Origin of the sequence: Leisingera coralii, from assembly GCF_049056525.1 — a bacterium.
GTDB lineage: Bacteria > Pseudomonadota > Alphaproteobacteria > Rhodobacterales > Rhodobacteraceae > Leisingera > Leisingera coralii.
The window spans coordinates 54,882-104,306 of the sequence record NZ_JBHUPT010000059.1; the positions used below are offsets into that span (position 1 = coordinate 54,882).

Below are 49,425 nucleotides of genomic sequence, written 5' to 3' on the forward strand. Positions count from 1 at the left end.
TGCCCGCGCTGGTCACGGCCGCCGCGGTGTTCTCGGCGGCCTATTCCTTCCGCTTCATCGCCCATGTCTTCCTCGGCCCCAAGCGCGAGGATTACCCCGGCCACCCGCATGACCCCAACACCGGCATGTGGATCGGCCCCGCCTTCCTGGTGGTGCTGGTGGTGGTGATCGGCTTTGCCTCGGCCAGGATCGCAGGCCCGATGGTGGCCACCGCCGCCAGCGCGGTGATCGGCGGCGAGAAGCTGCCCTATTACTCGCTCAAACTATGGCACGGGCTGACCCCGGCGCTGTACATGTCAGTGTTTGCCACCATCGGCGGCCTGATCCTGCTGGCGCTGCACAAACCGCTGGCACGCGCCTGGGACGCCGCCCCGCGGCCCGAGGCCAAGGTGATTTTCGAAGGGCTGGTCGATGCCTTCACCCGTTTCAGCCAGATGGTCACCGGCGGGCTGCACAACGGCGCCCTAACCCGCTACTCCGCGGTGATGGTCACTTTTACCGTGGTGATTGCCTTCCTGGCCTATCAGGACGGCACCCTGGGCGCACCGACGCGGGCGCTGCAGGAGCCCGGCCTGCTGCCGGTGACCGGCTGGTTCGCCTTGGTGGTGGCAACGCTGTTCATCGTCTTGAAGCACCGCAACCGCCTGCTGTCGCTGGTGCTGATCGGTGTGGTGGGCCTGGTGGTCTCGATGGCGTTCAACTACCTCTCGGCGCCGGACCTGGCGCTGACCCAGATCTCGGTCGAGGTGGTGACCATCATCCTGATGCTGCTGGCGCTGAACTTCATGCCCAAGGAAACCCCGGTCGAAACCCCGGTCCTCACCCGTGTGCGCGACGGCGCCATTTCGGTGGTCGCGGGCCTGGGGGCGGGCGGCCTGATCTATGCGCTGCTGATGCGTGACTTTGCCTTCCCGACAATCTCGGATTTCCACCTCGCCAATTCCTACAAGGGCGGCGGCGGCACCAATGTGGTGAACGTGATCCTGGTCGACTTCCGCGGCTATGACACCTTTGGCGAGATCATCGTGCTGGGGATCGCCGCGATGGTGATCTTTGCCCTGACCGAGGCGGTGCTGGGCTCCAAGGTCCGCGCCTATCTGCTGAACCGCGAGCCGGACCTGCCGCAGGCGGGCGACAGCCACCCGCTGATGATGGTGGTGGCCACCCGGGTGATGATGCCGCTGGCGCTGATGGTGGCGGCCTACATCTTCTTCCGCGGCCACAACCTGCCCGGCGGCGGCTTCATCGCGGGCCTGATCGCAGCGATCGCGATCATCATGCAGTACATGGCCTCGGGCTTCGCCTGGGCAACCGAGCGGCAGCGCTACCCCTATCACGCAATCATCGGCTCCGGCGTGCTGATCGCCGCCTCCACCGGCATGGGCGCCTGGTTCAACGGCATGCCGTTCCTGACCAGCGCCTTCGGCTATATCAATTGGGCCCCGCTGGAGGAGTTCGAATGGGCCACCGCGGCGCTGTTCGACCTCGGCGTCTTCCTGGCGGTGGTCGGCGCGGTGCTGCTGGCGCTGGAAAGCCTGTCGCGCTTTGCCTGGCAGCCGGGGATCAGCTCCGAGCACGCGATGGACATCAACCCGGCCCGCGAGGAAGCGGCCAAGACCGGGACGGAGGGATAAGCATGGAACTTCTCGTCGCCTCGGCCGTGGGCATCCTGACTGCGGCCGGCATCTATCTGATCCTGCGCCGCCGCAGCTTCCCGGTGATCCTGGGGCTGTCGCTGATCACCTATGCGGTGAACGTTTTCCTGTTTGCCTCCGGGCGGCTGATGACCGCCGCGCCGCCGATCCTCAACAAGTACGAGGAGGTGATCTATACCGATCCGCTGCCGCAGGCGCTGGTGCTGACCGCCATCGTGATCTCCTTCGGCATGACCGCGGTGGTGGTGATGATCGCGCTGGGGGCCTTCCTGTCGTCGCGCGATGACCGCACCGCCCTGCCCGCAGAGCCCGAAGGCGCAGGAGACGACGCATGACCGGCCACCTTCTGATCGCGCCGGTGGTGCTGCCGGCCCTTGTCGCGCCGTTCATCATCATGGTCCTGCGCCACCACCTGGACCTGCAGCGGATCTTCTCCGTCGCCAGCGCGGTGCTGCTGGCCGGCGTTGCCCTGGCCCTGGCCGCCCAGGCCGCCGACGGCACCGTCATGGTCTATGAGCTGGGCGACTGGCCCGCGCCCTTTGGCATCGTGCTAGTGCTGGACCGCCTGTCGGCGATGATGATCGTGCTGACCTCGCTCTTGGCGCTGCCGGTGCTGCTCTATGCCATCGGCTCCGGATGGGACACCCGCGGCAGCAACTTCCACGCGCTGTACCAGTTCCAGCTGATGGGCATCATGGGCGCCTTCCTGACCGGCGACGCCTTCAACCTGTTCGTCTTCTTCGAGGTGCTGCTGATCGCCTCCTATGGCCTCATGATCCACTCCGGCGGCACCCGCCGGTTCCAGGCCGGGGTGCAGTATGTGGTGTTCAACCTCCTGGGCTCCACCCTGTTCCTGTTCGCGCTTGGCACGCTCTATTCGGTGACCGGCACGCTGAACATGGCGGACCTCGCGGTGAAGGTCGCGCAGATCCCGGCCGAGGATACCGCCCTGTTGCGGGCCGGCGCGGTGATGCTGCTCCTGGTCTTTGCCATCAAGGCCGCACTGCTGCCGCTGCATTTCTGGCTGCCCTCGGCCTATGCCAATGCACCGATGCCGGTGGCGGCGCTGTTTGCCATCATGACCAAGGTCGGCGCCTATTCGATCCTGCGCATGTACACGCTGGTCTTCGGGCCTGAGGTCGAGGCAACCGCCGGGCTGACCGAAAGCTGGCTGCTGCCCGCGGCCCTGCTGACGCTGGTTGCCGGTGCGGTTGGTGTGCTCGGCTCCAACAAGATCGGCCGCCTGGCCGCCTTTGGCGCCATCGCCTCGATGGGCACGCTCTTGATCGCGATTTCGCTGTTCACCCAGACCGCCGCTGCCGCCGCGCTCTATTACCTGGTGCATTCCACCCTGGCCGCGGCGCTGCTGTTCCTGGTCGCCGACCTGGTGATGGAGCGCCAGGGCGGCTGGATCCTGCCGCAGCTGCCGATGCCGCAGACCGGGCTGATCTCGGCGCTGTTCTTTGCCGCTGCCATTGCGCTGGCCGGGATGCCGCCGCTGTCGGGCTTCCTGGGCAAGCTTCTGGTGCTGGACGCCACCCGCGGCTCCGAGCTCGCCACCTGGATCTGGGCGGTGATCCTCACCGGCTCGCTGATCACCATCATCGGCATGGCCCGCGCAGGCTCGCTGCTGTTCTGGAAGGGCCACGGCCTGCCGCCGGAGAACACAGATACCAGCGAGGAGCCGCCGCAAGAGGATCTGGCCGCCAGACCGGCGCAGCTGCCGTTTGTGGCCTGCTTCGGGCTGCTGGCGGGGCTGGTGGCGCTCACCGTCTTTGCGGGCCCCGCGACCCGCTATGCCGAGGCGACCGCGGCGCAGCTCTTTGCGCCGCAGGCCTATATCGGTACCGTGCTTGGGGAGGAGGCGAAATGAAACTGCTCAGACGGCTGCTGCCGCACCCTTTGCTGACGCTCCTGCTGACCCTCACCTGGCTGCTGCTGGTCAATGGATGGTCGCTGAACTCGCTGCTCTTCGGCTTCATGCTGGGGGTGCTGATCCCGTTTTTCACCCAGCCCTACTGGCCCAACCGCCCGCAGCTCAGCAAACCGCTGAAGATCGCCGAGTACATCCTGATCGTGCTGATGGACATCATCCAGGCCAATATCATCGTGGCCCGCATCGTGCTGTTCAAACCCAACGCCGACCGCCGCCCCAACTGGATCACCATCCCGCTGGACCTGAAAACGCCCGAGGCGATCACCGCCCTGGCCGGCACCATCACCATGACCCCGGGCACCCTGTCGGCGGATGTCTCGGACGAGGGCCACGCGCTGCTGGTGCACTGCCTGGACGCGCCCAACCCGGACGCGGTGCGCGACGAGATCAAACAGCGCTATGAGCGCCGGCTGATGGAGATCTTCGAATGATCGAAAACGCTGCCTATTTCGCCTTTGCCTGTTTCGCCCTGGCGATGCTGATGAACCTGTGGAAGGTCGTCACTGCCCCGGACATCGCCGACCGCATCCTGGCGCTCGATACCATGTTCATCAACGCCATCGCGCTGATGGTGCTTTATGGCATGGCGCTGGGGACCGAGATGTTCTTTGAGGCGGCGATGATCATCGCCATGCTCGGTTTTGTCTCCACCGTGGCCTATGCGCGCTTTATTCTGCGCGGCAACATCATCGAGTGAGGGGGAAAGATGGCAAGCCTGTTTGAATTCCTTGTTGCCGCCTTCCTGGTTATCGCCGGGATCTTCGGCATCGTCGGCTCCTACGGGCTGATCAAGCTCGACGACCCAATGTCGCGCCTGCACGCGCCAACCAAGGCCACCACCCTGGGCGTCGGCGGGGTGCTGCTGGCCTCGCTGCTGCACGCGGCGGTGTTCGAGGAGTATGTCTCGGTGCATGAGCTGATGATCACCCTGTTCCTGTTCCTGACCGCACCGATCACCGCGAATTTCATTGCCAAGGTGCACATCCACCGGCAAGAAACCCGCGAAACCATGCCCCCGGCGGGCGAGGATGACCACTGGGCCACCCATGACACGCCGGAGGACGAGGAACAGAGAACCGCAGGCCGCCCGGACGCCGCGCAATAAGCGCAGCCGCACCGCCGGGGCCGGCCCGCCGCAGAGGCAGGACAGCATATGGAACCTTCGCGATTGCCGCTCACCCGCGATCTGGTACTGATCGGCGGCGGCCATACCCACGCGCTGGTGCTGCGCAAATGGGGCATGCGGCCGCTGCCCGGCGCCCGGCTGACGGTGATCAACCCGGGACCTTCTGCGCCCTATTCCGGCATGCTGCCCGGCTTCGTGGCCGGCCACTACGCGCGCGAGGAGCTGGACATCGACCTGGTGCGCCTGGCCCGGTTCGCCGGTGCCCGCGTGGTGCTGGGCAGCGCGGAACATATCGACACCGCGGCGCAGCTGGTGCATGTGCCGGGCCGCCCGCCGATTGCCTATGACGTGGCCTCGGTCGATATCGGCATCACCTCCGCCATGCCGGACCTGCCGGGCTTTGCAGACCACGGCATCCCGGCCAAGCCGCTGGGCCGTTTCGCCGCCCGGTGGGCCGCCTTCCGCGAGGGCAGCGGCCCCGCCCATGCCGCCGTGATCGGCGGCGGGGTTGCCGGTGTGGAGCTCATCCTCGCTATGGCCTATGCCCTGAAATCCCGCGGCCGCCTGGCCCAGGCCACTCTGATCGACAGCGACCAGGCCTTGCGCGCGATCGGAGAGACCGCCCGCCGCAAGCTCCTGCGCGCCCTGGTGGAACAAGGCGTCCGGCTGGAGGAGAACGCACCAGTCGAGCGGATCGAGGACGGCTACATTGTCCTGCAGGACGGGCGCGAGGTGCTGTCGGATTTCACCACCGGCGCTGCCGGTGCCCGCCCCTACGGCTGGCTCGGGGACAGCGGTCTCGCACTGCAGCACGGCTTCATCCGGGTCGGTGAAACCCTGCAAAGCTCTGCCGCCAATGTCTTTGCCGCCGGCGACTGCGCCCATATGGACTTCGCCCCGCGCCCCAAGGCCGGCGTTTATGCGGTGCGCCAGGCCCCGGTGCTCTACCACAACCTGCGCGGTCTGCTGACCGGCGACCCGCTGCGCAAGTACCGCCCGCAGAAGGATTACCTGAAACTGATCTCCATGGGCGCCAGGGAAGCCCTAGGAGAGCGGTTCGGAACCACTCTGGCAGGTCCCTTGATGTGGAGCTGGAAGGACCGCATCGACCAGGCCTTCATGGAGAAATTCCGCGACCTGCCCGCGATGGAAGCGCCGCCTTTGCCCGCCGAACACACGCTGGGCATGGAGGAGGCGCTGGGGGACAAGCCCCTTTGCGGCGGCTGCGGCGCTAAGGTCGGCCGCGGCGCGCTGCTTGAGACGCTCACCGGGCTGAACAGCCATAGCCGCGAGGACATCACCCCGCTGCCCGGCGACGATGCCGCGCTGCTGACCACCGGCGGCATCAAGCAGGTGATCAGCACCGACCACCTGCGCAGCTTCACCAAAGATCCGGTGGTGATGGCCCGCATCGCTGCCGTGCATGCCTTGGGGGACATCTGGGCGATGGGGGCCGAACCGCAAGCCGCAACCGCCAACTTGATCCTCCCGCGCATGTCGCCGGAACTGCAGAGCCGAACCCTGCAGGAAATCATGGCTGCCGCCACGGAGGTCATGCAGGCCGCCGGCGCCGCCATCATCGGCGGCCACACGTCGCTGGGGGATGAGCTGACCGTGGGCTTCACCGTCACAGGTCTCTGCCCCCGCCCGCCAATCACGCTCGCTGGCGCCAAACCAGGCGACACCCTCATCCTGACCAAGCCCATCGGTTCCGGCGTGCTGATGGCAGCCGAGATGGCAGGCGAGGCCAACGGAGAGTGGATCGCCGCCGCGCTCGAGCAGATGAGCCAGCCGCAGGGCGACGCCGCCCGCATCCTGCAGGAGGCCCATGCAATGACCGATGTCACCGGCTTTGGCCTGCTTGGCCACCTGCTCGGCATCTGCGAGGCGTCCCGCGCAGGCGCGGAAGTCTTCACCGGCCAGGTCCCCCTGATGCAGGGCGCCGCCGAACTGGCCGAGCGGGGCATCCGCTCCTCGCTGCTGCCCGCCAACCAGGCCGCGCTGCCGGAACTGAAAACCTCCGGCTGGCAGGAGCTGCTGTTCGATCCGCAAACAGCGGGCGGGCTGCTGGCGGCTGTTGCCGCAGACCGGGCGAACAGCCTGCTGGAGCAGCTCCATGCGGCCGGGTACCCGGCCGCCATCATTGGCAAGGTGACATCGAACCCGGGGGCCATCACCCTGGGCAACTGACTGGATTGGCGGAAGAGGGGCCAGCCCCTCTTGGCCTAACGGCCAATTCACCCCGGGGTATTTTTGTCCAGAAAGAAGCTGAAGCCCCTTCCCCTTTTCCAGGGTCCCGTAAAAAACGCCGGAGGCACGCTGCGCGCCAGCGCAGCGCCACGCCCAACGGGAGCGGCGCATCTGTGATGCTCCAGCGACGGGCGGGAGCCCCACGCTTCTGGCTTAGAAACCAGCCATGATTTGTGCAATCCGGGCCGCCGCCGCATCCAGGCCCGGCTCGTCCAAGGCTGCGGCGTCTACCGTGGCAATCACCTCCGCCCCGATCGCCGCCCGCGATTTGCGGTAAGCCGGGTCGTAATGCTCCGTCATCAGCGCCTCGGTCAGCCCGGGCTTGTCGCCCTCGGCGATGCGGGCAAACCAGCCGTCCACCACCGCGCCGGAACGGTGGGCGCGCAAGGGGCCCAGCTTCTCGCGCAGCCGCTCCGCGTCCGACAGGATGTCGTCGTAGGCCTGCACCAGGTAGCGGCAGCGCGCCGCCACCGGCACCTGCAGCTCGATCCTGGGGGCTTGTTTCATCGCATCCCAGACCGCAGGCGGGATGATCCGCTGGCCGATCTTGATCGATTCCGCCTCCACCAGCACCGGGCGGGAGGGCTCCAGCCGCATCAAGGCCCCGGCCACCGCGGATTCAAACGCCTTTTGCGAGGGCTGCGGTGTGGGCATATCGCCCAGAAGCGAGCCGCGGTGATTGGCCAGCCCCTCCAGGTCCAGCACCTGCACGCCCAGCTCTCCGGCACGTTTCAGCACCTCGGTCTTGGCCGATCCGGTATAGCCGTCCAGCGCCACCAGCCGGTGCGGCAGCGCGGTTTCATACATCGCCTTGTGCACCAGGCGGCGGTAGGTCTGATAGCCGCCCTGCACCACCTCGGCGCGCCAGCCGATCTGCTGCAGCATCCAGGTGAAGGAGCCCGAGCGCTGGCCGCCGCGCCAGCAATAGACCAGCGGCCTCCAGCCGCCCTCATGGTGGCTCAGGTGCTGCTCGATGTGGCTGGCGGCATTGCGGAATACCAGCGCCGCGCCCAGCTTGCGCGCCTTGAAGGGGCTGTCCTGCACATAGATGGTGCCGACCTCGGCGCGCTCCTCGTTGTTCAGCACCGGCAGGCTGATCGCCCCGGGCACGTGGTCCTCGGCATATTCCGCCGGGCTGCGCACGTCGATCACCGTGTCGAACCCGTGGCCATAGAACTCTTGCAGGGATTTGAATGTCAGCGCCATGCTTCTGCTCTACCCCGCCCCATGCGCAAGGAAAAGCTGCAAATGCCCTCCCCGCGGCAATAAGGCTTGCGCGGAATGCGCACGGGGCAGTAAGGCAATCGGAACCAGCAGACCAGCCCGGGCAGAAGGCCCCGCGGCGCCACAGCGGCAAGGACCAGGACCCATGGACACCGACCCTTTGGACATACACGCGCTGCCCGGCCATCTGATCCGGCGGCTGCACCAGATCTCCGTCGCCCAGTTCATGGAGCGGATGGCCGCGGAAGGCGTCGACCTGACTCCGGTGCAGTTTTCCGCCATGGCCGCCATCCGCCGCCATCCGGGCATCGACCAGGCCTCGGTTGCGGGGCTGATCGCCTATGACCGCGCCACCCTGGGCAAGGTGGTGGACCGGCTGGTGGACAAGGGGCTGGTGGCGCGCCGGATCTCCGCCGCGGACCGCCGTGCCCGCGAGGTCAGCCTGACCCGCGACGGCGAAGCGCTGCTGGAGCGGATCCTGCCGGTCGTCCAGGCCGCGCAGCCAGCGATCTTCACCGGCCTCACCGAGGCGGAGCAGGAAACCTTCGTGGCGCTGCTGCGCAAGGCGACCCTGGCCGCCAATGAGCTGAGCCGGGCGCCGCAGCGCGACCTGCCCGGCAGCCAGGCGGCCGAATAAGCGCTCAGATCAGGCGGCCGCGCGGGGTATCGCCCTCTTCAAACGGCTCGATCAGCTCCGGCCCCTCGGCCCGGTTGGAGTTCACCGCCGGACCTACCCGGTGAAAGTCCAGAATGCCCTCCGCCCCCGGCTGCATCAGCGCCGCGGCACCATGGCCCTCCTCGCCCAGCCACTTGCCCCAGTCCTGCGGCTCAAGGATCAGCGGCATCCGGTGGTGGATCGCCGACAGCCCCTGGTTTGCCGCAGTGGTGACGATGGCGCAGGTCTTGACGGGATCCTCCGCCCCCCAGCTGCGCCAGACGGCGGCAAAGGCAATCGGCGCGCCGTCGCTGCGGTGGATGTACCAGGGCAGCCGGGCGCCGTCCTCCGCCTTGGTCCATTCATAAAAGCCGCTGGCCGGGACCAGGCAACGCCGCTCGCGGCAGGATTTGGCAAAGGCGGGCTTCTCCGCAATCGTCTCTGCCCGCGCGTTGATCAGCAGCGGCCCGGCGGTTTCGCTCTTGTACCAATGCGGCAGGAAGCCCCAGCGCATCGCCACCAGCTGCCGCCCCGCCTCCCCCGCCTGCACCACATGCACCGGGTTGGTCGGGCACACGTTGTAATTGGGCACCTTGGGCAGATCGTTCGCGGGCTGCGCCGCAAACAGCTGTGCCATTGCATCCGCAGGCAGGGTTGTGGCAAATCGTCCGCACATGCTGATTTCTAACCCGGCCCGGGGCGCAGATGCAAAGCCTGCCTTGGCCAGGGATTTTCAGCCGCCCTGACAGGATGATAGATAGGCCTCATGACTCTCCAGAATGATCTCCAGGCAGCCTTCGGTTTTCTCAATCAGGGCAAGTTCAAGCAGGCGCTGAAACAGTCCAAGGGCGGCATGAAGCGGCACAAGAGCCACCCGGACTTCCCCAACATCGCAGGGATTTCCCTGTCGGGCCTGGGCAAGCACCGCGATGCCGTGCCCTATTTCAAGAAGGCGCTGGCGCTGGCCCCCGGCTTTCACGATGCCCGCAAGAACCTGGCGCAGACGCTGCTGTTCCTGCAGCAGGGCGAACCGGCGATGAAGCTGCTGGAGCGGGTGCTGAAAGACCAGCCCGGCGATCAGGCAGCGCTCTATCTTCAGGCGCAGGCGCATCTGGTGATGAACGAACCCGAGGCCGCGATCGAGACCGCCACCGCGGCACTGGCCCGCGACCCGCGCCAGCCGCGGATGCTGCGGCTGCGCGCCACCGCCTGGAACACGCTGGGTGATGAGAAGGCTGCGCTGGCGGATTACCAGGCGGCGCTCAAGGTGAACCCCAACGACGCTGACGCGCTGCAGAACGCCAGCCTGCTGCTGGCCCGGCTGATGCGGCAGGACGAGGCGACCGAAGCCGCACAGAAGGCCGTCGCCGTGGCGCCCCAGAACGTGGAGGCCCGCAGGCGGCTGGCCAGCCAGCTGATCTCCAACGGCGACTCCACCGCCGCCCGGGAGCAGTGCCTCGCTGTCCTGGAGCTGGACCCCAAGGACACCCAGGTGCTGGAAATGCTGGCCCGCATCAGCAGCCGCGAGCAGAACGCGGAGCTGCTGCCCATTGCGCAGAAAGCGCTCAAGGCGGCGCCTGCCCGCTCGCTCGACCGCGCCAACGTCAGCTTTGCCCTGGCCCGGATCGCCGATCAGGATGGCGACAAGGACGCCTTTGCCGCCCACAATGATGAGGCCAACGCCTGTATGGCGGCGCAGAACCCCTATGACTACGAGGAGAGCGAGCGCCAGTTCAGCCGCATCATGGCTGCCTTCCCGGAGGAGATCACCCCGGCGGAGACCACTCCAGAAGGCCCGCGCCCGATCTATGTGGTGGGGATGCCGCGCTCCGGCACCACGCTGACCGAGACCGTGATCGGCCTGCACCCCGATGTATTCCCGCTGGGCGAGCGCGGCGTGCCGGCCTTCCTGCTGCATCCCTATCTGGACAAGGATCAGGAGTTTACGCCAGAGGCCGCCCGCAATTTCGTGGCTGAGGACATCAGCCGTCTGCCCGAAATGCCCGAAGGCACCCGCGCCTATGTCGACAAGATGCCCGACAATTACCGCCTCTTGGGCCATCTGCTGACCGCTTACCCGGATGCACGGTTTGTTCATCTTTGCCGCGATCCGCGCGACGTGGCGCTGTCGATCTGGCGCGGCTATTTCTCCGGCAGCTCGCTCACCTATGCCTATGACCTCAAGGCGATGGCGCACCGCTTCAATCTCTACGGCCGGCTGATGCAGCACTGGCGGCAGGTGATGCCGGGGCGGATCTACGACCTGCGCTATGAAAGCTTCGTTGCCGATATCGAGGGCGAAAGCCGCAAGCTGGCGGATTTCTGCGGACTGGACTGGGTCGAGGATATGGCCCACCCGGAACGGCACGAGGGCCAGGTGCTGACGCTGTCGAACACCCAGGTCCGGCAGACGGCGCACACCCGCTCGATCGGCAAGTGGGAGAAATTCGCCGATGTTCTGGAGCCGTTCATCGCCGGGCTGGACCCGGAAATCTGGCCGGAAATCAAGGGGTAACAGGGCCTACTTGGCGTAGGCCTTGCGCGCCAGTTCGATGCGCGCGTCCATCATCGACATCTCTTTCAGGATCTCCTGCCGGCGGCTGCGGTCGCCGGTTTCGCGCAGTTCGGCCCTGAGGCGCTGCAGTTCGCGCGACAGGCTCACGAATTCCGGCACCCCGCCGCTCTCGCGCACCAGCCGGTTGAGCAGCTCGTTTTCCGGATCGTCACACTTCGGCAACGGCTTGCCGGCACCTTGCAAGTTGTCAAAGGCACCGTCCTTCTCAGCGGCTTCGATCCGGGCATTGATGAGGTCGATCAGCGGGTGGTCCATAAGGGCATTCTGCCATGCGCGCCCCGCCTGCGAAAGCCCCCGCCAGCCCGTTTACGAAAGGCCGGCGAAGGTAAATATTGACTGAAAATAATGCGGCAGCCCTCCTGCCCGAATGTTTCGCGCGCGAAACATTGGGTCCGGTCCGGACCTATGTGACGCTGCCTATTTCACCTCAGAAATCCGCCCGTCGGTATAGGGCGTGTACGGGCCTTGGGCCGCCAGATACTCCGCCAGTACATCCGCCAGGTCCGGGCCGAAGTCATAGGCGTTCTTGTCGTCGCCTTCGAACATCGCATAGCCGTCGCCGCCGTTGCGGACATAATCGTTGGTGACCACCACATAGGTCTTGGCCGGATCAATGGGCACAAAGCTGTCGCCCTCTGCCACCATCACGTCCTTGACGCGGCCCTTGTTCGGCGCGGCAGAGCTGTCCCAGCTGAATTTCAGCCCCGCCACCTGCGGGAAGCGGCCCTTGACGTCCTCCACCTGGCTGACGCCGTTTTCCAGAGCCGCCACCAGGGTTTCGCCATCAATCTCAAAGGTCGAGAGCGTGTTCTGGAACGGCAGGATGGTCAGCACCTCGCCCATGGTGACCTCGCCTGCATCCAGACTGGCGCGGATGCCGCCGGAGTTGGCGATGGCGATGGTCACGCCCTGATCCTTCACCCGGTCCAGCATCGCATCGGCCACCAGGTTGCCCATCTGGCACTCCTGCACCCGGCACACATCGCGGCTGCCCTCAACGGGTTCCGCGGCCTCCGCCACCACCTTGTTGCGGATCTCATCCAGCGGCAGCGCCAGTTCCGCAATCCGGTCCAGGGTGGCTGCGTCTTCGCTGACCGCCGCATCCATAATCAGCGGCTCGCCTTCTGCGCGGATCACATTGCCCGCATCGTCAAAGGTCACGTTCAGCTCCCCCAGGAACTTGCCATAGGCATAGGCCTGAACGATCTGCACCCCGTTCACCACCGTCGGATACGGCCCGGCCGCCTTGTCCGAAGTGTTGGACAGGTAAGTGTTGCTGTGGCCGCCGACGATCACGTCCACCCCGGTGGTCTCCGCCGCCACCCGCTGGTCGACGCCGTAGCCGGAGTGGCTGAGCACCACGATCTTGTTCACGCCCTCGGCGGTCAGCCGGTCAACTTCCGCCTGCACCGCCGCCACGGGATCGGAGAAATGCACATTCTTGCCGGGGCTTGCCAGCTCATGGGTGTCCTCCGGCGTCAGGCCGATGAGGCCGATCTTCTCGCCGCCCCGCTCGATCACCGTGGATTTCTTCAGCACATCCGCCAGCGCCGGTTCCGCCGAGACATCCGCGTTGGACATCAGCACCGGAAAGCCCACCGCATCCATAAAGCCGCGCAGCACCTCCGGACCGTCGTCGAATTCATGGTTGCCGACGGTCATCCCGTCATAGCCCAGCTGGTTCACGAACTCCGCCGCGGCCTTGCCCTTGTAATAGGTATAGAACAGCGACCCCTGAAACTGGTCGCCGCCATCCACCAGGATCGCGTTTTCCGCCCGCGCCCGAGCGTCCGCGATGGCCGTCACCAGCCGCGCGGTGCCGCCGAAACACTTGCCCTCGGCCTGATCCCCGGCGTCGCAGGTGCTGTCGTATTTGTTGATCGGCTCGAACCGGGAATGAAAGTCGTTGGTGTGCAGGATGGTCAGCCTGTACTCCGCCGCTGCGGCACCGGCAGTCAGGGCCAGGGCCGCAACCGAAGTGAGAAACCGTGCAATCATGAGGGGCGCTCCCGTGTTCTGTTTCGGGCAAGCCTGCGCCCAAAGCCCGCGCCCGTCAAAGGGGAAAAGCCGGACTTCGCACTCCCCTTGCGTCAGCTTGACTGGCCGCACCGCCGCCAATCCCCCTTGATTCATCGGCAAACGCAAGGCATCAGGCCGTCATGCTGATTTACAAGATTTTCCGGGCGGACGAATGGGCCGCACTGCAGGCCGCGGGCGAAACCCGGGGCGCACCGATTGATGTGGCGGACGGCTATGTCCATTTCTCCACCGCGACCCAGGCGGCAGAGACCGCGGCCAAGCATTTCGCCGGCGCCGAGGGGCTGACCCTGCTGGCCTGCGATGCGGAGGCAATGGGCGATGACCTGAAATGGGAAATCTCCCGCGGCGGTGCCGAGTTCCCGCATCTCTACCGCAACATCCGCATGTCGGATGTGGTCTGGGCCGAGCCGCTGCCGCTGGTGGAGGGCACGCATCAGTTCCCGGAGGAGATGGCATGAAGCTGACCGAGAAACTGGCGCTCGCGGCGATGCACCGGATTGATCCGGAGGCGGCCCATGGGCTGTCGATCAAGGCGCTGGCCATGGGGCTGGCGCCTGCCCCCGGCCCCGTGACCTCCGCCCGGCTCAAGACCACGCTGGCAGGGATTGACCTGCCGAACCCGGTCGGCCTGGCCGCGGGCTATGACAAGAACGCCGAGGCGCTGGCGCCGCTGGCAAAATCCGGCTTCGGCTTCATCGAGGTGGGTGCCGCCACCCCGCGCCCGCAGCCCGGCAACCCCAAGCCGCGCCTGTTCCGCCTGACCGAGGACAAGGCGGCGATCAACCGCTTTGGCTTCAACAACGAGGGCATGGAGGCGATCGGCGCGCGGCTGGCGCAGCGGCCGCGCGATGCCGTCATCGGGTTGAACCTCGGCGCCAACAAGGACAGCACGGACCGTGCCGCGGACTTCGCCAAGGTGCTGGCCCACTGCGGCGCGCATCTGGACTTTGCCACCGTCAACGTGTCGTCGCCCAACACCGAGAAGCTGCGCGACCTGCAGGGCAAGGCGGCGCTTTCGGCGCTGCTGGCAGGCGTGATCGAGACCCGCGAGGGCCTCAGCCGCCGGGTGCCGGTGTTCCTCAAGATCGCACCGGACCTGGACCGCGCAGGCATAGAAGACATCGCCGCCGTCGCCGTGGAAAGCGGCATCGATGCGGTGATTGCCACCAACACCACCCTGTCGCGCGACGGGCTGCGGAGCGTCCACAAAGGCGAGGCCGGCGGGTTGTCCGGCGCGCCGCTGTTCGAGAAATCCACCCGGGTGCTGGCGCAGCTGTCGGAGCTTCTGGACGGCAAAGTGCCGCTGGTCGGCGTCGGCGGCATCAGCACCGCGGAGCAGGCCTATGCCAAGATCTGCGCCGGTGCCTCTGCGGTGCAGTTCTACACCGCGATGGTTTACGGCGGGCTGTCGCTGGCCGGTGACATTGCCCGCGGGCTGGACGCGCTGCTCGCCCGGGACGGCTTTGAGAACGTCGCGCAAGCGGTTGGAAGCAAACGGAAGGATTGGCTGTGATCACCTATTGGCATAACCCGCGCTGCTCGAAATCCCGTGCTGGCCTGGCGCTGCTGGAAGAGCGCGGCGCTGAGGTTCAGCAGCGGCTGTATCTGCAGGACGCGCCCTCGCTCGAGGAAATCAAGGCGGTGCAGGCCGCGCTGGGTGTTTCTGCGGTGGAGATGATGCGCACGGGCGAGAAGGTCTTCAAGGAGCTGGGCCTGCGCAAGGACAGCGCCGAGGAAGATCTGCTGGCCGCAATGGCCGCGCATCCGATCCTGATCGAGCGCCCGATTGCGATCAAGGACGGCAAGGCGGTGATCGGCCGCCCGACTGAGGCGATTGAAGCGCTGCTGTAACCGTTTCCCGGCGCGGGAAACGGCCAAAAATCCTGCGAGGATTTTTTGGCGCGAAGCGCCCGTTTTCCGCGCCGGAAAACGGGCCGGAATTCCCGCAGAATTCCGGTGCGCTCAGGCACCTACCTGCGCTTCCAGGCGCGGGTAGCGCAGCCCCAGCGTCACACCGCGGGCCACGTTCAGCACCATCAGCGACGCCCACAGTCCGTGGTTGCCGAATAGCGGCACCAGCAGCAGCAGCGCCAGCACGTAGGCCGCCACCGCCTGCAGCATCGCCCGCCGCATGTCACGGGTCCAGGTGGCGCCGATGTAGATGCCGTCAAACATGTAGCTCGCCACGCTGAGCACCGGGGCCAGCACTACCCAGAGCAAATAGACGCGGCCTGCGTCGCGCACCTCGGGCGCCGTGGCCATCAGGTCGATCACCGCAGGGCCGGCAAGGGCAAATCCCGCCCCCAGAAGCAGAGCGCCACCGGTGCTCCATTGCGCGGCAATCACCGCGGCCCGGCGCAGCTGGGCGCGGGCCCGTGCGCCGACCGCACCGCCCACCAGGGCTTCGGCGGCAAAGGCAAAGCCGTCCAGCGCAAAAGCGGTGACCGACAGGAACTGCAGCAGGATCTGATTGGCGGCGAGGTTCACGTCACCGACGCCGGAGCTGATGAACAGAAAGGTGGTGAAAGACCCCGTCAGCAGCACCGAGCGCACCATGATGTCGCCGTTCACCTGCATCATCCGCTTGAGCCGCGCTGCGTCGAACACCCGTGCCCAGTCACGCCATTGCTCGCCCGCAAAGGCATCGCGGCACAGGTACAGCCCCAGCGCCAGCCCGGTCCATTCGGCAATCAGCGTGGCCAGGGCGACGCCCTCGACCCCCCAGCCGAGGCCCAGCACGAACCACAGGTCCAGCGCGATGTTCAGCCCGTTCATCCAGACCTGCAACAGGAACACACCGCGGGTACGCTCGACCGCGATCAACCAGCCGGTGACGGCATAGAGCGCAATGGTGGCAGGCGCGCCCCAGATCCGGATTTCCAGGTAATCGCGGGCGAGGGTTTCGACGTCGGCACTGGCAGGCGCCAGCGCGAAGGCGCCCCAGAACACCGCCGCTTGCGCGATGATGAACAGCGCCCCGGCAGCAAAGGCCAGGAGCAGCCCGCGCATCAGCAGGGCCCCGGTTTCGGCCCAGTCCCCTGCCCCGCGCGCCTGAGCGGCCAGCCCGGTGGTGCCCATGCGCAAAAAGCCGAAAATCCAGTAGACCGCCGCCAGGATTGCGGCACCGATGCCGACAGCGCCAATCGGTGCCGCCTCGCCCATCTGGCCGACCACGCCGGTGTCCACGGCTCCCAGAATCGGCACCGTGACATTCGACAGGACAATCGGCAACGCGATCCTGAGCACCCGTTTGTGGGTGATGTCCGACGCCGCGCTGGTCATGGGGTCAGTCCTTGCCGTTCGCGTCCTGCGGCATCAGAAAATGGCCGGTGGCCTGGGCAAACAGCTTGTCCTTATGGTCCTGCCAGGCCTCCACATGCACCGATGCATAGCGGCGGCCGGAGCGGTTCACCCGCGCCCGGGCGTAGGCGTCACGCGGCAGGCCGGAGCGCAAGTAATCAACGGTGAAGTCGATGGTCTTGGGCTGGCGCGGCAGGTTGCCCTTGGCCATCTCCGCCGGGTCCAGATCGCCGGATTCGATGCGCGGCCAGAGGAAGGACCAGTTCAAAGTGACCATCGACGTGATTTCCAGAAACGCCGCGGTCACGCCGCCGTGGATGGCCGGCAGGAAGGGGTTGCCGATCAGCTTGTCATCGAAGTTCAGCTGCGCCGTCAGCTCATCGCCGCGGCGGTCGAAGGTCACATTCAGGAAGCGGATGTACGGGACCGAGTCCACCAGCGCCGACAGGGCGGCATCGCGGCGCTGCTTGACCACCTGGATCGGTTCGGGACGGGGGCGGCTCAAAACTTCTTCTCCACGGTAAAGGCGCCTGCGGCGGTGGCGACGGGGCGGTCCTGATCCTCGTCCATCGCCACGGCGCGGACAAAGGCAACGGTGCGGGTGATGTGGTGGCAGGTGGCGCGGGTGGTGATTGCCTGGCCGGGTGTGGCGGGCCGCATGTAATCGATGCGCAGGTCGATGGTGGCGGTGCCGCCGGGGGCCGAAGGGTGGCTCATCACCGCTGCGCCGCAGCATGTATCCATCAGGGCCGAGACCGCGCCGCCGTGGATGACGCCGGTTGCCGGATCGCCAACCAGCTTCTCGTCATAGGCCATGCGGATCTCGGCGGTGCCGTCGCCGATCTCCGTCAGTTTCATCCCCAATTGCTTGGCATGGGGGATCGCTTCGATGAACTGGCGTGCGAGCTGGGTCTTGTCGGCCATGGGGCTGTCGCTTTGAAATCTCTGCCCTATCTTTGGCTGCGCCCCGGCGAAAGCGCAAGTGTGCCGCCACGGAGGTTGCACTGTTCGCTGCAAGTGCATAGGTTCCCGGCAAGGGAGACGACGGATGACCGACAACAGATTGTCATTCAAGGAAATGTGCGCAGAGTTCGACGTTACGCCGCGGACGCTGCGCTACTATGAATACATCGAATTGCTGCAGCCGGACCGCGAGGGCCGGTCGCGGTTTTACGGTGCGCGGGAACGCGCCCGGATGAAGCTGATCCTGCGCGGCCGCAAGTTCGGCTTTCAGCTGGAAGAGATCCGCCAGTGGCTGCTGATCTATGAAGAAGAGGGCAATGACGCCCAGAACCATGCCTTTATGGAAATGGCCGACCGCCAGCTGGTGGAGCTGGAAAAGCAGCGCGAGCAGATCAATGAGGCCATTGAAGAGCTGACTGCCCTGCGCGCCAGCACCAAGGCGCTGCTGAAGTAAGATAACCGGGTCCGGCCTGGCGCAAGCGCCAGCCGGGCCGCCGCCTGCCCGCGGGATGGTGCAGGCACCTCGTGCTGGTCACTCTGCTCCCGCCAAGCAACTCTCCTTTCCAAACATGCCACTGCGCCGCAAGTGCGCCAGCCCTTCCGGGCAGACGCTGTTGCGGTGGCTTCGGCTTGATTCCGGGCCGCTGGATTCGGCCCTCTCCGCCCGCCGCAAGCAGGCGCACGCGGTCGCGTTGTCCCCTCGCCAAATCGTAACGTTGCGTCACTTTACGTTCGTTTTGCGAACTATGGCCGCTCCCGAAAGTGACGCAACGTACAACTTACGTAAACGTAAAGTCAGTCTTGATTGAAAAGCGAACTACGCACAGCTTGGTCCTGCACCAAGCCGTAAGAGTGACGACGATGACCGAAGAAACCATGACCATCCGCGAGATGTGCGAGGCCTTTGACGTGACGCCCCGCACCCTGCGGTTCTACGAAGCCAAGGAACTGCTGTTCCCGATCCGTGACGGCCAGAAGCGGCTGTTCACCAAACGCGACCGCGCCCGGCTGAAGCTGATCCTGCGCGGCAAGCGGTTCGGGTTCAGCCTGGAGGAAATCCGCCAGCTGCTGGACCTGTACCATGTCGGCGACCAGCAGGTGACCCAGCTGACCAAGACATACGAGATTGCCAAGGAGCGGCTCAACGACATGGAGCGCCAGCGCGAGGAGCTGACCGAGGCGATCGAGGACCTGAAGGACCAGCTTGCCTGGGGCGAAAAGATGATCGCCTCGATGCGGGCTGAAAAGAAGGCTGCCGAATAGGCAGCCGCCCTGCCCCTTGTGCCGGCCTGCCCGGCGCCCACCCAAGTGCAACAAGCCCCCTGAAGAGGACCCTAATGCCTTCCTATACAGCCCCCGCCAAAGACGCCCAGTTTATTCTGCATGATGTCCTGAAGGTCTCTGGCCAGGATATTCCCGGGTACCACGAGCTGGAGCCGGAGTTCACCGGCGCCGTGCTGGAGGAAGCAGGCAAGATCGCCAGCGAAGTGCTGCACCCGCTGAACGTGGTGGGCGACACCGAGGGCTGCCGGCTGGAGAACGGCGTGGTCTACACGCCCAAGGGGTTCAAGGAAGCCTTCGAGCAGGTCAAGGAAGGCGGCTGGCCGGGCATCGACATGCCGGAAGAGTTCGGCGGCCAGAACATGCCCTATGTGATCGGCACCGCGGTGGGCGAGTTCTTCTCGGCTGCCAACCAGGCCTTCACCATGTACCAGGGCCTGACCCACGGCGCCGCCTCGGCGATCCTGGCGCATGGCACCGATGAGCAGAAGAACACCTATCTGCCCAAGATGGTCTCCTGTGAGTGGACCGGCACCATGAACCTGACCGAACCGCACTGCGGCACCGATCTGGGCCTGATGCGCACCAAGGCCGAACCGCAGGGCGACGGCAGCTTCCGCATCTCCGGGCAGAAGATCTTCATCTCCTCCGGCGATCACGACATGGCCGAGAACATCGTGCACCTGGTGCTGGCCAAGATCCCCGGCGGCCCCGAGGGCATCAAGGGTGTGTCGTTGTTCATCGTGCCCAAGTTCCTGGTGAACGAGGATGGCTCGCTGGGTGAGCGCAACGGCGTCTCGGTCGGCAAGATCGAGGAGAAGATGGGCATCCACGGCAACTCCACCTGCGTGATGAACTACGACGGCGCCGTGGGCTGGCTGCTGGGAGAAGAGCACAAGGGCATGCGCGCCATGTTCACCATGATGAACGAGGCGCGGCTGGGCGTGGGCATGCAAGGCCTGGCGCAGGCCGAGGCCGCCTATCAGAACGCGCTGGAATACGCCAAGGACCGGCTGCAGGGCCGCGACGTGACCGGCGCCAAGAACCCGGATGGCCCGGCAGACCCGCTGATCGTGCACCCGGACATCCGCCGCTCGCTGATGGACCAGAAAAGCTTTGCCGAGGGCGGGCGTGCCTTCCTGCTGTGGGGCGCCACCCTGATCGACCAGGCACACCGCGCACGCGACAAGGATGCCGACGGGCTGATCTCTTTGATGACCCCGGTGATCAAGGGCTTCCTGACCGATCAAGGCTACGACATGACCGTGCAGGCGCAGCAGGTCTATGGCGGCCACGGCTACATCGAGGAATGGGGCATGTCGCAATACACCCGCGACGCCCGCATTGCGATGATCTACGAAGGCGCCAACGGCGTGCAGGCGCTGGACCTGGTGGGCCGCAAGCTGGGGCAGCACGGCGGCAAATACGTCCTTGCCTTCTTTGATATGGTCAAAACCTTCTGCCAGGAAAACAAAGATATTTCAGAGGCTTTCACAAAGGACTTCATCAAACCGCTGCAGGCGGCGTCCAAGGATCTGCAGGCGGCCGGCATGTTCTTCATGCAAAACGGCATGAAGAACCCGAACCATGCGCTGGCGGGCTCCTATGACTTCATGCATCTGTTCGGCCAGGTCTGCCTGGGCCTGATGTGGGCCAAGATGGGCAAGGCGGCGCAGGAAGCGCTTGACGCCGGGGCCGATGACGCGGCGTTCTATGAGACGAAGCTCGCAACCGGCCGGTACTATATGGCACGTCGGCTGCCCGCCACCAAGCTGCACCTGGCCCGCATCGAAAGCGGCGCGGACACGGTGATGGCGCTGGACGCGGACGCCTTCTGATGCCTTTCCGGGCGCCCTCACCGGGGCGCCCGCCCAAGCCCCGGCCGGTGCCTTGACATGCAAAGGACCGAACAATGCCGAAACGTTTCCGCCTGACCCGCCGCTTCCCCGTCGCGATGACCGAGGACGGCTACCGCAGACTGAAGAAGTTTGCCCAGGAGGCCGGGCTGGATGAGGGGGAAGCGCTGTCATTCCTGTTCGAGCATTTCGACAGCGTGACGGACCATGAGAACCTGACCCACCGGCTGCGGCTGTTCAACGCCGAGCTGGAGGCGCGCAAAAGATAGGCCGCACGCGGCCAAAGGGAGAGAGATGACCAGCACGCAGTCCGCATGGATGACCGAAGAGCACCAGATGCTTGCCGAGATGACCGCCCAGTTCATCACCAATGAATGGGCGCCCAAGTTCGAGGCCTGGCGCAAGCAGGGCATGATGGACCGGGAGACCTGGCAGCAGGCTGGCGAACTGGGCCTGCTGTGCCCTTCGGTCCCCGAGGCATACGGCGGTGCGGGCGGCGATTTCGGCCATGAGGCGGTGATCCTGATGGAAGGCAGCCGCGCCAATCTGGCCAGCTGGGGCCACGGCATCCACTCCGGCATCGTCGCCCATTACATCCTCGCCTATGGCACCGAGGAGCAGAAACAGCGCTGGCTGCCGAAGATGGTGACCGGCGAGCTGGTCGGCGCGCTGGCAATGACCGAGCCCTCCACCGGCTCCGACGTGCAGGCGATCAAGACCAAGGCGGTGAAGGACGGAAACGCCTACCGGCTGACCGGCCAGAAGACCTTCATCACCAATGGCCAGCACGCCAACCTGATCCTGGTGGCCGCCAAGACCGATCCGGCGGCGGGTGCCAAGGGCGTGTCGCTGGTGGCGGTGGAAACCGACGGCGCCGCGGGCTTCAGCCGCGGCCGCAACCTCGACAAGATCGGCTGCCACGCGGCGGACACCTCGGAGCTGTTCTTCAGCGATGTGGAGATCCCGCCGGAGAACATCCTGGGTGGTGCCGAAGGCCAGGGCTTCTATCAGATGATGCAGCAGCTGCCGCAGGAGCGGCTGATCATCGCCTGCGGTGCGGTCGGCGCGATGGAAGGCGCGGTGGAGCGCACCGTCGCCTACTGCAAGGAGCGCGAAGCCTTTGGCGGACCGCTGACCCAGTTCCAGAATACCCGCTTCAAGCTGGCCGAATGCCTGACCAAGACCAAGGTAGCGCGTGCCTTCCTCGATGAGTGCATCGCCGAGCACCTGGAGGGCAAGCTCACCGTCGAAAAAGCGGCGATGGCGAAATACTGGATCACCGACACCCAGGGCGAGGTGCTGGACGAATGCCTGCAGCTGCACGGCGGCTATGGCTACATGCAGGAATACGCGGTGGGCGAGATGTGGGCCGACGCCCGGGTGCAGCGGATCTATGGCGGCACCAATGAAATCATGAAGGAGCTGATTGCGCGGTCGCTGTAGCCGCAGGAGCCGCGGCGGTACCGCAGGAGGCAGCTGATGGAATTTGAGTATTTGGACAAAGAAGAAGCTCAAGGTCCACCCTGCCCCCGGTCCCGGCGGCGCCAGGCCGGAAAGCAGGGCTTCTCCTTTGGCGGTCATCGGCTCTCCAGCCTGTACCGCAGGACGAGTGCAACGGAACATGGTTAAGGAAGAATGAATCCGCCCCTTCTTCTTTGCCAAAAATACTCCACGGGGGTGCGGGGGTGTGAAACCCCCGCTCCGCCAGCAGACACAGGGAGCAACACATGACAATCAAACTGCATTGCTTCGGCGAAAGCGGCCACTCCTACAAGGCAGCACTGGCGCTGGAACTGTCGGGCCTGGCCTGGGAGCCGGTGTTTGTCGATTTCTTCAGCGGCGCGCACCGCACCGACGATTACCGCGGCCTCAACGTGATGGCCGAGGCGCCGGTGCTGGTGGATGGCGATGTGCGCCTGTCGCAGTCCGGCGTGATCCAGCAGTACATCAGCGACAAGACCGGCAAGTTCGCAGGCCGCCCGGAAGACAAATACGAGGTCCTGCGCTGGATCCTGTGGGACAACCACAAACTGTCCAGCCAGATCGGCATGACCCGCTTCCTGATGAATTTCATCCCCGAGGACAAGCGCCCGCAGGAGGTGATTGCCTTCATGCAGGGCCGCCTTAAGGCCGCCTTCACCACCCTGAACACCCATCTGGAGGGCCGCGAGTGGATCGTCGGCGATGGCCTCACCAACGCTGATCTGACCTGCTGCGGCTACCTGTTTTACCCGGAGCCCTTTGGCTTCGACCGGGCCGATTGGCCCCATATCGACGCCTGGCTGGACCGCATCAGCGCCCTGCCCGGCTGGAAACATCCCTATGACTTGATGCCCGGCAACCCGTCGGACCGGGCCTGAGGAGAGCACGATGACAGACGCATATATCTATGACGCGCTGCGCACCCCGCGCGGCAAGGGACGCAAGGACGGCTCCTTGCATGAGGTGACCTCGGTCCGCCTTTCCGCCCTGACGCTGAATGCGATCAAGGAGCGCAACAACCTGGACGGCCATGCGGTCGAGGATGTGATCTGGGGCAACGTGACCCAGGTGATGGAACAGGGCGGCTGCCTGGCGCGCTCGGCCGTGCTGGCATCCGACCTGGATGAGCGCATTCCGGGCCTCGCCATCAACCGCTTCTGCGCCTCCGGCATGGAGGCGGTGAACCTGGCCGCGAACCAGGTGAAGGGCGGCGCCGGTGATGGCTATATCGCGGGCGGTGTGGAGATGATGGGCCGGGTTGCCATGGGCTCGGACGGGGCTGCAATTGCGGTGGACCCGAGCCTGGCGATGGAGACCTATTTCGTGCCGCAGGGTATTTCGGCCGATATCATCGCCACCGAATACGGCTTTACCCGCGACCAGGCGGACGCTTTGGCGATGGAGAGCCAGCGCCGTGCCGCCAAGGCCTGGGAAGAGAAGCGCTTCGAAAAATCCGTCATCACCGTCACCGACCAGAACGGCCTGCCGATCCTGAGCCATGACGAATACATGCGCCCCGGCACCGACATGCAGGCGCTGGGATCGCTGAACCCGGCCTTCCAGATGATGGGCGAGCAGATGCCGGGCTTCGACAAGGTGGCGATGCTGAAATACCCGCATCTGGAGCGCATCAACCATATCCACCACGCGGGCAACTCCTCCGGCATCGTGGACGGTGCAGCGGCGCTGCTGATCGGCAACAAGGAATTTGGCGAGAAGCACGGCCTGAAGCCGCGCGCGCGGATCAAGGCGACCGCCAAGATCGGCACCGATCCCACCATCATGCTGACCGGCCCGGTGCCGGTGACCGAGAAGATCCTGGCCGACAACGGCATGAAGATCGGCGACATCGACCTGTTTGAGGTGAACGAGGCCTTCGCTTCGGTCGTGCTGCGCTTCCAGCAGGCATTTGACGTCGATCCGGAGCTGGTCAACGTCAACGGCGGCTCCATCGCCATGGGCCACCCGCTGGGCGCCACCGGCGCGATTATCATCGGCACCCTGCTGGATGAGCTGGAGCGGCAGGACAAGGAATGCGGTCTCGCCACCCTGTGCATTGCATCCGGCATGGGTGCAGCCACCATCATCGAGCGGGTCTGATGCCGAAGCTGGACCTTTCCCGGCTCCCCTGGCGGACCGGCTCGGGCTATCCCGGCAAGCTGGCCGCCGAGGTTGGCGCGCGCAGCGTACAGCCGCTGGGCGATCCCGGCGGGCTCAGCCAGTTCGGCGTCAACATCGTGCGGCTGGAGCCGGGCGCGATGTCGTCCCTGCGCCACTACCACATGGAACAGGACGAGTTCGTGATGGTGACCGAGGGCACCTGCACCCTGATCGACGATCAGGGCGCGCACGAGATGATGCCCGGCGACTGCGCCGCCTTCCCGGCGGGGGAGGAGAACGGCCACCACCTGGTGAACCGCTCGGACCGGCCTGCCGCCTTTCTGGTGGTGGGCACCCGCACCCCGACCGAGACCGGCTATTACAGCGATTTGGACATGATGGTGAAATTTGCCGAAGGGCAGTTCACCTTCACCCGTAAGGACGGCAGCCCGCTGACGGCTGACCAGACTGGAGAAGATACATGAGCGATTTCAAATACGACGTGGACGCGGACGGCGTCGCAATCATCACCTGGGACGCCGAAGGCAAGAGCATGAACGTCCTCACCCGCGAGGCATTCGGCCTGGTGGAGGAATACGTGGACCGTGCGCTGGAAGACGAGAACGTGAAGGGCATCGTCATCACCAGCGGCAAGAAGGACTTTGCCGGCGGCATGGACCTGAACGTGCTGGCGACGATCCGCGAGGAATCCGGTGACAACCCAGCGCAAGGCCTGTTCGACTTTACCATGGGCGGCCACCGCATCCTGCGCAAGCTGGAGCTGGCGGGCATGGACCCCAAGACCAAGAAGGGCGGCAAGCCGGTGGCCTGCGCCATCAACGGCACCTGCGCCGGCATCGGCACCGAGATTGCGCTGGCTTGCCATCACCGGGTGATGACCAGTAACCCGAAGGCCAAGATCGGCCTGCCGGAAATCATGATCGGCATCTTCCCCGGCGGCGGTGGCACCACGCGCTACTCCCGCATGGTGGGTGCGATGGCGGCGGCCCCGGTCCTGCTGGAAGGCAAGATGATGGACCCGAAGAAGGCCAAGGGCGCGCAGCTGATCGACGCCGTGGCCGAGGATCCGCTGGCCGCTGCTAAGGAATGGGTCCTGAACGCCAAGGACGCCGACCTGGTCAAGCCCTGGGACGCCAAGGGCTACAAGATGCCGGGCGGCGCGCCGTATCATCCGGCGGGCTTCATGACCTTTGTCGGTGCTTCAGCGATGGTGAATGGCAAGACGCAAGGCGCCTTCCCGGCGGCCAAGGCGCTGCTTAGCTCGATCTATGAAGGCGCGCTGGTCGATTTCGACACCGCGCTGAAGATCGAGGCGCGCTGGTTCACCCATGTGCTGATGAACCCGTCGTCCTCTGCCATGATCCGCAGCCTGTTCCTGAACAAGCAGGCGCTGGAGAAAGGCGCGGTGCGGCCCGCAGGTGTGCCGGACCAGTCGGTCAAGAAGGTCGGCGTGCTGGGGGCCGGCATGATGGGCGCGGGCATCGCGCTGGTCTCCGCCCAGGCGGGCATGGAAGTGGTTCTGATCGACCGCGATCAGGACGCCGCCGACAAGGGCAAGGCCTATTCCGCCGCCTACATGGATAAGGGCATCAAGCGCGGCAAGGCCACCGAAGAGAAGAAGGAAGCACTGCTGGCGCAGATCACCGCGACCGCGGATCTGGAGGCGCTGAAGGGCTGCGACCTGATCATCGAAGCGGTGTTCGAAGACCCGGGCGTGAAGGCCGAGATGACCCAAAAGGTCGAGGCGATCATCCCCGAGGACTGCATCTTCGCCTCCAACACCTCTACCCTGCCGATCACCGAACTGGCCAAGGCGTCCGGGCGTCCGGATCAGTTCATCGGCATCCACTTCTTCTCGCCGGTTGAGAAGATGTTCCTGGTGGAGATCATCAAGGGCAAGGAAACCGGCGACCGCGCGGTGGCCAAGGCGCTGGACTACGTGCGCCAGATCCGCAAGACGCCGATCGTGGTCAACGACGCGCGCTTCTTCTACGCCAACCGCTGCATCATTCCCTACATCAACGAAGGCATGCGGATGATCACCGAGGGCGTCAGCCCGGTGCTGATCGACAACGCAGCGCGGCAGCTGGGCTTCCCGGTGGGGCCGGTGCAGCTGACTGACGAGACCTCGATTGATCTCGGCGCCAAGATCGCGCGGGCGACCAAGGCGGCGATGGGCGATGCCTATCCGGAAAGCCCGGCGGACGATCTGATCTTCTGGATGGAAGAACAGGGCCGTCTGGGGCGCAAGTCGAACGCGGGCTTCTTCGAGTATGACGACAAGGGCAAGCGCGTCGAGTACTGGAAGGGCCTGCAGGAGAAGTTTCCGCTTGCCGCCGAGCAGCCCGATCTGATCGAAGTACAGGAACGGCTGATGTTCGCACAGGTGCTGGAAGCGGTACGGGCGCTGGAGGAAGGCGTGCTGATGGACATCCGCGAGGGCGACGTTGGCGCGATCCTGGCCTGGGGCTTTGCGCCGTGGTCGGGCGGCCCGCTCAGCTGGCTGGACATCCTCGGCACGCCTTATGCGGCGGAACGCTGCGACAGCCTGGCGGAGAAATTCGGCGAGCGCTTCACCTGCCCGGCGCTGCTGCGCGAGATGGCGGAGAAGGGCCAGAGCTTCTACACCCGCTTTGCCCCGGAAAAATCCGCGGCGGCCTAAAGGCACCTCACAAAGCAAAACGGCCAGGGCATGCCCTGGCCGTTTTCATTCCTAGTGCAGATTCTGCGGCTCAGCTCAGCGGCGGCTGATACTCTTCCCCGGACACGCCGGTGCCGGGAGCAGCCCACTGCTCTTCCTCGGCCATCATCGACAGCACCAGCCCGCGCGCCTCTTCCGGCGGCAGCACCCGGTAGGCGCTTTCCTCCTGGAAAACACGGCCGCACATCAGATTGCGCGGGGCGGCGGAAAAGCCCAGCATGCCGGCCTCCAGGTAAATCACCTGGTCCTGGGCAAAGCGCGGCGTGACCAGATCCAGCTGCGCCCCCGGATGCATCCGGCGGATACCGCGGTAGCCTTCCAGCGCGCAGGCCGGCACCACCGCAAAGGGGTCGCCCTGGGCGTCCTCCACCAGCTCGCTCTCCAGCAGCACGCCCTGGTCCGGCATCAGCCACAGGGGCACCCGGTTCATCAGGGCATCACGCGGCACCAAAAGCGGGCAGCGGGCCGGTTCCAGCTCACCCTCGCCCGGCAGGATGGTTTCGCGGTGCAGCTCCACAATTGTCTGCATGCCGTGATCGAAGGTCAGCACCTTGTCGCCCGCTGTCAGCGCCTCCACCGGGCGCCAGCCCAGGTTGGAGGCCACATGGGTGCCCGCCAGGAAGCCGCCCTGGCCGGCGGGGATCAGGGGAAATCCGCTGTTCATGGCCCGTCCCATCGGGACCTGCGAGCGTTTCAAGAGCCAATCCAGCATCCGCGTTCCTTTCCTGCGGCCCAGGCAAGGCGCCCTTTGGCCGATCCGGTCTTTTCCTTCTTTCCTTGCCGCTTACGGGCCGGAATTGAGGCAGAAACCGGTCAATGTTCACGTTTTCGCGCCAATCAGCCTTCCCGGTGCCGGTTTAAGCCCCGGACTGGCACTCTCAGCGCTGCATCACGTCACTTGGATAGGAGGGAATCGTTAAAAGAGTATTCAAATTGCGCGATATCCTGCGCACAGGCTGTGGCAATCGCCTCAGCCGCGGCATCGTCGTAATAGAGCCGCCAATCGCGCTGCCGGCCGCTCTCGTTGACGCGCGGCAGGTTTAGCGCAAAGCCGAGATGATCAAACAGCGGCTGCGCGTCGGATTGAAAATGCTCCAGCCGGATATAGAGACGGCACTGCTCTGTGCCGTCGGCATGGCGCATGTAGGAGGACGCCGGGCTGCCGCGGAAGGCGCTGATGATGTCAGGATGCTGCACAAAGGCGCGGAACTCCAGGTTTTGCGCCAGGCCGATCGCCGGATGATCGAAGGCCTGCTCCCGCAGCCAGTGATAATAGCTCACCGCCCGGTCCCAGGGGTTGCGCACCATGGTGAAGGCAAACAGGCCCCGCAAGGCGTCCTCCGGCACCAGCCCCTCGATATCGGACAGGGTGGAGTGCTTCCACAGGCGGCCGCGGGCCTGCGCGTCCTTCAGGCGGCGGCGGCGCTTCACCGCCTTGGGGGTGTCGCCCAGCATCATGTCATCCGCCATGGCACGCGCCTCCAGCGCCAGCGCCAGCGCGGTGCCGCCGGTCTTGGGGATATGGATAAAAACGTACCGGCGGCCTTGGGACAGGATCATGAGCCGACCCTAGGGTATTGATCCGCACATGGAAATGCCGGAGTTACGCCCGCTGCAGTGCGCGCCTCAGCTCCTTTCACCTTTGCGCAAATACTCCGGGGTGAATTGGCCCCAAAGGGCCAAGAGGGGCAGCGCCCCTGCCCGTCTACCGTGAGCGCAGCGCGATGGTGGCGCCGGCTGCAATGATCAGAGCGATCCCCAGCATCTGCCACCCGTTCAGCGCCTGTCCCCAATAGGCCCAAGCAACCCCCGGCCCGACGATCATCACCGAGTATTCGAAGACGGCGACATAAGATGCCTCGCCCAGCTGGTAGGCCTTGGTGATCAGGAACACCCCGCCCACCGCCGCGCAGCCCTGCAGCAGGATCAGGTGCGAGATCTCCCACAGCGGCCAGACCCAGCCGCGGGTGACAAAGCCGTCGGCGCCCGTAGGCACGTCCTGCGGCCAGATCTCCAGCCCGGCCAGCAGCATGGCCCCCAAGGCCCCCTGCACCAGCAGGTAGATGAACAGCATCGAAACCGTGCTTTCGCCCTGGCAGTAAAGGCCGGTCGCCAGCGAGCCGAGCGCATAGAACAGCCCGCCCGCCACCGGTACCAGGATCAGCCAGTTAAAGGCCGCAGGGTCCGGCTGCAGCACCATCAGCACACCGGCAAAACCGCCGAGAACCGCCGCAACCCGGATCCAGCCGATCCGCATCCTGAGGAACAGGACGGAGATCACCACGATCAGGATCGGCGAGGTGAACAGCCCCGCAAGCGCCTGGGCAATCGGCATCAGCGCCACGGCGGAGAAGTAGAACACCATAGAGACAGCCACCAGAACCGCCCGCAGCAGCACCGCCCCGAAGTTGCGCGGTGCCAGCCCGCCAAGCCCGGACCGCGCCATCAGCCACAGGAACGGCAGCGCGACAAAAGTGCGCAGCAGGTAGAATTGGCCGAGCCCGATGGTCTCGGCCAACAGCGGCACTGCGTTGTCCGTAATGCCGATAATCAGCATCGCGGCCAGCATGGATTGCGCGGCGGCAGCCTGACTGCCGCTGACGGGTGAAAGGGTTGCTGATTGTTTCATGCTCTTCCCATTGCCCGCAACTTTCCGCAATATCTGTTCTCTAAACGACACCAAAGTGATTCAGGGGAGGAAACTGATGGGGTGGATGGCGGATGAAACCGGTCTGGAAAAGACCGCCGCGAATTATGTGCCGCTGACGCCGCTGTCGCATCTGCAGCGGGCGGCGCAGGTATTCCCGGACCATCTGGCCGTGGTTTATGGCAAGCACCGCAAGACCTATGCCGAATACCACGAGCGCTGCACCCGCCTCGCCTCGGGCCTGGCCAAGCTGGGGGTGAAGCCCGGCGATGTGGTGGCTACCTTGCTGCCGAACATTCCGGCCCAGGCAGAGGCGCATTTCGGCGTGCCGGCCTGCGGCGCGGTGCTGAACACCATCAACACCCGGCTGGATGTGGGCACGGTGTCCTACATCTTTGATCACGGCGAGGCCAAGGTGGTGCTGGTCGACCCGCAATTCCTGGAGCTGGCCGAGGCCGCGGTGGAAGAGATGGAAGGCCCCGCCCCGGTGCTGATCGAAGTGGCGGATGACCAGGCCAGCTGGCACGCCACCGGCAGGCACACGGAATACGAGGCATTGCTGGCCAGCGGCGATCCTGAGTTCGACTGGATCATGCCAGAGGATGAATGGGAAAGCCTGGCGCTGAACTATACCTCCGGCACCACCGGGCGGCCGAAGGGCGTGGTTTATCATCACCGCGGCGCCTACCTGATGACCATGGGCACGGTGGTGTCCTGGCGGATGGTGCTGCACCCGGTCTATCTGACCATCGTGCCGCTGTTCCACTGCAACGGCTGGAACCACACCTGGATGATGCCGCTGGTCGGCGGCACCGTGGTCTGCTGCCGCGACATTTCGGCACAGAACATCTATAACGCCATTCATTACGAGGGCGTCACCCATTTCGGCGGCGCGCCGATCGTGCTGAACATGCTGGTCAACGCGCTGGACGAAGAGCGCCGCACCTTCGAGCACACGGTGGAAGTCTTCACCGCAGGCGCCCCGCCTGCCCCGGCGACGCTGTCGAAGATCGAGAACCTCGGCTTCAACATCACCCATGTCTACGGGCTGACCGAGACCTTCGGCCATGTCACCGAATGCTACTGGAAGGCGGGTGAATGGGACGGGCTGGACAAGGCGGGCATTGCCGCCAGGAAATCCCGCCAGGGCGTCGCGATGCCGATGCTGGAGCCGGTGGTGGTGCGCGACAGCGAGCACAATGTGCTGCCGATGGACGGCCAGAGCCAGGGCGAGATCGCGCTCCGCGGCAATGTGGTGATGAAGGGCTATCTGAAGAACCCGGAGGCCACCGCCGAGGCCTTCAAGGGCGGCTATTTCAACTCCGGCGACCTGGCGGTGCAGCACCCGGATGGCTACATCCAGATCGCCGACCGGGCCAAGGACATCATCATCTCGGGCGGCGAAAACATCTCATCCGTCGAGGTCGAGGGCGTGCTGATGGCGCACCCGGATGTGCTGCTGGCCGCCGTTGCGGCGATGCCGGATGAGAAGTGGGGCGAGGTGCCTTGCGCCTTTGTCGAGCTGAAGCCCGGCTCCAGCACCGACGAGGCGGCGCTGATCGCCTTCACACGCGAGACTCTGGCGGGCTTCAAGGCGCCCAAGAAAGTGGTGTTCCAGGAGCTGCCCAAGACCTCCACCGGCAAGATCCAGAAGTTCGAACTGAGAAAAATCGCCAAGTCTCTGTAAGATTTCACGGCGAAACGGCATCCGGGGCGGCAAAGCAAATTGCCGCCCCTGTTTTATGTGATTATTCTGGCGGCAATGATAATCACGGGGGCCGGGCTGGCTGCATGACGGCATTGAAGGAATTCGAGCGGCTGGAGGCTGCGGGCTTGTGGCGCGCAGATCCGGAGGCGCAGCGGCGGGATGTGATCATCTCGCTGGGCGATGCGACGCTGACCATTGCCAGCATGAACGACCGCCCCCTGGCGCATTGGTCGCTGGCCGCGGTGGAGCGCGCCAATCCCGGCTTGTTCCCGGCCCTGTTCCACCCCGACGGCGACCCCGGCGAGACGCTGGAAATTGCCGAGGACGAGACCGCCATGCTGGAGGCGATTGCCCGGGTGCAAAACGCCATCGGCCGCTCCCGCGCGCATCCCGGGCGGCTGCGGGCGGTTACTGTGCTGGGCACACTGGCGCTGGTTCTGGCACTGCTGGTGCTGTGGCTGCCGGGGGCGGTCACCCGCCATGCGGTCAGCGTGGTTCCGGAGATCAAGCGCAAGGCCATCGGCCAGGCGCTGCTGGGGCGGATCGAGCGGGTTTCCGGCCCGGCCTGCGCCACCCCCGAAGCCGCGCCGATACTGAAGAACCTGGCGCAGCGCACCGGGGTGCGGCAGCTGGCCATTCTGCGCTCTGGCATTCCCGGCAGCCTGCATCTGCCCGGCGGCATCGTGCTGCTGAACCGCTCCTTCGTGGAAGATTTCGAGGATCCGGCGGTGGCGGCCGGGGCGATCCTGGCCGAACGCGCCCGCGCTGAAGCCAGCGATCCCATGTATGAGCTGCTGGAGGCAGGCGGTGTCCTGGCCACGTTCAAATTGCTGACCACCGGCGACCTGGACCGGTCCACGCTGGATGCCTACTCCGAGGCCACCCTGGCCAGCCCGCGGCCCGCAGTGCCGGACCAGGTGCTGCTGGCGGAGTTTGCCCGTGCGGCCCTGCCCTCCTCGCCCTATGCCTATGCGCTGGACATCACCGGCGAGACGGTGCTGGGGCTGATCGAAGCCGACCCGATGGCCGGGCGCGAGCTGGAGCCTGTGCTGAACGACCGCGACTGGGTGCAGCTGCAAAACATCTGCGGCTGACCCAGGTTTCCGCCCTCCGGCCTGCCCGGGAAGACCTGCCAATCGCCTGACGGCGCCGGATCTGCTATGATCGGCCGTATCTGGGCAGATGCACGTTCAGGGGGGATTGCGCCATGACGGAGAATGCATCCAGTTTCACGGGGGATATTCCAAGCCATTATGACAGGGGCCTGGGACCGGTCATCTTTCACGACTATGCGAATGATCTGGCGGACCGGTGCCGCAGCCACGCTCCGCAAAACGTCCTGGAGCTTGCCGCGGGAACCGGGATTGTCTCGCAGCGGCTGAGGAACAGGCTGCCGCCGGAATGCAAGCTGACTGTCACGGACCTGAACGAACCGATGCTGGCGCTGGCGCAGGCGAAACTGTCCGGTGCCGGCAATGTCGCCTTTCAAGCCGCCGATGCGATGGAGCTTCCGTTTGACGACGGCAGCTTTGACCTGATTGCCTGCCAGTTCGGGGTGATGTTCTTTCCGGACAAGGCGTCGGCCTTCCGGGAGGCCGCGCGGGTGCTGAGACCCGGCGGGCACTATGTCTTCAACGTCTGGGCGCCAATGGCGCAGAACCCGTTTGCGGAAATTGCCGACGCCGAAGCCGCGCGGTTTTTCCCGGAGGATCCGCCGGGGTTCTACAAGGTTCCGTTCCACTACGGCGATCCCGCGGCCGTGACCGCAGATCTGAACGGTGAGGACTGGGCGGATGTCAGCCATGACAATGTCAGGCTGGAGAAACCCATCGGTGATGCGGAAAGATTTGCCGAGGCGCTGGTCTATGGCAATCCGATGATCGACGAAATCCGCAGCCGGGGCGGCGTTGACCCCGATGAAGTCGCCAGCGCCATCCTGGACGCCTTGCGCGGCCGGTTCGGGCCGCCGCCGCTGCGGATGCCCCTTGCCGCTGTGATCTTTACCTGCCGGCGGCAGTAGCGCCTGGCTGCCGACTTTCACCGGCACATGTCAGACAAGGAACGGCAAAAAGCCGGGCAGAGACCCGGCCTTAGCACTTGCCTGTTCCGAGGATGCTACTTGCTGAGCCGGGCGCCGCTGAAACCTGCGCGCTGCACCTTGACCAGGGCGGCCGCAGCCTGGCCGCTGTCGCGGTACGGTCCGGCCAGAACCACCTTGTAAGGCTGGCCCTTGCGGCTGACGGTGCCAAGCCGCACCGGCAGGCCGGAGCCTGCCAGCTTGCGGGCGGCGGCGCGGGCCTGATCCGCGTCTGCATAGGTGGCGGCCCGGACATAGCGCTGTGCCGTAACGGCTTGCTTGGGCGCGGCCGCGCCGGGTGCCGAGCGGGTGGAAATGCGCAGCTCGGATGCCCCGGCCTCAGCCGGGCTGCGGCGGGCCTCGCGCGGCAGCCTCACCGTGGGACGGTCCAGCGGCAGCTGCACCAGCCGGCGCGGCACGCCATCGCCCCAGATCTGCGCCATCTGCGCGTCCCCCTCAGGCGTGCGGACGCCGCGCATCGGGTTCAGGCGGTTGTCCGCGCGCTCCACCATCAGATAGCCGGCAGGGGTCTTGGCAAAGCCGGTCACCACCGCAGGCCGCACCGTGCGCACCGCCCGCTGCGGGTTCAGGCGCCCGTCGGTCCACACGGTCCGGTAGCCCTTTGGCACCGTGAAACTGTTGCTGAGGCGGCGGTCCTGATGGATGTGCGCCTGCACGACCCGGGTGTTGGGCGTCAGCCGCAGGGAGGATTGCGGGCCGACATAGGTAACAGGCGGAGCCGTCTGCGGGCCGCAGCGCACCCCGGTGGAGTTCGTGTACTTCCGGCTGGTTTCCGAGATGCCTGCACAGGGGTTGCCGTCTGCGGGTTTTGGCGCGGCAGCGGCCGGCGCCGGTGCGGATTCCGGGGCCGTGCGCACCACCTTCTTGGCAGCGGGCTTGGGCGCCGGTGCCGCCGCGGGGGCCGGCCGGGCGGTGGCGGCCTGCGGCGTGCGGCGCGGCTTGGCGGTGGTCACCACCTTGGGCGGCGGGCTGGCCGCCGCCGGCTTGGCAGCGGCAGGTGCCGGTTTCGCTGATGCCGGCTTGTCTGCCGCTGCCTGCGCGGGCTGCTGGCTCGGCTCCAGCGTGATCAGCTCCGGGGCCGCGGCGCGCGGCTGCTGCCGGGTGGTACCGGCAATCCTGGTCGGCTGGTAGCCGCAAACCTGCTTGCGCGAGCGGGTTACCCGCGGCACCCAGGTCACGTTGCCATCAATGCCTGCCCGGATGTAGACGCAGCCGCGGCTGTCGACAAACTGCCGCCCCTTGTAAGAGGCCGGCGGATACTCGGCTGGCGGGCTTGAGGGGCGCAGGGTTTGTGCCTGTATACCTGCTGCGCCTGTAGCCCCCGTGATGATGGCGAGTGCAATAATTCTAGTTATTTTCATTCCTGCGCCCCACAAAATATGGCTGCAGGATGCCCGACTCCGGCCTGTGAGTAAAGATTCTGCGGCAACAATAAGGCCGCAACCCGGCAATTTTTGCGCCAATTGGAGCTAATTCACACCGGTTCCGGGATCTCCCGGAGAGCTGCCAAGGCGCGCGGAAGCGCCTTGGCAGGGCAAGGGTCACTTGGTGCCGAACATCCGGTCGCCGGCATCGCCCAAGCCCGGCAGGATATACCCCTTGGCGTTGATCTCGCGGTCCACCGAAGCGGTGACGATCGGCACGTCCGGGTGCGCCTCTTTCATCCGGGCAACCCCTTCGGGCGACGCCAGCAGGCACAGGAAGCGGATGTTGTTGGCGCCGGCCTTTTTCAGCAGATCGACGGCAGCGGCCGAACTGTTTCCGGTGGCCAGCATCGGGTCCACCGCGATCACCAGCCGGTCCTTCAGGCCCTCGGGCGCCTTGAAGTAATACTGCACCGGCTCCAAGGTCTCCTCGTCGCGGTAGAGGCCGACAAAACCGACGCGGGCCGAGGGGATCAGCTCCAGCACGCCGTCGAGCATGCCGTTGCCCGCGCGCAGGATCGACACCAGCGCCAGCTTCTTTCCGGCCAGGATCGGCGCCTCCATTTCCTCCATCGGGGTTTCGATGTTGGTGGTGGTCAGCGGCATTTCGCGGGTGATTTCATAGGCCAGCAGCTGGGTGATTTCCCGCAGCAGGCGGCGGAAGCCCGCAGTGGACGTGCCCTTGTCCCGCATCAGGGTCAGCTTGTGCTGCACAAGCGGGTGATCAACAACGGTCAGGTGGTCGGTCATGGGGCACTCCTCAGATTTGATTGCAGCGCTTTTACGGGCTTGGCCGCGGCAGGCAAGCGGGTTTTGACCATAAGGTCAAAGAAAACTCTTGCCCGAACCTTGAGCCGGGACGTTCAGATGGGCCGCGACGGAGGCGCCCACATCTGCGAATTTGACCTGCCCGATGGGGCCCGCGTCAAGCCCTGCAATCAGAACCGGCACCTGTTCGCGGGTGTGGTCAGTGCCGGGCCAGCTGGGATCATTGCCGTGATCGGCGGTCAGCAGCAGCATGTCGCCCTTGCGCAGCATGGGCAGCAGGCGGCCGATTTCACCATCGAACCACTCCAGCGCCCGGGCATAGCCGGAGATATCGCGGGTGTGGCCGTACATACTGTCGAACTCGACGAAGTTGGCGAATGTCAGGCTGCCGTCCCCTGCCGTTTCCACCGCCTCAAACAGATGCTGCATCAGCTGGGCATCCGCGCCCTTCTTCAAGGTATCGATGCCGGACATGGAGAAGATGTCGCCGATCTTGCCGATGGCATGAACCTTACCGCCCGCCTCCTGCACCCAGTTGGTCAGCACCGGCGCGGGCGGGGCGATGGCATAGTCGCGGCGGTTGGTGGTGCGGGTGAAGCCCTCTTCTGCCGAGCCCAGGAAGGGGCGCGCAATGACACGGCCCACTTTCATAGCGTGCAGGCGCGGGGCAATGGCCTCGCAGAGCTTCAGCAGGCGTTCGAGGCCGAAGGTCTCCTCATGCGCGGCAATCTGGAAGACGCTGTCGGCGGAGGTGTAGCAGATCGGCTTGCCCGTCCGCATGTGTTCGGCGCCGAGATCATCGAGGATCACGGTGCCGGAGGCGTGGCAATTGCCCAGAATACCATCGGTGCCCGCCTGCTCCGCGACGAAGGCGGAGAGATCCTCGGGAAAGGACGGCGCCTGATCGGGGAAGTAATGCCAGTCCCAGGGCACCGGCAGGCCTGCCAGCTCCCAATGGCCCGAGGGCGTGTCCTTGCCGCGGCTGAGTTCGCTGGCGCAGCCCCAACGGCCCTGCGGCTCCGCGTCCAGCCCCGGGAACGGCACCGAGGACGCCAGCCGCATCGCCGCGCCAAGGCCGAGGCGTTCCATGTTCGGCACCTGCAAGGGGCCGCTGCGGCCGACCTCCGCCTGCCCGGCAGCGCAGGCCTGGGCGATATGGGCCAGCGTGTTGGCGCCAAGGTCCGGCAGATCGCCGTTGAAGAAGGTCCCGGCATCCGGCGCGCCGCCGATGCCGGCAGAGTCCATGACCACAAGAAAGGCACGGGGCATCAGGAGATCCTTTCGTGAACCAGTGGCGGCAGGGCGTCCGGCGCCTCCCCGATGGAGACCGCGGCGAGAAAGGCTGCCTCCGCCATCTCTGCCGCATCATCGCTGGCCGCGTGGATGCGGGCAAGGGTGTCCCCTGCCCCGACCTGCTGGCCCAGGCGGACGATGTCCGAAATCCCGACACCAGGGTGGATGCGGTCGCTTTCCACCATGCGGCCGCCGCCCAGGCTGACAACGGCCAGCCCGAGCGCTTCGCCGTTCATGGCGGAGACATGCCCCGCTGAGGGCGCCTTGACCTCGCGCACGGCTTCGGCGCCGGGCAGATGGTCCTGCCACCTGGCAGCAAAATCCGCGGGCCCGCCAAGGGCGGTGATCATCCGGGCAAAGCGGTCGGCCGCGCTTCCATCGGAGAGGGTCGCGGTAATCTTGGCCGCGCCCTGCGCGGCATCCGCTGCCAGACCTGCGTGGGCCAGCAGTTCGCCGCCCAGCACCGCCGAAATCTCTGCCAGCGGCCCGGACGCACCGCCGGTCAGCACCCGCATTACCTCCGCCACCTCCAGTGCGTTGCCCAGGGCCGGCGCCAGCGGCTGGTTCATGTCGGTGATCAGCGCCGAGGTCCGGCATCCGGCTGCATTGGCCGTATCACAGAGGGATTGCGCCAGCGCACGCGCCTCATCGGCGGTTTTCATGAAGGCGCCGGAGCCGATCTTGACGTCCAGCACCAGCGCGTCCGGGCTGGCGGCCAGTTTCTTGGACAGGATCGAGGCGGTGATCAGGTCGAGGCTCTCCACCGTCGCAGTCACGTCCCGGATCGCATAGAGCCGCTTGTCCGCCGGCGCGATCTGGGCGGTGGCACCGACAATGGCGCAGCCAACGTCCAGCATCATGCGGCGCAGGTGGTCTTCGCTGACGTTGATGGAGACGCCGGGGATGGCTTCCAGCTTGTCCAGCGTGCCGCCGGTGTGGCCCAGGCCGCGGCCGGAGATCATCGGCACATAGGCGCCGCAGGCGGCCAGCGCCGGCGCCAGCAGCAGCGAGACGCAATCGCCCACCCCGCCGGTGGAATGCTTGTCCAGCACCGGGCCGTCCAGGTCCCACTGCAGCACATCGCCAGTGTCGCGCATCGCCAGCGTCAGGGCGCGGCGGCCCTCGACGCTGAGGCCCTGCAGGCAGACGGCCATGGCAAAGGCACCGGCCTGCGCATCCGAAACCGCGCCGCTGGCCAGCCCTTCGGCAAACCAGCGCAGGTCCGCTTCGCCGGGGGTTTCACCGCGCCGCAGCTTTGCATTGATGGCGCGGGCGTCCATCAGCTGCGCTCCATATGGCCCGTGTCAAAAGCGCCCGGCAGCAGGTCGCCAATGGTGGTTTCCTGCTCGGCGCCATCGGTGGTGGCCATGATCACCTTCACGCCGCCGCCGCCGAATTCCTTGATCTTCTGGCGGCAGCCGCCGCAGGGCGTGATCGGCGAGGGGCAATCGGCGATCACATAGACTTCGGCCAGTTCCTTCTCGCCCGCGGCCACCATCGCGGCGATGGCGCCGGCCTCGGCGCAGGTGCCTTCGGGATAGGCCACGTTTTCGACATTGCAGCCAACGTAGATCTGGCCGGATGCGGAGCGCACGGCAGCACCGACCTTGAAGTTGGAATAAGGCGCGTGGGCGTTTTCGCGGACGGCGGCGGCGGCATTTCTGAGGCTCATGGCGATTCCCCGTTTTTTGATCATTTGGTCAAGATGCCGCAGGATAGCGGAAACAGCCCGGGAAGCGAAAGCCCCCCGGGTGCGGTTCCGTCACTGCCCCAGCATGGTATTGAACACGCCGGGCAAGGTCACCTCCAGCAGTTCCACGTCCTGCGACGGCTCGCTGAGGCGGGTCTTCATGCCGGGCGGGATGACAAAGGCGTCGCCCTGCTCCAGCCGGTAGGGCTCGCGGCCCTCGCCTTCCAGCGTGACCTCGCCGTTCATCACAAAGGTAAAGTGGATGTCGGTGTCATGCGCCGCCCACTGCGGCTCGCCCTCGCCCCGGCGCACCACCTGCACGCCCGCCACACCCTTGGTGTTCTCGGCAATGGTGGTGTCGCGGCAGATGTAGCCCGGCAGGCGGAACGGCATCCACGCGGCGCCCTCGGCCTTGTTGTAGACAAAGCGCTGGCCCTGCCATTCCCGTTCAGGGCGGTAGTGCGGGGTTGGCAGGGTCATCTCGTGGTCGATTTCGGTGATGTGCTCGGCTGGCACGCCGATCTCGATCACCTGCACGTTGTCGCTGGCCTCCAGCACCCGGTGGCGGATCTCCGGCGGCTGGATGAAGCAGTCGCCGGCGGTCAGCCGCATCTTTTCACCCTGATCCTCGTAAACCACATCGACCCAGCCGTGGATGCAGAAGATCAGCTGGAAGCCGACCCGGTGGAAATGCACCATGTCCGGCACCGGGCCGCCGTCGGGGATGCGGATGTGGCTGGCGATGATCGAGCCGCCCAAACGGTCCGGCACCAGGTCACGGTAATGCATGCCTGCGCGGCCGATGATCCAGGGCGCCTGGTCTTTGAGGCGGCGGACGACAAAACTGTGCACCGTCTGCGGCATCACCATCGGCGGGTGGCGTTCCCCGATCTCGATCCTGGTGCCGTTGGGCGCGGTCAGGCGGCGCTGGCCTTCGGCAAATCCATCAGGATCTTCAGTCAGAATACGGATTGTGCCGGGGCTTTCCTCTGCCCCTTTTTCGATGCGCAGACGCAGCCCGTGGCCGGAAAACACCGCGATGCGCGGATCATCCGCCGGATAGATCATATCCATCTTCATTCCCAAAACCTTGGTATAAAACGGAATATCCTCTCGCAGCTCGTCTGTGGGCAGGCGGATTTCGGCGATTGTATCGCTCATTTTTCACTCCCTTTTCATTTGCCGGGAACTGTGGCCGCGGGGCAGGATTTATGCAAGAAGCCGCCGCTTTGCCGCCGCCGCGTCCGATTGCGTCAGTTTGGGCTAGGTTTCCGGCAGAAAAAATGGTTTAACACTAAACAATACGATTTTCGAGGAGCGCCAGATGTCCGATTCACAGAACCTGCGCCAAGCCGCGCTCAACTATCACGAGTTTCCGCGCCCCGGTAAGCTGGAGATCCGGGCGACCAAGCCGATGGCCAACGGGCGCGATCTGGCGCGTGCCTATTCGCCCGGCGTCGCGGAGGCCTGCACCGAGATCAAGGCGGATGAGGCCAACGCCGCCCGCTATACCTCGCGCGGGAACCTGGTGGCGGTTGTGTCAAACGGCTCGGCGGTTCTGGGGCTGGGCAACATCGGCGCGCTGGCCTCCAAGCCGGTGATGGAGGGCAAGGCTGTCCTGTTCAAGAATTTCGCAGGCATCGACTGCTTCGACCTGGAAATCAACGAAAGCGATCCTGAGAAGCTGGCCGAGATCGTCTGCTCGATGGAGCCGACCTTTGGCGCCATCAACCTGGAGGACATCAAGGCGCCGGATTGCTTTGTGGTGGAAAAGATCTGCCGCGAGCGGATGAACATTCCGGTGTTCCACGACGACCAGCACGGCACCGCGATTGTGGTCGGCGCCGCGGCCAAGAACGCGCTGCACGTGGCGGGCAAGTCGTTCGAGGAGATCAAAATAGTCTCCACCGGCGGCGGCGCGGCGGGGATTGCCTGCCTCAACATGCTGGTGAAGCTGGGCGTGAAGCGCGAGAACATCTGGCTCTGCGACATTCACGGGCTGGTCTACGAGGGCCGCGAGGAGGACATGAACCCGCAGAAGGCGGCCTTTGCCCAGTCCTCGGACCTGCGCACGCTGGATGAGGTTATGGATGGGGCCGATCTGTTCCTCGGCCTGTCCGGCCCCAATGTGCTGAAGCCGGAGATGGTGGAGAAGATGGCGGAGCGGCCGATCATCTTTGCGCTGGCCAACCCGACACCGGAAATCATGCCCGACCTGGCGCGCAAGGTCGCGCCGAATGCGATCATCGCCACCGGCCGCAGCGATTTTCCCAATCAGGTCAACAATGTACTGTGTTTCCCCTTCATCTTCCGCGGGGCGCTGGATGTGGGGGCGACCGAGATCAACGACGAGATGCAGATTGCCTGCGTCGACGGCATTGCCGAGCTGGCCCGCGCCACCACCAGCGCCGAAGCGGCCGCGGCCTACAAGGGCGAGCAGCTGACATTCGGCGCCGATTACCTGATCCCCAAGCCGTTTGATCCGCGGCTGGTGGCCGTGGTCTCCTCTGCCGTGGCCAAGGCTGCGATGGAGAGCGGTGTCGCGACCCGCCCGATCGAGGATATCCAGGCCTATAAGCAAAAGCTGAACCAGACGGTCTTCAAATCCGCGCTGCTGATGCGGCCGGTGTTCGAAGCCGCCCGCGCCGCCGCCCGCCGCATCGTCTTTGCCGAGGGCGAGGACGAGCGGGTGCTGCGTGCCGCCCAGGCGATCCTGGAGGAGACCACCGAAACCCCGATTTTGATCGGCCGCCCGGAAGTCATCGAACGCCGTTGCGAGAAGCTGGGCCTGGATGTGCGCCCGGGCCGGGATTTCCAGCTGGTGAACCCGGAAAACGACCCGCGCTATTACGATTACTGGAACAGCTATCACAAGCTGATGCAGCGCCAGGGGGTGACGCCGGACCTGGCCAAGGCGATCATGCGCACCAATACCACCGCCATCGGCGCCATCATGGTGCACCGCGGCGAGGCGGACAGCCTGCTCTGCGGCACCTTTGGCGAATACCGCTGGCATCTGAACTATGTGCAGCAGGTGCTGGGCGGCAACAGCTACTCCCCGCACGGGGCGCTGTCGATGATGATCCTGGAAGACGGCCCGCTGTTCATCGCCGACACCCATGTGCGGATCGAGCCGACGCCAGCGCAGATTGCCGAGACCGTGCTGGGGGCCGCCCGCCATGTCCGCCGCTTTGGGATCGAGCCGAAGATCGCGCTGTGCTCGCAGTCGCAGTTCGGCAATATCTCCTGCGACACCGGCAGCCGCCTGCGGGACGCGCTGGAGATCCTCGACGACAAGCGCCGCGACTTCGCCTATGAGGGCGAGATGAACATCGACACCGCGCTGGACCCTGAGCTGCGCGCGCGGATCTTCCCCAACTCGCGGCTGGACGGGGCGGCAAACGTGCTGATCTTTGCCCATGCCGATGCGGCCTCGGGCGTGCGCAACATCCTGAAGATGCGGGCCGGCGGTCTGGAAGTGGGGCCAATCCTGATGGGCATGGGCAACCGCGCCCATATCGTCTCCCCCTCGATCACCGCGCGGGGCCTTCTGAATATGGCCGCCATTGCCGGCACCCCGGTGGCGCACTACGGTTAAACCGGCGGCCGCGAATTACCGCTGGCCGCCCGGTCAGGGAGGCCAGCATATGAGAGGGCATTGCCACTGCGGCGCCGTGCATTGGGAGAGCCAGGCCGAGGCGGCCTGGAGCTGCTATTGCCACTGCGCCGATTGCCGCCGCATTTGCGCGGCGCCCGTCACCGCTTTTTTCGCCCTGCCGCATGAGGCCGTGAATTGGTCCGGCGCCGAGCCGAAGGTCTACAACTCGTCCCAGGGCGTCGAACGGCTGTTCTGCGGCACCTGCGGCACCCAGATGGCCTACCGCACCGCCAGGGACACCGTGAACCTGCACCTGTACACTGCCACGCTGGAGAGCCCCGGCACGATGCCGCCGCGCTTCCACGTGTTCCACTCCGAACATGTCAGCTGGCTGCACCTGCACGACAGCCTGCCCCGTTACGCCAAATTGTCCGGCGAGGAGTGATTCTCGCCCGGCCTGGCGGCAGTCCGGCGGCGGAGTTTGCAATTTTGCAATTCCGCAGGGGCTTTCCTGAAAACTCTGCGTCAAAAACCTGTTTGCAAAGCGGATTGGCTGCAAATGGCAAACCACGTGTAAATCCTGTAAAGCCGCCCGGTGAATCCGCCGCTAAACTGTAAATTCCTTGACGAACCTTGCGTGCGGTTTCCGCAAAACTTGCCCGCTCCCCGGTTCCTCGCCTACGCAGATGGCAGGAGGAGATAGACACCATGGGATATCAGGACATTTACGCCACCTGGAAACAGGATCCGGAAGGTTTCTGGATGGAGGCCGCCAAGGGCATCAGCTGGGACGAGGCCCCGAAGCAGGCCCTGTCAGACAAGGGTGACGGCCTTTATGAATGGTTTGCCGATGCCAAGGTGAACACCTGCTACAACGCCGTCGACCGCCATGTCGAAGAGGGGCGCGGCGAACAGACCGCGATCATCTATGACAGCCCGGTCACCCATACCAAGCGTGAAATCTCCTATGTCGAGCTGCGCAACCGCGTGGCCACCCTGGCCGGCGCGCTGCGCGCCAAGGGGGTGGAGAAAGGCGACCGCGTCATCATCTACATGCCGATGATCCCCGAGGCGCTGGAGGCGATGCTGGCCTGCGCCCGGATCGGCGCGGTGCATTCGGTGGTGTTCGGCGGCTTTGCCTCCAACGAACTCGCCGTTCGGATCGACGATGCCAAGCCCAAGGCGATCATCGCCGCCTCCTGCGGCATCGAGCCGGGCCGCATCGTGCATTACAAGCCGCTGCTGGACGGCGCCATCGACCTGGCCAGCCACAAACCCGACTTCTGCGTGATCTTCCAGCGCGAGCAGGAAGTGGCGGAGCTGATCCCGGGCCGCGACGTGAACTGGCACGGCTTCCAGTACGGCGTGGAACCGGCCGAATGTGTGCCGGTCGAGGGGAACCACCCCTCCTACATCCTCTATACCTCCGGCACCACCGGCCAGCCCAAGGGGGTGATCCGCCACACCGCTGGCCAGCTGGTGGCGCTGAACTGGACCATGAAGAACATCTACAACGTGGAGCCGGGCGACGTGTTCTGGGCGGCGTCGGACGTGGGCTGGGTCGTCGGCCACAGCTACATCTGCTACGGGCCGCTCATTCACGGCAACACCACCATCGTGTTCGAGGGCAAACCCGTGGGCACCCCGGATGCGGGCACCTTCTGGCGGGTGATTTCCGAGCACAAGGTCAAGAGCTTCTTCACCGCTCCTACCGCCTTCCGCGCGGTGAAGCGGGAGGACCCCAAGGGCGAGTTCGTCAAGAAATACGACCTCAGCTGCCTCAAGCAGGTCTATCTGGCCGGTGAGCGTGCGGACCCCGACACCATCACCTGGGCGCAGGAGCAGCTGAAGGTGCCGGTGGTCGACCACTGGTGGCAGACCGAGACCGGCTGGTCGATTGCCGCCAACCCGCTGGGGATCGAGGAACTGCCGACCAAGCTCGGCTCGCCTGCGGTGCCGATGCCGGGCTATGAGGTGGATATCCTCGACGAGGGCGGCAACCCTGTTGCGGCGGGCGAGCTGGGCGCGATTGCGGTGAAACTGCCGCTGCCGCCGGGCACCCTGCCGACTTTGTGGAATGCGGAAGACCGGTTCAAGAAGAGCTACCTCACCACCTTCCCCGGCTATTACGAGACCGGCGACGCCGGCATGAAGGACGAGGACGGTTACCTCTACATCATGGCGCGCACCGATGACGTGATCAACGTGGCGGGCCACCGGCTGTCGACCGGCGGCATGGAGGAAGTGCTGGCGGGCCACCCGGATGTCGCCGAATGCGCGGTGATCGGCGTCTCCGACAGCCTCAAGGGCCAGATGCCGGTGGGCTTCCTGTGCCTGAACTCAGGCGCGGACCGCGATCATGGCGAAGTGGTGTCCGAGGTTGTGAAACTGGTGCGCGAGAAGATCGGCCCCGTCGCCGCCTTCAAACTGGCGGTGGTGGTCGACCGGCTGCCCAAGACCCGCTCCGGCAAGATCCTGCGCGGCACCATGGTGAACATCGCCGACGGCACGCCCTGGAAGATGCCCGCTACCATCGACGATCCGGCCATCCTGGACGAGATCACCGCGGCGCTGCAGACCATCGGCTACGCCAAGTAACCTCCCTCGTTTCCCGGAACGGGAAACGGCCAAAAACTCTGCGAGGGTTTTTGAAGGCTCCGCCACAGCAGGCGGAGCCTGTTTTCCGTCCGGTTTTGCTTGCAACTCCGCCCTGCCCGCCTAGGCTGCGGCCAGGGAGGCCTGAGCATGACAAAACCGGACATATGGCAACTGAGCGCCACCGAACTGACCGCACTGACCCGCGCCGGGGATCTGAGCGCCGAGGCCGCAGCCCAAGCCTCGATCGGCCGGATGAACGCGGTGAACCCGGGCCTGAACGCGGTGGTCGAGGACCTGAGCGCCGAGGCGCTGGAACGGGCGCGCGCGCTGGACAAGGCGCGCAGCGGCGGTGCGGAGCCCGGCCCGCTGCACGGGGTGCCGGTCACCATCAAGATCAATATCGATCAGAAGGGCCACGCCACCTCCAACGGGGTGACGGCGCTGAAAGACCTGATTGCCCCGGCCGATGCACCCGTCGTTGAGAACCTGTACAAGGCGGGCGCAGTGGTGATCGGCCGCACCAACACGCCGGAGTTCTCTTTCCGCGCCGACACCGACAACCCGCTGCACGGGCGCACCCATAACCCCTGGGGGCGGCATATCTCTCCGGGCGGCTCCTCCGGCGGCGCGGGGGCTGCGGTGATGGCCGGGATCGGCGCGCTGGCGCATGGCAATGACATCGGCGGCAGCTTGCGCTTTCCCGCCGCGGCCAATGGCGCGGTCACCGTGAAGCCGGGCCTGGGCCGGGTACCCGCCTGGAACCCCAGCCAGACGGCGGAACGCGGGCTGCTGGCGCAGCTGATGTCTGTGCAGGGGCTGATCACCCGCACTGCTGAAGATCTGCATCTGTCGATGCCCGCCCTGATCGCCGCAGATCCGCGCGACCCCTTTCATGTGCCAATGCCCTGGCGCGGCGCGGCGCTGGACGGCCCCATCAAGGTCGCTTTCACGAAAAACACCCACGGCTATGAGCTGCACCCGGAGGTCGAGGCGGCGCTGGACTTCGCCCGGGATGCGCTGGCGGATGCCGGCTATGCCGTCGAAGAGGTGGAGCCGCCGAATGTGTTTGAGGCCGGACGGACCGGCTACCGCGCCCTGATGGGTGAGATCTATGCGCTGATGAAACAGGATGTTGATGCCGCCGGCTCGCAGACGGTCCGGGACATCTTTGCGGTCTATTTCCAGGAGTTTCCGCCCTATGCCGGCGACGAACTGCTGCAGATGATGGCCAAACGCACCCATTACGCGCGCCAGTGGTCGCTGTTCATGGAGGAATACCCGCTGGTGCTGTCGCCCTTCCTGCCGCAGCCCTTCTTCCGGCCCGACCGCGACACCGAAGGCGCTGAAGGCGTGCATGAGGTGCTGGGCTGTGCGGTCTATTCCTATGCGATGAACTTCCTCGGCCTGCCCGCGGCCTCTGTCCCGGCCCGGCTGGCGCAGCTGCCAAAGGGGCCGCAGCCCATCAATGTGCAGATCGCCGCCCGCCGCTGGCGCGAAGATCTGGCGGTGGATGCCTGCGCCGCGATCGAGGCGCGCGCCGGCCGCATGTGCCTGCCGCTGTGGGAGAAGATGCAGGCCGGCTCCGCCTGACGCCGGCGGCCGCCCGCCGGACGGACCGTTGGGCGACTGCGGATTACGCATGGCAGGTTCCGGGGCTTGCTCCGCTTTGGCCGGAGCAGGCCGGGGTTTGCATGCAAGCGCTGTCCTGGTCCCGCCGCATATCAGCCTTTGCCGCCGCTATGCGTCTTCATAATACGGGGCGGCACACCAGGGGCAGCCCGCGCTCACAAGCTGCTTGCGGATTGTAATTGGCCCTGCTCACTGCAAGGCAACGGCAGGCCAGAAGCCGCTTAGCCCCCAGCAAACAAACGCCGCCCGGCGATGACGCGCGCGTCGTGCAAACAGCAACAGGATTACAGGAAGGCAGGAGTCCAAGGTCCGGACCGTCCGGCCTGGGCATAGTCAATAGTCAAGACACAACCATAAGGTCCCGGGGAACGGAGTGAACCGCCCCCGGGGAACTTCCATACCCAGACAACTCACTACTAACAGCGCCCGTCCCGCCAAATACGGCGGACCCGGCTACGGGCGCAGGCTCCGTGGGCGTTACCGGCAGAAAACGAAATTTACTGGTCGAACAAAACACACCGGTACTGCGCTGCGGCGCTTCAGCCCTGCGGCAGACGCCATCCACATCTGCCTGTGTTAAATCATCGCACAGAATCGTTACCAGGAAGTTCACAAACTCGTGAACGCTCCGTTAAACAGTTAAGTAAACTGCTCTGAAATAAGCCTTTCTTCCAGCCCATGGCCGGGATCGAACAAGATCTTGTGGCGGATCTCCGGATCGGTGCGGATCTCGACCCAGTCGATATCGGCCACCGAAATCGAGTCCGCGTCGGCCATTACCGGGCGCTTGTCCGCCTCCAGCACGTCAAAGCGCACCATCGCGTTGCTGGGCAGCAGCGCGCCGCGCCAGCGCCGCGGGCGGAAGGCGGCAATGGCAGTGAGCGCCAGCACATCGGCCCCGATCGGCAGGATCGGCCCATGCGCCGAGTAGTTGTAGGCGGTGGAGCCTGCAGGGGTGGACACCAGCGCGCCGTCGCACACCAGTTCCTCCATCCGCACCCGGCCATCCACCGACACCCTGAGCCGCGCGGCCTGCGGGCCAGCCCGCAACAGCGACACCTCATTGATCGCCAGCGCCTTGTGCACCTCGCCGCGGCGGTCCATGGCGGTCATCGACAGCGGGTTGATGATTTCCTTCACCGCATCCCCGAGCCGCTCGATCAGCCCGTCCTCGCGGTATTCGTTCATCAGAAAGCCAACGGTGCCGCGGTTCATGCCGTAAACCGGCGCCGGGTGATTGACCATGCTGTGCAGGGTGCGCAGCATGAATCCGTCCCCGCCGAGCGCCACGATAACATCAGCCTCTTCGGGGGGCACCTGGCCATAGCGGCGGGTCAGTTCGGCAAGGGCTTCCTGGGCAACCTCCACCTCGCTGGCCAGAAATGCGATTCTCAAACCCATCAAATCTGTTTCCGGTATTAGGCAACTGGTTCCGAAACAATCACAGCTTTCCGCCAAAGGCCATAGTTGCCGTTCTGTCGCAGGGAAATGTCGCTTTACAGGCTTCCTGCGCAAAGATGTTTCCGATAGGAAATCCCTCAATTCTGATCCCTACTCCAACGGAGCCACCATGACTGAAGCGACCCGTGACCCCGGCTTTTTCACCCAATCCCTCGCCGAGCGCGATCCTGAGCTTTATGCCTCGATCACCGCGGAACTGGGCCGCCAGCGCGACGAGATCGAGCTGATCGCCTCGGAGAACATCGTCTCCGCCGCGGTGATGGAAGCGCAAGGCTCTGTCCTCACCAACAAATACGCCGAAGGCTACCCGGGGCGCCGCTATTACGGCGGCTGCCAGTATGTCGACGTCGCCGAAAACCTGGCCATCGACCGCGCCAAGCAGCTGTTCGGCTGCGAATTCGCCAACGTGCAGCCGAACTCCGGCAGCCAGGCCAACCAGGGCGTGTTCCAGGCGCTGCTGCAGCCCGGCGACACCATCCTCGGCATGGATCTCGCCTCCGGCGGCCACCTGACCCACGGCGCCGCGCCGAACCAGTCGGGCAAGTGGTTCAACGCGGTGCACTACGGCGTGCGCCAAAGCGACAACCTGATCGATTACGACCAGATCCAGGCGCTCGCAACCGAGCACCAGCCCAAGCTGATCATCGCCGGCGGCTCCGCCATCCCGCGCCAGATCGACTTTGCCAAGTTCCGGGAAATCGCCGACAGCGTCGGCGCCTATTTCATGGTCGACATGGCCCACATCGCGGGCCTGATCGCCGCGGGCGAGCACCCCTCGCCGTTCCCGCATGCGCATGTCGCCACCACCACCACCCACAAGACCCTGCGCGGCCCGCGCGGCGGCATGATCGTGACCAATGACGAGGCGATCGCCAAGAAGGTGAACTCGGCGATCTTCCCCGGCATCCAGGGCGGCCCGCTGATGCATGTGATCGCCGGCAAGGCGGCGGCCTTCGGCGAGGCGCTGAAGCCGGAGTTCAAGGCCTATCAGAAGCAAGTGCGCGCCAACGCGGCGGCGCTGGCGGACCAGCTGATCAAGGGCGGCCTGGACATCGTCACCGGCGGCACTGACACCCATGTGATGCTGGTCGACCTGCGGCCCAAGGGCGTGACCGGCAACATCGCCGACAAGGCGCTGGGCCGCGCCCATATCACCACCAACAAGAACGGCATCCCGTTCGACCCTGAGAAACCCACCGTGACCTCCGGCCTGCGCCTGGGCACCCCGGCCGGCACCACCCGCGGCTTCGGCGAAGCGGAGTTCCGCCAGGTCGCCGACCTGATCATCGAGGTGATCGACGGGCTGGCGGCCAACGGTGAAGAGGGCAACGCGGATGTGGAAGCGG

General features: G+C 65.6%; 46 protein-coding genes (1 of these 46 cut by a window edge). 29 read left to right on the forward strand and 17 right to left on the reverse strand.

The window, feature by feature from the left end; genetic code table 11:
- The 7 genes in view from ACFMBG_RS17785 to selD are tightly spaced (at most 48 nt apart) and all read left to right on the forward strand, a layout consistent with a single transcriptional unit that may run on beyond the window.
- Nucleotides 1-1,634: the 3' portion of a monovalent cation/H+ antiporter subunit A gene (locus ACFMBG_RS17785; protein ID WP_421056038.1), read on the forward strand. It extends 1,228 nt beyond the left edge of the window; the window shows 1,634 of its 2,862 coding nt (coding positions 1,229-2,862); its start codon lies beyond the left edge, outside the window; its stop codon occupies nucleotides 1,632-1,634.
- A gap of 2 nt (nucleotides 1,635-1,636) precedes the next feature.
- Complete coding sequence (locus ACFMBG_RS17790) at nucleotides 1,637-1,990, forward strand: Na+/H+ antiporter subunit C (protein WP_421056039.1); 354 nt, start codon at nucleotides 1,637-1,639, stop codon at nucleotides 1,988-1,990.
- A complete protein-coding gene (locus ACFMBG_RS17795; RefSeq protein WP_421056040.1) occupies nucleotides 1,987-3,528 on the forward strand; it encodes a monovalent cation/H+ antiporter subunit D in 1,542 nt (513 codons plus the stop codon). Before ACFMBG_RS17790 ends, ACFMBG_RS17795 begins: the two co-directional genes overlap by 4 nt.
- Entirely contained in the window at nucleotides 3,525-4,022 is a 498-nt protein-coding gene (locus ACFMBG_RS17800) for a Na+/H+ antiporter subunit E (protein WP_421056041.1), read from the forward strand. The genes ACFMBG_RS17795 and ACFMBG_RS17800 overlap by 4 nt, the downstream gene beginning before the upstream one ends.
- Nucleotides 4,019-4,288, forward strand: coding sequence for a K+/H+ antiporter subunit F (locus ACFMBG_RS17805; RefSeq protein WP_421056042.1), 270 nt, complete (start codon nucleotides 4,019-4,021; stop codon nucleotides 4,286-4,288). The genes ACFMBG_RS17800 and ACFMBG_RS17805 overlap by 4 nt, the downstream gene beginning before the upstream one ends.
- A 9-nt stretch (nucleotides 4,289-4,297) precedes the next feature.
- Nucleotides 4,298-4,696 carry a Na+/H+ antiporter subunit G gene (locus ACFMBG_RS17810; protein ID WP_421056043.1) on the forward strand — a complete coding sequence of 133 codons (399 nt, stop codon included), beginning with the start codon at nucleotides 4,298-4,300 and terminating at the stop codon, nucleotides 4,694-4,696.
- 48 nt (nucleotides 4,697-4,744) lie between these two features.
- Nucleotides 4,745-6,907 carry a selenide, water dikinase SelD gene (gene selD, locus ACFMBG_RS17815; RefSeq protein ID WP_421056044.1) on the forward strand — a complete coding sequence of 721 codons (2,163 nt, stop codon included), beginning with the start codon at nucleotides 4,745-4,747 and terminating at the stop codon, nucleotides 6,905-6,907.
- 213 nt (nucleotides 6,908-7,120) lie between these two features.
- Here selD and mnmH read toward each other — a convergent pair whose 3' ends face one another.
- Nucleotides 7,121-8,173 (reverse strand): tRNA 2-selenouridine(34) synthase MnmH, encoded by a 1,053-nt coding sequence (mnmH, locus tag ACFMBG_RS17820; RefSeq protein WP_421056045.1) that lies wholly within the window; start codon nucleotides 8,171-8,173, stop codon nucleotides 7,121-7,123.
- 163 nt (nucleotides 8,174-8,336) lie between these two features.
- Between mnmH and ACFMBG_RS17825 the strand changes: the two genes are divergently transcribed.
- Nucleotides 8,337-8,828 carry a MarR family winged helix-turn-helix transcriptional regulator gene (locus tag ACFMBG_RS17825; protein WP_421056046.1) on the forward strand — a complete coding sequence of 164 codons (492 nt, stop codon included), beginning with the start codon at nucleotides 8,337-8,339 and terminating at the stop codon, nucleotides 8,826-8,828.
- A 4-nt stretch (nucleotides 8,829-8,832) separates the two neighbouring features.
- Here ACFMBG_RS17825 and ACFMBG_RS17830 read toward each other — a convergent pair whose 3' ends face one another.
- Complete coding sequence (locus ACFMBG_RS17830) at nucleotides 8,833-9,522, reverse strand: SOS response-associated peptidase (protein ID WP_421056047.1); 690 nt, start codon at nucleotides 9,520-9,522, stop codon at nucleotides 8,833-8,835.
- A gap of 90 nt (nucleotides 9,523-9,612) precedes the next feature.
- On the opposite strand from ACFMBG_RS17830, the gene ACFMBG_RS17835 reads away from it, so the two are divergent.
- Nucleotides 9,613-11,361, forward strand: coding sequence for a tetratricopeptide repeat-containing sulfotransferase family protein (locus ACFMBG_RS17835; RefSeq protein WP_421056048.1), 1,749 nt, complete (start codon nucleotides 9,613-9,615; stop codon nucleotides 11,359-11,361).
- 6 nt (nucleotides 11,362-11,367) lie between these two features.
- On the opposite strand, the gene ACFMBG_RS17840 is transcribed toward ACFMBG_RS17835, so the two are convergent.
- Both ACFMBG_RS17840 and ACFMBG_RS17845 read right to left on the reverse strand, forming a co-directional pair.
- Nucleotides 11,368-11,676, reverse strand: coding sequence for a DnaJ family domain-containing protein (locus ACFMBG_RS17840; protein ID WP_421056049.1), 309 nt, complete (start codon nucleotides 11,674-11,676; stop codon nucleotides 11,368-11,370).
- A 162-nt stretch (nucleotides 11,677-11,838) separates the two neighbouring features.
- The gene (locus ACFMBG_RS17845; protein ID WP_421056050.1) at nucleotides 11,839-13,419 is read right to left on the reverse strand and encodes a bifunctional metallophosphatase/5'-nucleotidase; all 1,581 of its coding nucleotides are present in this window, start codon (nucleotides 13,417-13,419) and stop codon (nucleotides 11,839-11,841) included.
- A 161-nt stretch (nucleotides 13,420-13,580) separates the two neighbouring features.
- On the opposite strand from ACFMBG_RS17845, the gene ACFMBG_RS17850 reads away from it, so the two are divergent.
- The 3 genes from ACFMBG_RS17850 to arsC are packed head-to-tail and all read left to right on the forward strand — an operon-like array spanning nucleotide 13,581 to nucleotide 15,312.
- On the forward strand, nucleotides 13,581-13,919 hold the full coding sequence (locus ACFMBG_RS17850; RefSeq protein WP_421056051.1) for a DUF952 domain-containing protein: 339 nt from the start codon (nucleotides 13,581-13,583) through the stop codon (nucleotides 13,917-13,919).
- Nucleotides 13,916-14,974 (forward strand): quinone-dependent dihydroorotate dehydrogenase, encoded by a 1,059-nt coding sequence (locus ACFMBG_RS17855; RefSeq protein ID WP_421056052.1) that lies wholly within the window; start codon nucleotides 13,916-13,918, stop codon nucleotides 14,972-14,974. The genes ACFMBG_RS17850 and ACFMBG_RS17855 overlap by 4 nt, the downstream gene beginning before the upstream one ends.
- Nucleotides 14,971-15,312: an arsenate reductase (glutaredoxin) gene (gene arsC / locus ACFMBG_RS17860; protein ID WP_421056053.1), complete on the forward strand. Its 342-nt coding sequence runs from the start codon at nucleotides 14,971-14,973 to the stop codon at nucleotides 15,310-15,312. Before ACFMBG_RS17855 ends, arsC begins: the two co-directional genes overlap by 4 nt.
- 111 nt (nucleotides 15,313-15,423) lie before the next feature.
- Here the strand turns inward: arsC and ACFMBG_RS17865 are convergent, their stop codons facing one another.
- Genes ACFMBG_RS17865 through ACFMBG_RS17875 form a run of 3 tightly spaced genes read right to left on the reverse strand, consistent with a single transcriptional unit; the run spans nucleotide 15,424 to nucleotide 17,685 of the window.
- Nucleotides 15,424-16,743, reverse strand: coding sequence for an MATE family efflux transporter (locus tag ACFMBG_RS17865; protein ID WP_421056054.1), 1,320 nt, complete (start codon nucleotides 16,741-16,743; stop codon nucleotides 15,424-15,426).
- Between the two features lie 4 nt (nucleotides 16,744-16,747).
- A complete protein-coding gene (locus ACFMBG_RS17870) occupies nucleotides 16,748-17,266 on the reverse strand; it encodes a PaaI family thioesterase (protein WP_421056055.1) in 519 nt (172 codons plus the stop codon).
- Entirely contained in the window at nucleotides 17,263-17,685 is a 423-nt protein-coding gene (locus tag ACFMBG_RS17875) for a PaaI family thioesterase (RefSeq protein WP_421056056.1), read from the reverse strand. The genes ACFMBG_RS17870 and ACFMBG_RS17875 overlap by 4 nt, the downstream gene beginning before the upstream one ends.
- Before the next feature lie 124 nt (nucleotides 17,686-17,809).
- On the opposite strand from ACFMBG_RS17875, the gene ACFMBG_RS17880 reads away from it, so the two are divergent.
- From ACFMBG_RS17880 to ACFMBG_RS17920, 9 genes are all read left to right on the forward strand, one after another.
- The gene (locus ACFMBG_RS17880) at nucleotides 17,810-18,178 is read left to right on the forward strand and encodes a MerR family transcriptional regulator (protein ID WP_421056057.1); all 369 of its coding nucleotides are present in this window, start codon (nucleotides 17,810-17,812) and stop codon (nucleotides 18,176-18,178) included.
- 407 nt (nucleotides 18,179-18,585) lie between these two features.
- Nucleotides 18,586-18,987, forward strand: coding sequence for a MerR family transcriptional regulator (locus ACFMBG_RS17885; protein ID WP_421056058.1), 402 nt, complete (start codon nucleotides 18,586-18,588; stop codon nucleotides 18,985-18,987).
- 74 nt (nucleotides 18,988-19,061) lie between these two features.
- Nucleotides 19,062-20,843: an acyl-CoA dehydrogenase C-terminal domain-containing protein gene (locus ACFMBG_RS17890; protein ID WP_421056059.1), complete on the forward strand. Its 1,782-nt coding sequence runs from the start codon at nucleotides 19,062-19,064 to the stop codon at nucleotides 20,841-20,843.
- A gap of 74 nt (nucleotides 20,844-20,917) precedes the next feature.
- Nucleotides 20,918-21,130, forward strand: a complete 213-nt coding sequence (locus ACFMBG_RS17895) for a hypothetical protein (RefSeq protein ID WP_174144396.1) — start codon at nucleotides 20,918-20,920, stop codon at nucleotides 21,128-21,130.
- Nucleotides 21,131-21,155: 25 nt separating this feature from the next.
- On the forward strand, nucleotides 21,156-22,304 hold the full coding sequence (locus ACFMBG_RS17900) for an acyl-CoA dehydrogenase family protein (protein ID WP_421056060.1): 1,149 nt from the start codon (nucleotides 21,156-21,158) through the stop codon (nucleotides 22,302-22,304).
- A gap of 284 nt (nucleotides 22,305-22,588) precedes the next feature.
- Nucleotides 22,589-23,221, forward strand: a complete 633-nt coding sequence (locus ACFMBG_RS17905) for a glutathione S-transferase family protein (protein ID WP_421056061.1) — start codon at nucleotides 22,589-22,591, stop codon at nucleotides 23,219-23,221.
- 10 nt (nucleotides 23,222-23,231) lie between these two features.
- Nucleotides 23,232-24,443, forward strand: a complete 1,212-nt coding sequence (locus ACFMBG_RS17910) for an acetyl-CoA C-acetyltransferase (protein WP_421056062.1) — start codon at nucleotides 23,232-23,234, stop codon at nucleotides 24,441-24,443.
- The gene (locus tag ACFMBG_RS17915) at nucleotides 24,443-24,928 is read left to right on the forward strand and encodes a cupin domain-containing protein (RefSeq protein ID WP_421056063.1); all 486 of its coding nucleotides are present in this window, start codon (nucleotides 24,443-24,445) and stop codon (nucleotides 24,926-24,928) included. The genes ACFMBG_RS17910 and ACFMBG_RS17915 overlap by 1 nt, the downstream gene beginning before the upstream one ends.
- Nucleotides 24,925-27,126, forward strand: coding sequence for a 3-hydroxyacyl-CoA dehydrogenase NAD-binding domain-containing protein (locus tag ACFMBG_RS17920; protein ID WP_421056064.1), 2,202 nt, complete (start codon nucleotides 24,925-24,927; stop codon nucleotides 27,124-27,126). Before ACFMBG_RS17915 ends, ACFMBG_RS17920 begins: the two co-directional genes overlap by 4 nt.
- A gap of 70 nt (nucleotides 27,127-27,196) precedes the next feature.
- On the opposite strand, the gene ACFMBG_RS17925 is transcribed toward ACFMBG_RS17920, so the two are convergent.
- The 3 genes from ACFMBG_RS17925 to ACFMBG_RS17935 all read right to left on the reverse strand — a co-directional run bounded on the left by ACFMBG_RS17925 (nucleotide 27,197) and on the right by ACFMBG_RS17935 (nucleotide 29,794).
- Nucleotides 27,197-27,877: a Hint domain-containing protein gene (locus ACFMBG_RS17925; protein WP_421056065.1), complete on the reverse strand. Its 681-nt coding sequence runs from the start codon at nucleotides 27,875-27,877 to the stop codon at nucleotides 27,197-27,199.
- Between the two features lie 182 nt (nucleotides 27,878-28,059).
- Nucleotides 28,060-28,725 (reverse strand): sulfotransferase family 2 domain-containing protein, encoded by a 666-nt coding sequence (locus ACFMBG_RS17930; protein ID WP_421056066.1) that lies wholly within the window; start codon nucleotides 28,723-28,725, stop codon nucleotides 28,060-28,062.
- A gap of 145 nt (nucleotides 28,726-28,870) precedes the next feature.
- Nucleotides 28,871-29,794, reverse strand: a complete 924-nt coding sequence (locus ACFMBG_RS17935; protein ID WP_421056067.1) for a DMT family transporter — start codon at nucleotides 29,792-29,794, stop codon at nucleotides 28,871-28,873.
- A gap of 76 nt (nucleotides 29,795-29,870) precedes the next feature.
- On the opposite strand from ACFMBG_RS17935, the gene ACFMBG_RS17940 reads away from it, so the two are divergent.
- From ACFMBG_RS17940 to ACFMBG_RS17950, 3 genes are all read left to right on the forward strand, one after another.
- Complete coding sequence (locus tag ACFMBG_RS17940) at nucleotides 29,871-31,499, forward strand: AMP-binding protein (protein WP_421056068.1); 1,629 nt, start codon at nucleotides 29,871-29,873, stop codon at nucleotides 31,497-31,499.
- Between the two features lie 104 nt (nucleotides 31,500-31,603).
- Nucleotides 31,604-32,614 carry a hypothetical protein gene (locus tag ACFMBG_RS17945; protein WP_421056069.1) on the forward strand — a complete coding sequence of 337 codons (1,011 nt, stop codon included), beginning with the start codon at nucleotides 31,604-31,606 and terminating at the stop codon, nucleotides 32,612-32,614.
- A gap of 113 nt (nucleotides 32,615-32,727) precedes the next feature.
- Nucleotides 32,728-33,540, forward strand: a complete 813-nt coding sequence (locus ACFMBG_RS17950) for a class I SAM-dependent methyltransferase (RefSeq protein WP_421056070.1) — start codon at nucleotides 32,728-32,730, stop codon at nucleotides 33,538-33,540.
- A gap of 95 nt (nucleotides 33,541-33,635) precedes the next feature.
- On the opposite strand, the gene ACFMBG_RS17955 is transcribed toward ACFMBG_RS17950, so the two are convergent.
- From ACFMBG_RS17955 to ACFMBG_RS17980, 6 genes are all read right to left on the reverse strand, one after another.
- Nucleotides 33,636-34,979, reverse strand: coding sequence for an SPOR domain-containing protein (locus ACFMBG_RS17955; protein WP_421056071.1), 1,344 nt, complete (start codon nucleotides 34,977-34,979; stop codon nucleotides 33,636-33,638).
- Nucleotides 34,980-35,159: 180 nt separating this feature from the next.
- Nucleotides 35,160-35,792 (reverse strand): uracil phosphoribosyltransferase, encoded by a 633-nt coding sequence (gene upp, locus ACFMBG_RS17960; protein ID WP_421056072.1) that lies wholly within the window; start codon nucleotides 35,790-35,792, stop codon nucleotides 35,160-35,162.
- 75 nt (nucleotides 35,793-35,867) lie between these two features.
- The gene (locus tag ACFMBG_RS17965; protein ID WP_421056073.1) at nucleotides 35,868-37,079 is read right to left on the reverse strand and encodes a phosphopentomutase; all 1,212 of its coding nucleotides are present in this window, start codon (nucleotides 37,077-37,079) and stop codon (nucleotides 35,868-35,870) included.
- On the reverse strand, nucleotides 37,079-38,383 hold the full coding sequence (locus ACFMBG_RS17970) for a thymidine phosphorylase (RefSeq protein ID WP_421056074.1): 1,305 nt from the start codon (nucleotides 38,381-38,383) through the stop codon (nucleotides 37,079-37,081). The genes ACFMBG_RS17965 and ACFMBG_RS17970 overlap by 1 nt, the downstream gene beginning before the upstream one ends.
- Nucleotides 38,383-38,799, reverse strand: a complete 417-nt coding sequence (locus ACFMBG_RS17975) for a cytidine deaminase (protein ID WP_421056075.1) — start codon at nucleotides 38,797-38,799, stop codon at nucleotides 38,383-38,385. Before ACFMBG_RS17975 ends, ACFMBG_RS17970 begins: the two co-directional genes overlap by 1 nt.
- A 66-nt stretch (nucleotides 38,800-38,865) precedes the next feature.
- Nucleotides 38,866-39,954 carry a cupin domain-containing protein gene (locus tag ACFMBG_RS17980; RefSeq protein ID WP_421056076.1) on the reverse strand — a complete coding sequence of 363 codons (1,089 nt, stop codon included), beginning with the start codon at nucleotides 39,952-39,954 and terminating at the stop codon, nucleotides 38,866-38,868.
- 163 nt (nucleotides 39,955-40,117) lie between these two features.
- On the opposite strand from ACFMBG_RS17980, the gene ACFMBG_RS17985 reads away from it, so the two are divergent.
- The 4 genes from ACFMBG_RS17985 to ACFMBG_RS18000 all read left to right on the forward strand — a co-directional run bounded on the left by ACFMBG_RS17985 (nucleotide 40,118) and on the right by ACFMBG_RS18000 (nucleotide 46,579).
- Nucleotides 40,118-42,391, forward strand: a complete 2,274-nt coding sequence (locus tag ACFMBG_RS17985; protein ID WP_421056077.1) for an NADP-dependent malic enzyme — start codon at nucleotides 40,118-40,120, stop codon at nucleotides 42,389-42,391.
- Nucleotides 42,392-42,440: 49 nt separating this feature from the next.
- A complete protein-coding gene (locus tag ACFMBG_RS17990) occupies nucleotides 42,441-42,836 on the forward strand; it encodes a GFA family protein (RefSeq protein WP_421056078.1) in 396 nt (131 codons plus the stop codon).
- A gap of 263 nt (nucleotides 42,837-43,099) precedes the next feature.
- A complete protein-coding gene (prpE, locus tag ACFMBG_RS17995) occupies nucleotides 43,100-44,989 on the forward strand; it encodes a propionate-CoA ligase PrpE (protein WP_421056079.1) in 1,890 nt (629 codons plus the stop codon).
- Between the two features lie 147 nt (nucleotides 44,990-45,136).
- On the forward strand, nucleotides 45,137-46,579 hold the full coding sequence (locus ACFMBG_RS18000) for an amidase family protein (RefSeq protein ID WP_421056080.1): 1,443 nt from the start codon (nucleotides 45,137-45,139) through the stop codon (nucleotides 46,577-46,579).
- Between the two features lie 678 nt (nucleotides 46,580-47,257).
- On the opposite strand, the gene ACFMBG_RS18005 is transcribed toward ACFMBG_RS18000, so the two are convergent.
- Nucleotides 47,258-48,019 (reverse strand): NAD kinase, encoded by a 762-nt coding sequence (locus tag ACFMBG_RS18005; protein ID WP_421056081.1) that lies wholly within the window; start codon nucleotides 48,017-48,019, stop codon nucleotides 47,258-47,260.
- A 169-nt stretch (nucleotides 48,020-48,188) separates the two neighbouring features.
- On the opposite strand from ACFMBG_RS18005, the gene glyA reads away from it, so the two are divergent.
- Nucleotides 48,189-49,425 (forward strand): serine hydroxymethyltransferase (glyA, locus tag ACFMBG_RS18010; protein ID WP_421056082.1); only part of this gene is annotated, 1,237 nt, incomplete at its 3' end.

Coding starts and splice junctions, on each gene's coding strand:
- ACFMBG_RS17790 (WP_421056039.1), top strand. CDS start 1,637: ATGGAACTTCTCGTCGCCTCGGCCGTGGGCATCCTGACTGCGGCCGGC.
- ACFMBG_RS17795 (WP_421056040.1), top strand. CDS start 1,987: ATGACCGGCCACCTTCTGATCGCGCCGGTGGTGCTGCCGGCCCTTGTC.
- ACFMBG_RS17800 (WP_421056041.1), top strand. CDS start 3,525: ATGAAACTGCTCAGACGGCTGCTGCCGCACCCTTTGCTGACGCTCCTG.
- ACFMBG_RS17805 (WP_421056042.1), top strand. CDS start 4,019: ATGATCGAAAACGCTGCCTATTTCGCCTTTGCCTGTTTCGCCCTGGCG.
- ACFMBG_RS17810 (WP_421056043.1), top strand. CDS start 4,298: ATGGCAAGCCTGTTTGAATTCCTTGTTGCCGCCTTCCTGGTTATCGCC.
- selD (WP_421056044.1), top strand. CDS start 4,745: ATGGAACCTTCGCGATTGCCGCTCACCCGCGATCTGGTACTGATCGGC.
- mnmH (WP_421056045.1), bottom strand. CDS start 8,173: ATGGCGCTGACATTCAAATCCCTGCAAGAGTTCTATGGCCACGGGTTC.
- ACFMBG_RS17825 (WP_421056046.1), top strand. CDS start 8,337: ATGGACACCGACCCTTTGGACATACACGCGCTGCCCGGCCATCTGATC.
- ACFMBG_RS17830 (WP_421056047.1), bottom strand. CDS start 9,522: ATGTGCGGACGATTTGCCACAACCCTGCCTGCGGATGCAATGGCACAG.
- ACFMBG_RS17835 (WP_421056048.1), top strand. CDS start 9,613: ATGACTCTCCAGAATGATCTCCAGGCAGCCTTCGGTTTTCTCAATCAG.
- ACFMBG_RS17840 (WP_421056049.1), bottom strand. CDS start 11,676: ATGGACCACCCGCTGATCGACCTCATCAATGCCCGGATCGAAGCCGCT.
- ACFMBG_RS17845 (WP_421056050.1), bottom strand. CDS start 13,419: ATGATTGCACGGTTTCTCACTTCGGTTGCGGCCCTGGCCCTGACTGCC.
- ACFMBG_RS17850 (WP_421056051.1), top strand. CDS start 13,581: ATGCTGATTTACAAGATTTTCCGGGCGGACGAATGGGCCGCACTGCAG.
- ACFMBG_RS17855 (WP_421056052.1), top strand. CDS start 13,916: ATGAAGCTGACCGAGAAACTGGCGCTCGCGGCGATGCACCGGATTGAT.
- ACFMBG_RS17865 (WP_421056054.1), bottom strand. CDS start 16,743: ATGACCAGCGCGGCGTCGGACATCACCCACAAACGGGTGCTCAGGATC.
- ACFMBG_RS17875 (WP_421056056.1), bottom strand. CDS start 17,685: ATGGCCGACAAGACCCAGCTCGCACGCCAGTTCATCGAAGCGATCCCC.
- ACFMBG_RS17880 (WP_421056057.1), top strand. CDS start 17,810: ATGACCGACAACAGATTGTCATTCAAGGAAATGTGCGCAGAGTTCGAC.
- ACFMBG_RS17885 (WP_421056058.1), top strand. CDS start 18,586: ATGACCGAAGAAACCATGACCATCCGCGAGATGTGCGAGGCCTTTGAC.
- ACFMBG_RS17890 (WP_421056059.1), top strand. CDS start 19,062: ATGCCTTCCTATACAGCCCCCGCCAAAGACGCCCAGTTTATTCTGCAT.
- ACFMBG_RS17895 (WP_174144396.1), top strand. CDS start 20,918: ATGCCGAAACGTTTCCGCCTGACCCGCCGCTTCCCCGTCGCGATGACC.
- ACFMBG_RS17900 (WP_421056060.1), top strand. CDS start 21,156: ATGACCAGCACGCAGTCCGCATGGATGACCGAAGAGCACCAGATGCTT.
- ACFMBG_RS17905 (WP_421056061.1), top strand. CDS start 22,589: ATGACAATCAAACTGCATTGCTTCGGCGAAAGCGGCCACTCCTACAAG.
- ACFMBG_RS17910 (WP_421056062.1), top strand. CDS start 23,232: ATGACAGACGCATATATCTATGACGCGCTGCGCACCCCGCGCGGCAAG.
- ACFMBG_RS17915 (WP_421056063.1), top strand. CDS start 24,443: ATGCCGAAGCTGGACCTTTCCCGGCTCCCCTGGCGGACCGGCTCGGGC.
- ACFMBG_RS17920 (WP_421056064.1), top strand. CDS start 24,925: ATGAGCGATTTCAAATACGACGTGGACGCGGACGGCGTCGCAATCATC.
- ACFMBG_RS17925 (WP_421056065.1), bottom strand. CDS start 27,877: ATGCTGGATTGGCTCTTGAAACGCTCGCAGGTCCCGATGGGACGGGCC.
- ACFMBG_RS17930 (WP_421056066.1), bottom strand. CDS start 28,725: ATGATCCTGTCCCAAGGCCGCCGGTACGTTTTTATCCATATCCCCAAG.
- ACFMBG_RS17935 (WP_421056067.1), bottom strand. CDS start 29,794: ATGAAACAATCAGCAACCCTTTCACCCGTCAGCGGCAGTCAGGCTGCC.
- ACFMBG_RS17940 (WP_421056068.1), top strand. CDS start 29,871: ATGGGGTGGATGGCGGATGAAACCGGTCTGGAAAAGACCGCCGCGAAT.
- ACFMBG_RS17945 (WP_421056069.1), top strand. CDS start 31,604: ATGACGGCATTGAAGGAATTCGAGCGGCTGGAGGCTGCGGGCTTGTGG.
- ACFMBG_RS17950 (WP_421056070.1), top strand. CDS start 32,728: ATGACGGAGAATGCATCCAGTTTCACGGGGGATATTCCAAGCCATTAT.
- ACFMBG_RS17955 (WP_421056071.1), bottom strand. CDS start 34,979: ATGAAAATAACTAGAATTATTGCACTCGCCATCATCACGGGGGCTACA.
- upp (WP_421056072.1), bottom strand. CDS start 35,792: ATGACCGACCACCTGACCGTTGTTGATCACCCGCTTGTGCAGCACAAG.
- ACFMBG_RS17965 (WP_421056073.1), bottom strand. CDS start 37,079: ATGCCCCGTGCCTTTCTTGTGGTCATGGACTCTGCCGGCATCGGCGGC.
- ACFMBG_RS17970 (WP_421056074.1), bottom strand. CDS start 38,383: ATGGACGCCCGCGCCATCAATGCAAAGCTGCGGCGCGGTGAAACCCCC.
- ACFMBG_RS17975 (WP_421056075.1), bottom strand. CDS start 38,799: ATGATCAAAAAACGGGGAATCGCCATGAGCCTCAGAAATGCCGCCGCC.
- ACFMBG_RS17980 (WP_421056076.1), bottom strand. CDS start 39,954: ATGAGCGATACAATCGCCGAAATCCGCCTGCCCACAGACGAGCTGCGA.
- ACFMBG_RS17985 (WP_421056077.1), top strand. CDS start 40,118: ATGTCCGATTCACAGAACCTGCGCCAAGCCGCGCTCAACTATCACGAG.
- ACFMBG_RS17990 (WP_421056078.1), top strand. CDS start 42,441: ATGAGAGGGCATTGCCACTGCGGCGCCGTGCATTGGGAGAGCCAGGCC.
- prpE (WP_421056079.1), top strand. CDS start 43,100: ATGGGATATCAGGACATTTACGCCACCTGGAAACAGGATCCGGAAGGT.
- ACFMBG_RS18000 (WP_421056080.1), top strand. CDS start 45,137: ATGACAAAACCGGACATATGGCAACTGAGCGCCACCGAACTGACCGCA.
- ACFMBG_RS18005 (WP_421056081.1), bottom strand. CDS start 48,019: ATGGGTTTGAGAATCGCATTTCTGGCCAGCGAGGTGGAGGTTGCCCAG.